The organism is Brevibacillus sp. MS2.2, from assembly GCF_013284345.1.
Classification (GTDB): Bacteria; Bacillota; Bacilli; order Brevibacillales; family Brevibacillaceae; genus Brevibacillus; species Brevibacillus brevis_C.
Genome location: NZ_JABSUZ010000042.1, coordinates 1 through 44769 on the forward strand (window position 1 = coordinate 1; position 44769 = coordinate 44769).

The following is a 44769-nucleotide window of genomic DNA, read 5'->3' on the forward strand; positions in this document are numbered from 1 at the left end:
AGCTGCCTCGCAAAAGAAACCGATCAACGTATCGAGATTTCGTTTGAGTACAATTCGGATTTGTATTCTGAAAGCACGATCCGGCAGTTTGCACACTTTTTCCTACATATTCTCGCACAAGTTGTGGAACGACCTGAAATATCAATTAAAGAGATTACTTTGCTGACAGATTCAGAGCAAGTCGAGCTGCTACACCATTTCCACGGTGGTCAAGTAGACTGGCAAGATCAACTGCCGATTCACAAGCAATTTGAAGTCCAGACGCAAAAAACACCGAATGCCATCGCATTAGTATTCGAAGACCGGCAAATGACGTATAAAACGTTAAACGAAAAGGCCAACCAGCTCGCTTGGCTGCTGATGAACAAAGGTGTCGGTACCAATGTGCCGGTTGGTATTTTCGTGGACAGAGGCCTCCAGACAGTGGTTGGCATCTTGGCGATTTTGAAAGCCGGAGGCGCTTATGTGCCACTCGACCCGAGTTATCCGGAAGAGAGAATCAGTTATATTCTCGCAAACAGTGGAGCCAAGCTGTTGTTGTCAGAAAACAGCTTGATGGAGAAGGTAGGTCGGATCGAACTGGACCAACAGATTGATATCATCAATCTGAGCACGACCATTGAGCGAAGTGCTGTGAACCAGACTTATCTTGTTGATTGGGAGCAGGAACTGTCCATCCTAAATCCACCGACTGAAAGCCATGAATCTGATTGGATGTATATCATGTACACCTCTGGCTCAACCGGCAAGCCAAAAGGCGTACTGGTTACCCATTCCAACGTTCATAATTTTCTTGCCTGGGGCATCGAACAATTCCAATTGAGAACAGATGATGTCTTCATGCTGGTCACTTCCATCAGTTTTGATATATCCGTCTTTGAAATATTCGGCGCATTACTGAGTGGGGGTCGACTTTGCATCGTTTCCCAAGACAGTATGAAGGATATGGACCGATTACTCGCATATATGGAGGCCAACCAGGTTTCAATCTGGCATTCTGTCCCGAGCTTAATGGTGCAGCTTTCCACTTTTCTGACATACAACAAAGAGCAGTACAAACATCTTTCTGTTTTTCATCAACTCAGATACTTGATGCTGGGTGGAGAAGCGTGGAGCTCTACATTGGCTAAACAGGTACAGGAAATTTTTCCGCGTGCTGAAATCCACAACATGTATGGACCGACAGAGACGACGATCTGGATTTCCAGTTACAAGGTGGAGCCAGGAACGGGCTCTCCATATGGTGCCGTACTTATTGGCAAACCGATCGCCAATAATCAAATCTTCATCTTGGATCCATATGACAACCTTTGCCCACCTGGTGTGATCGGCGAAATCTACATAGCTGGTCTAAATGTGACAAAGGGCTACTTCCGGGATGAAGAAAAAACAAGACAAGCATTTATCCCGCAAGCCAACGGCCAACTTTGCTATAAGACAGGTGATCTGGGTAGATACTTGGCAGATGGCAACATCGAATTTATTGGCAGAAGAGATCAGTTGGTAAAAGTAAGGGGTTATCGAATTGAGCTCGGTGAGATCGAGCTTGCACTCAAGGACATAGCGGCTCTCCAACAAATTGCCGTGACGACCTTAAAAGACGGCGAAACGAGCAAAATTGTTTGCTACTATACGGCTGAGAAGCCTCTACCGATGGGGCAATTAAAGGAATACGCGAGAAAGAAACTGCCTGAATACATGATTCCCGCACAATTTTTCCATGTGGATCATTTTTTATTGACCCCGAACGGCAAGATGGACTGGAAATCAATGGCGCTGTATTGCCAAAATACGGATGTCAGCCCAGCTCCTTCGGAAGCTCGAGATGAAGTCGATAAAAAGCTGGTGGAGATATGGAGACAGCTGCTTGGTTCCCAAAAAATCGGGATTCATGAAAACTTCTTTGATATTGGCGGAAATTCTTTACTAATCGTTCAATTACAAGAGATGATCAAAGCGGAACTGTCACATGAGATGTCGATTGTGGACCTTTTCCAATATACGACGATTGAAAAACTGGCGAATCACATCAACGAAAATACTGTAAACAGATCAAGCGTTGAAACTGGACAAAAAAGAGCAGAACTGCGGAAAAGACTAAGAACCATGCGAAGCTAACGATCATCTTTTGTGAAAGGAAAATCGGAATGGAAAATGATCATGTTCTGAGTTCGAAAATTGCCATCATCGGAATGGCCGGAAAATTTCCACGAGCGGAAAATATTCAGCAATACTGGAACAACTTGATCGACGGCGTGGAAGGGATTCAATTTTTCACAAAAGAGGAATTGCTGGAGTCGGGAGTAGACGCGGCTCTGATCGATAGGCCAGATTATGTACGAGCTAGTGGCCGATTACAAGATATTGAATGGTTTGACGCAGCCTTTTTCCAATATACACCTAGAGAAACCGAAATTATTGATCCTCAGCAACGCTTGTTCCTGGAATACGCATGGAATGCTATGGAAGATGCTGGGCATAGCCTATCACAATTCGATGGAGCGGTTGGCGTTTTCGCTGGGATCGGGGCCAATAAATATTTGACCCATGTAGTGAGTCGTACTGACTTGCTCCGCATTTTAGACCATCGACAAATCGAAGTGGCAAATGATAAGGATTTCTTGACTACACGGGTCTCTTACAAATTGAATTTGACGGGACCTAGTCTTTCCATTCAGACTGCTTGCTCTTCTTCTTTGGTAAGTGTGCACTTGGCCTGCCAAAGCTTGCTGAACGGGGAGTGCGATATGGCTTTGGCAGGAGGCGTATCCATTCAGTTTCTGAGCAAGCATGGCTACCTGTACAAGCAGGGAGGCATCGAGTCTCCGGATGGACACTGCCGCTGTTTCGATGAAAAAGCAGAAGGAACGGTATTCGGTGATGGCGTTGGTGTGATTGTGCTCAAAAGGCTGGAAGAAGCGATTCAAGACAAGGATCATATCTACGCAGTCATTAGCGGATCAGCGATTAACAATGACGGGGCAGGAAAAGTGGGATATACCGCTCCTGGATTTGAAGGGCAAATTCAAGTGATTTCCGAAGCGATGGAAGTTGCGGGCGTGACCCCCCACGATATCGGTTATGTGGAAGCGCATGGCACGGGGACGAAGTTGGGGGATCGGGTAGAGATTGCCGCACTCAAGGAAGTTTTCAAAGATCGAGACCTGGACGATCCATGCTATATAGGGTCTGTCAAAGCGAATATTGGACATTTGAACACTGCTTCCGGCATCGCAGGCTTAATCAAGGCAGTTCTCGCTATCAAACACGAGACGATCCCGCCATTGCTTCATCTTCAAAATCCTAATCCGCAGCTCGAATTGGAAAGAAGTCCATTTCAGTTGAATAAGAGCCCGGTGAAATGGAACGCAGTTATCAGGAAAAGAGTGGCAGGCGTCAGTTCTTTTGGGATCGGAGGGACCAATGCTCATGTGATTGTCGAAGAAGCTCCAGAGACTCGGTCCCAAGAAGAGAGGAAAGAGTGGAATTTACTTACGGTTTCGGGGAAAACGAGTCAAGCCAGACAGCGAAACTACGAGAATATGTTGACCTATCTCAAAGAAAATCCGGAAGTAGACGTATCTCAAGTAGCTTACACACTTCAAGCAGGCCGAGAGCACTTCGAGTTTCGCGGGATTGTGCTTTGCAATCATCAAGTGCAGAGGCCCAATACGAATGAGCTTCCGCTAGTTCTAACGGAGAAGGAAGAAGAACAGGAAGAAAAATCGGTTGTCTTCGTATTTTCCGCTCAAGGGACCGAGTATGTAAATATGGCTCGTGACTTGTATCAACTAATCCCATTCTTTCGGGAAACGATGGAACGAGGCTTTCGACTGGTCGAGCGACTGTTTCATCTGGATATAAAAAAGAAGATGTACCCGGATCATCATAATCGGGATCAAGCGGAAATGATTCAGCATGATCCACTCCACGGAACAATTGCGCTATTCCTTCTTGAATACGCATTAGGTCAATTATGGCGGCATTGGGGAGTGGCACCAAAAGCAATGGCTGGGGATTGGCTAGGAGAATACGTCAGTGCGTGTCTCGCAAACGTCTTTGCTTGGGAAGACGCTTTGAAGCTGCTATTTTTCCGAGGGGATATTCACGAAGACATGGTCCTACGCCAACCGACCATCCCGTTTCTGTCGAATAGAAGCAACACGTGGATAACCGAGGAACAAGCGACATCCCTCGAATATTGGCGAGAGCTGATCAACTTCCCTGATAAATTGTCCGCAGGCTTGCCCACGTTAGCCAAAATGAGAAAGCCTGTCTTTTTAGAAATTGGACCAGGGAAAAAACGATGTGAATTGCTGGCGGAGCATGAACACTTCCAATCAGAACCGTTACTGCATTCCTTTCTTGCTGAAAAAGATAGCGAAAGCGCCTATAAAACGATGCTTTACTCATTAGGGCAGTTGTGGCTGTATAAAACAAACGTCAACTGGAAAAATTTCCATACGTCACAGCACCCGAGACGGCTCTCTTTGCCAACCTACTCCTTTGAGAAACAATACTATTGGATTGACAGCGCCTTCGATTCCCATGTGGATACGCTTCATCAGGAAAAGCACCGTTCCCCATCCACGCTTTTGATAAAACAAGGGGACCAATTCGTCCAGCATGACGATGCCATTTATACGCTGAATGCTTTCCAAATGCAACAACTGGAAAACCTATTGGCTAGCTTTTCTTCTGACCCCTCACTCGTGAAATTGGCACCACCCGCAACTGATTATCGAAAAGAGCAGCAGCCGCGCGAACAAAAGTATGAAGACATTGCCTCTGTGTTGTGCAAAATTTTGGAGGAGCTACTAGGGAAAAGCCCGATAGGTATCCAAGATGACTTTTTTGATTTGGGTGGTGATTCGGTGATAGCCATCCAATTTGCATCCCGTGTCAAAGAACTCCAAATCGAGATTTCCTCTGAATTGCTCTTTGATTATCCGACGATGGAGGAATTGGCGAAGCAGATTCGCATGGAACGCGATAACCCTTCGTCCCCGGAAGTGATGCCGACAGAAGTCCCGGGCATTCAGTATTACTATGTGGACAAAGCTGATCAGGAAATTTTGATGAACGTAGTAGAGGCAGCAGAAGTTGAAAGCGTTTATCCGCTTTCCTTCATGCAACTATTGGTCTTAAACCATAATATTATCCATGCACGACAAGGCACCGTCAATTTGCTGTCCTTTCCGATCGCAGAAGAGCTTCGTCTTGATCTTTTCGAGATGGCATGGCAAAAAGTAATCAACCGTCATTCTTTGTTGCGAACAGGTTTTATATGGAGAAGGATTTCGCATCCAGTTCAATTTGTCAAAAGGCATGTAGACGTATCGATAGACGTGCTGGATTGGACGGAGCTTTCCGAGGAGGACCAAAAGCTTGCTTTGACGGAATTCATTGCGATGGAACGACAAAAGAGCTTTAGCGTGGATGCGGTTCCGCAAATGCGTTTTCATCTCATCCAATACGGCAAGGCCGCCTATCAATTTGTATGGTCCTACCAAAATTCGCTTTTTGATGGATGGAGCATGAATATCATTCTGCAAGAAGTATGGGGAAACTATCATCTAGGCGAATCTCTTATCAGCCAACCAGATAGGCCGGCAACTCCGTTCCTGGAATATGTCAAATGGCAAAAAACAAAAGATGATCATGAAGCCAAACAATTTTGGACAGAGGAGCTACAACAGTTCCGTTATCAGGATCAACTTGTGCAGGCTCCCACAAGCAGTCAGAGTACCTTTGTCAGTGCTGTGAAAAGTGTTGATCTTGCACAGGACGAGGTCTATACTGTAAGAGAATTTACCAGAAAAAACCAAATAACGATAAATACGGTAGTCCTAGGAGCTTGGGGTTTGGCGCAAGCGCGGCTGTTGGAAAAGCATGATGTGATGATCGGAATGATTACATCGGGAAGAGTACCGGAAATCGATCAAATGGACAAAATGGTCGGATTGTTTACAAATAGCTTGCCAGTCCGGTTGATCTACGACGAGGCAGACCACATCAGAGAGTGGTTTGTGGCATTGCAAAAAAAGCTGGTGAAAATCAGACGTTACGAGCACATTACTTTGCAGCAAATCACCTATTGGTCGCAGATTCCGCTTGATTTTTTACAGACGCTGATCAATACAAGAAGCTTGGTTTATACCCAATCTCCTTTTCAGACGAGCCAGGCTTCCGAACTTGGGGAGCAAAAGCATTTGCAGGGTGACAGTGTCGGTCAGCTTCACCTTCCGCTGCGTATTTTTGTAAACCCGGGAGAGGAACGCTTAACGATCCGAGCGGAATACGACAGTAACCAATTTGCCCATGATGTTGTCACGCAACTCTTGCAGGAAGTAAAGCGTCTGGTAGTTACCATCCCAAAAGCTGATGTGATGCAAGATTTGTGGATACCGTCAAAAAATCAATTTTATTAGGGCACATGCCTGGCGGGAGACTGATCAACGATATGAAGATTGCCATTGTTAATGGACCGAATATGAATCTGATCGGGATGCGGGAAACACAATTTTACGGGACAGTCACGTGGAAGCAAATCGAAGACAGGCTACGTGAGCTGGCTGCCGAATTGCAAGTCGATGTCCTCTTTTTTCAATCCAACCATGAAGGTGAAATTATAGACTTTATTCAGCAGCACCTACACGACCTTGATGGCGTGGTCTTGAATCCAGCGGGCTATTCCAAAACCGGATACTCCATACTGGATGCTTTGACCTCCATCGGTATTCCCTATATTGAGGTGCATATGTCCAACATTTTTGAAAGAGGCGGTTGGCATGCGGAATCGATTTTTTTTGAAAACGCCATCGGACATGTGATCGGCTTGAAGGCCAACGTTTATGAGTTGGGCTTGCGAGGCATCAGTCAGTACGTACAGGAAAAATAAACATAGAACAGCAGGAAGGAATGGGGAACTGGTGCAAATTGAAGTCTACAACGCAAAGCTCCACAACTTAAAAAACATTACAACAACGATTCCCAAACATCAGTTCATCGTAGTCACAGGAGTTAGCGGCTCGGGAAAATCAAGTTTTATTTTCGACACCTTGCATCATGAAGGGCAGCGAATTTATTTGGAGGCGCTGGGTATTGCGCATGATGTCCTGCACTATGATTCGTTTGACATGATTCAAGGGCTAAGTCCGACGATTGCCGTGCAACAGAGGACCGTGAGCAATCTGAATCCGCGATCGGTTGTAGGCTCAGTCACGCGTATTCTTAACTTGCTGGCTATCATTTATGCCCAAGAGGGACAACGAGCGGGCGAAGTCGCAGATCCGCAAAAACCAAGTGAATATGTACCGGGCATCTTTATGTTTAACTCCCCCCACGGTTCCTGCCCAACATGCGGGGGGAGAGGATACGTTTCGGAGGTAAACATCGAAAAAATTTTGCCGCCTGCCAATGAAACGATTGAACGCTGGCATCAGTTCGCCTACCAATTTCCCCAACCAAAAAAAGAGGAAAAGGAGTACGTTTCCAAAAGGCTGGAAAATTTCACGAAACACTATGGATTGAGCCCGGATACTCTTTTTATAGAATTATCGCGTGAAGCCAAGGAAACGTTCTTGCATTATCGACCAAAGCGGACGCAAAGCAAGGGTCACCTGATCTTTTATGGGGTCAGTGTAGTCATTGAGGAAAAGTTGAAAAAAATCAACACGCAGCAAATAGCAGACCTCCAGACAACACGACCGTGCACCCGGTGCGCGGGGTTTCGGTTAGGAAAGCAAGCACTCTCGATCACCATCAATAACAAGCATATCGGCCAGCTTTGCCAAATGAATGTTGGGGAGTTGACGACATTTTTCCAGCATTATCTGGCAGCGAGGCCACATACCCCCTTTATTACCCATTTGATCAATGAGATCCTCCGTAAACTGAATTGTCTCGAGACAGTAGGCTTGTCCTATTTGAACCTGTACCGAGAAATCCCGACACTGAGCGGAGGGGAGACCCAGAGACTGCACATTATGTCTCATTTATCAGCAAAGGTCGATTCAATCATCTATATTTTTGATGAGCCGACGGCTGGCTTGCACGAAAAGGAAAAAGAAAAGATTATCGAAAGCTTTCATCGATTAAAGCAACAGGGAAACACGGTTATTGTCGTAGAGCATGACGAAAGCGTGATCAAGCATGCCGACTACATTATGGACTTTGGTCCTTTGGCCGGACAACTGGGCGGTTCGATTGTTTATCAAGGGAACTACTCCGACTTTCTGGATTCGACTAATTCGATAACGGCTCAGTATTTGCGCGAGAAAAAGCATCCTCGTAAAGAATATACAAGCCGTGTGGATACGCACGCCTCTACATTGTCTATCAAGAATGCGCGCACGAATAATCTGAAAAACATCGACGTCTCTATTCCGTTGCATGCCATCGTGGGTGTCAGTGGCTTATCAGGTAGTGGCAAAAGCTCCTTGGTTATTGATACGCTCATTCCCAAACTTCAGGCCTCCTTGAAAGCAAAAGCGACCAAACAAAAGACAGTAATAGAAGATGAAGCGGAGCACGAAACTGCTTTCGTCCATACGCATGCCGATGCCAAATTGGAAGGCGCCGAAAATATTGATGGATGCATTGTGGTCACACAAAAGCTGGCACGACGTCATGAGAATTCTTGTGTAGCAACGTTCTTAGGCGTATGGGATCATATTCGGCATATTTTTTCCATACAAGAGGAGGCAATCGCCCTTCAGTTCACGCGCAGCTCTTTTTCATTTAACTCGACAGGCTCATGCACAGTTTGCAATGGTCACGGCTACATAAAAAGATGGCTGGGTCAACTTGTGTTTAGCGACCAATGTCCAGCTTGCCAAGGGAAAAGATTCAAGCCTGAAGTGATGAAGGTACGGTACAAAGAACGTACGATTTCCGACATATTAGAGATGTCCATCTCGGAAGCGCACGAATTTTTCGGCGATCACGCTAAAATCAGCAAGATGCTGGGCACGATTGAAGAACTGGGTATGGGATATATCCTCATTGGGCAGAGCCTCACTACGTTAAGCGGGGGAGAAGCACAGCGTTTAAAATTGGCCAGAGAGCTGGGAAAAGGCAGCAAGGGAAGCTACCTGTACATTTTGGATGAACCGACTGTTGGACTCAGCTATTATGACACCGAAAAGTTACTGGTCATTCTGGGCAAATTGGTAGAGAACGGGCATTCAGTCTTGCTCATTGAGCACGATCCTTACGTGCTCGCTTATTGCGACTATCTCATAGAGCTTGGCCCCGGTGCAGGAAACAAAGGGGGAGAGGTGATCGCGGAAGGATCACCTGAGGAGATCAAACAGCTAACTTGCTCCATGATCGGTCCTTTTTTGGAATAGAAGGAAGAGTTTATTCGCGTAGGTTTGATTTGATCCTAATTCGATACGAAAAGAGGAGATGCTTGTGGAGAGTGTAATGCTGCCAGTTGTGCAACCGCCCATTTTCGGCTATCAATTTTTTGCCTTTCCTCTGTGTATTGTATTAAAGGACGAAAGAAGCCTGCCTTGGTTATACAGCAATTTCATCCAGGTCTGCTTCGACAAGCGCCCGAACCCACCTGTCCCGTTTACTTTTTACATCCATGACTACAAGTTGAATCCATGGCTTCACGTTGAACATTTTGAGAGAGGCACGATGAGCATCGTCCAAAGGAATATCGTAGATTTTGTTCGCGATTGTCTTTTGGACGGCTACTATGTTTACCTCAATGTGGATGAGTATTACATCCCGGAGCGCAAAGTCTATCAAAAAAGTAATCTCTCTCACGATGTACTTATACATGGAGTCGATCTTCAGGAGAAAACCTTTCAATTGCTCGGCTTTACGGATAAAGAGACGTTTGCTTCGACGAGTGTGTCCTTCCGAAACTTTGAATTGGCTTACGACAGCATAGACCAGATTGATCACCAGGCGGTTTGCAATCGCATTTATTTGTATAAATACAAGGAATCGGGAGAGTATGATTTTGATTTGACATTGGTTCAGGAAACGCTAGAAGAGTATCTGTATTCAAAAAATACCTCAACACGATTTCGCATGGTTTCCAAGCCTTGGAACCATTGTGCCTACGGCTTGGAAACATATCGGTGCCTGCAAGACTATTACCAGCACCTGCTCGAGGGAAAGACCCATTTTGATGTTCGTCACGTTCACACCTTGTGGGAGCACAAAAGATTGATGGTATCCCGCATCAAATATATGCAGGAAAACACTAGCTACCTGAATTCGTCCCATCAGATTTATGAGGGTTATTCAGAAATAGAGCGTAAAGCGCGAAATACGCGCAATCTTATGCTGAAATTTTATATGCAGCAGGAAGAAGAAACCCTTCATAAAATCATGAGATACCTTGATGAAATAGCCGCTCAGGAAGCAATGGTGATGGAAAAGCTTTTGACGTTGTTGCGCAGACACGAACCGAAGTTGCTCTAAACCTTCGCGTTTCTTCAATCTTTTTATAAAGGAGGATATTTGTATGATAACCAAAAACGAAATCGAAGAAAAATTGGTGAACATCTACATGAAACAGATGCAAGAGCTTCAAATTAGTCCGGATAACTTGCAACAAAGCGGGATTGATTTCTCGTCCCAGGAAATCCGCTTACAAGATGTCGGAATTAACTCGCTTGGATTTATTCGACTGGTGGTTGCGGTTGAAAATGAATTTGGATTTCAGTTTGAAGATGACATGCTGAATGTCGAACTTTTTCAAACCATCCAAGAATTGATTACTTATATAGAGGGGAAAGTAAAGCAGGAGTCTATTTAATTTGGAAGGTGGGAATGTATATGAAATTTTATGCAGATTTACCAATGTGGCTTCATTATAATGACAACAATCAACTCCACCTCATTCACGAATCCGCAAAATTATTAGAGGAGAATGGGTTTGCAGGGTCCCTGCTTTTTTATCAGCATACTACGCTTGATCCATGGATCGTTGCCACTGGCACCTTACAAGCTACAAACAATCATCTGCCTATCATCGCATTGCAGCCAAATACAATTCCTCCGTTCTCCGCTGCCAAAATGATACATTCGCTAGTCCACTTGTACGGGCGCAAAGTAGCGCTAAATTTAATACCTGGTCAATCGCCATCCGAGCTTCGGCAAGTCAATGATACTGTACCGGCCGAGGAACGCTTCGATCGCTTAGTGGAATACATAGAGATATTGCGGTCATTACTTCAGTCAAATGACCCTTTAACATACAGTGGCAAATACTACACGTACAATGAGTTGCAAGTCTTTGCGCAAGTGGATGAGGATTTGAGACCGATCATTTTTATGCCAGGGGCCTCCTCCTTATTTCAAAAAGCCGCCCTCCAGTCGGTTGATGTAGCTATTCAATTAGCAAGTCCCATCTCTCAGCTTGTCAACAGCTTTGACATTCTTTATGATTCGCATGTGGAATTATGTTGTCGACTTGGCATTATCGCACGTCCAACGTCTCAGGAAGCCATCGAAGTGGCAAAAGAGGAAGTCCCCATGCGATTTATGCAGATTGTGAAGAAGCAGGGAAGAGCGTCAGGATTTTATACAGAAGAAGAAGAGCGTATTTATTTTCCTACCGAACAAGGCAAGGCTTTTCGCGGGCCATTATTGGTTGGCTCCTACGATGAGGTAGCAAGTTATTTTCGTAGATACAAGGACTTCGGGATTAAACATATCATTTTTAGTTGCATTCGTTCGGTTGAAGATTTACAGCATGTGAAAGAGGTATTGAATCGAGCAGAGATGGTCGGGATGACCTAGCCTACAAAACGGCAGTAGAAACGGGAACATGGTAAAGGAGCCAGAAAGACATGGCAATTTATATTTGGTGCTCTTCAATTTGATAGAGAGATAGGCGGTATAAAGCAAGGCTATCAACATGTGAACGTTTTAAATAAAAACGGGATTCCCTCGTATATATACCATGAAGAAGAGGGATTTCGCTGCTCATGGTTTAGGAACGATACGCCAATATGCTATCACAAAGAAGATATAAGTGAAAATGACATCGTGGTATTCCCCGAGTTCAGCGTTCCATCCCTTCCACAAAAATTTCAAGTCAGAAATAAAGTGATTTTTAACCAAGGTTGTTATCACACGTTCAATAATCTTCCGCTTCCAGTCGTATTATTAAGAAATAAGTTATCGTCCTATTACCACAAAGAAGAAGTAAAGGCCGTATTGGTTGTATCTGAAAATGATAGAAGCTACTTAAAACATTGTTTTCCTGACAAAAACATCTATCGAATCAAACACGGCATCGATTCATCCTTGTTTTATTTTGATAAAGCTGCGAAAAAGAAACAAATTGCTTTTATGTGCACGAAAAACCCTCACGACATACGACAGATTATCTATATGCTGAAAATCAGAGATGCTTTAAAAGGGTGGGAACTTACCCCCATTTACGAAAAGCCTCATAAAGAAGTAGCGAGAATCCTCAGAGAAGCATCCATTTTCTTAAGTTTCGGAACGCAAGAAGGATTTTACTTGCCCGCGGCTGAAGCGATGGCGTGTGGCTGTATCGTGATTGGGTACAATGGCTTGGCTGGTAGAGAGTATTTTCAACCAGATTTTAGTTACACCATATCGAATGGGGATGTTTTACAGTTCGCACTTGTAGTCGAACGGGCTATCAAGCAGTTTAATAAATCCAACGATATTTTTATGGAAAAGTCAATTAAAGCTAGCAACTATATTCAAAAGAACTACTCACTCGATAAAGAAGAAAAGAGTATAGTAGAAGCTTGGAATCAGATTCTTTCATTAATTAGTGTACGTGATTCGTATGCACATTCGTACTCACATCCTTCATCCCCATTTCAATGATGTTGTATTGTGTGAGAAATAGAAACAGTCCGTCAATTGCATTGACAAGGGTGGAAGCGTGGGGTAGTATATTTGTAAGCTTTCCAGATAAAAGAAATTTTGTTATTTTGAGATAGATAAGATGCGCGGAGATTTTAAAAAGGTAATTTTATTCGGGAAAAGTTATCTTTCTAAATTTTGTTTGTCATGAAACCTTTCCTGCCAGAAGGAAATGAATGCATGGGAAGGATTTTTTATCCTCTTTTATAACAACCTGATGCATTTTATTGAAGCTTAGGCACATTAGAATAAGTCAGGGGTCATACGACATGGAGTAGTGTATACGCCTTCGATACACGAGATGGCGAAGCTATGCCCTTCAAGACGTTTTATTACTACGAGTGGTTTGAATAAAGGGGAAAACGCAGTGGAAAACAATAACAGCTCTGATTACATGAAGTTATTTTGCTTGCCCTACGCAGGTGGTTCGGCCACTGTTTTTAGTAAGTGGAGACGAGAGCTGGACCCAAGAATTGAGCTGCTTCCAGTGGAGTTGGCGGGGAGAGGAAAGCGTTTTAAAGAACCGTGTTACCCTTCCTTGCCCGACGGTGTAAAAGACGTTTCCTCCTACATAATGGAGCAGATTGGAGACAGCGAGTATTCGTTGTTTGGGCACAGTATGGGGTCTCTTTACATCTGTGAGCTCATGAAACAAATCCGAAAAAATGGCTGGAGAAAGCCGCGGCATCTATTTTTATCTGGCATGCATCCTCCACATATTCGGGACAAAAAAAAGATTCATCATTTGCCGGATGAAGAATTCATACAGGAAATCATACAGCTTGGCGGTACCCCCAAAGAAGTAGCAGAGAACAAAGAGCTTATGGAAATTTTCACTCCTGTACTGAGGGGTGATTATAAAAATGTAGAAGAGTATTTTTTGGTGGCAGATCAAGAAACGTGGGATATCGATATGACTGTCCTGACGGGAGATGATGATAACCTCGTAACATTGGATGATATTAACCAGTGGAGAAAATATACGAGCCAATCATGTACGATCGTGACTCTCCAGGGTGGACACTTCTTTATCAATGAGGAAGAAGAAAAGGTTATCGATATTATTAATAAAACGCTAACTACATAAGACGTACGCTGTAAGTAGCTAACCCTTGCCAATAATTGGTCAAGAGTTAGCTTTTTTCTGCTGTATACAAATTTGAAAAGGGAAATGGGAGTTTATCATGGGGTATAAATATGACGATCAGACGTATACAGGGTTAGAGATTGCTGTCATTGGCATGGATTGTAAATTTCCAAAAGCCGAGGATGTTCACCAATTTTGGGACAATCTCAAGAATGGAGTCGAAGGGGTATCTTTCTTTTCGGATGAGGAAATGATTCAATCCGGAATCGATCCAGCTCTATGCAACGATCCGAATTATGTGAAAGCAAAAGGGTATCTGGAAGGGATAGACTATTTTGATTCTACCTTCTTTGAATATACCCCCCGTGAAGCAACCGTACTGGACCCGCAAATTAGAGTTTTTCACGAAGTGGTAATGAACGCCTTGGAAAATGCGGGCTATAATCCTGAAACGTACAAGGGCCAAATCGGTCTGTACGCAGGAAGTACCGAAAATGTGAATTGGCTGCTGAGACAGTTGCTGGTTGATGAGAACCCCACTTTCAATTTAAGCTATCGTGAGTATTTATGTACGTCCATTTCCTACAAATTAAAGTTGAAGGGTCCAAGCGTCTCCGTACTAAGCGCATGCTCAACGTCATTGGTTGCAGTTCATCTCGCCAGCCAGGCATTATTAAACGGCGAATGCAGCATAGCGATTGCGGGCGGCGTACACATTTCCCTTCCGTCAAAAAAAGGCTATTACTATTCCAATGATCTCATTTACTCGCCTGATGGTCATTGTCGCGCGTTTGATGTCTCTTCGACAGGAACGCTCGTTAGTGACGGAGCAGGAGTCGTCGTCTTGAAAACATTGCAGGACGCGATAAAAGACCAGGACCATATTTATGCCATTATAAAAGGATCGGCGATCAATAACGACGGGCATCGTAAAGCGGGTTTTTCCGCGCCTAGTATTCAGGGACAAAAAGAAGTCATCGAGGCAGCTCTCCACATGGCGGAGGTAGATGCGGAATCAATCACGATGCTGGAAGCTCATGGGACAGGAACCAAGATCGGTGATGCCATCGAAGTGGAAGCTCTCAAAAGGGCGTATCAAACGAATAAAAGAGCATACTGCGCCATCGGTTCGGTTAAATCAAATATTGGGCATCTGAATGAAGCGGCTGGTATTGCAGGCATGATCAAAACGATTCTTTCGTTGGCAAACAGGCAAATTCCGCCGTCCCTTCATGTTTTGAACCCGAATCCTAAAATAGAGTTTGAGAATACTCCTTTTTTTGTAAATCATTCTTTGATGGATTGGCATACGACAGATCAACCTCGACGAGCAGCAGTCAGCTCCTTTGGAATTGGCGGAACGAATGCACATGTAATCCTTGAGGAAGCGCCAATGCTTGAAAAGCAAGCGGCCACGGATGAACCTCAATTGTTTGTCTTTTCTGCCAAAACAGAAAGCGCTTTGCAGCAGCAGATCAACCGCTTCAAAAATCACTTGAAACAACAGCCTGATATTGACCTGCGCGATGCGGCTTATACGCTTCAGGTAGGGAGAATGGCTTTGTCAAATCGTTTTTATTTGACTGCCGAAAGCTTCCAGGAGCTTTTCCATCAGTTAGATACGAAAAAGCTTTGGGTCAGAACACCGGAAAAAGGGGAAAAATCTATCCTCTACCTCATTCCGGAAATTTCCGGTGATCTACAAAGCGTTCAATTGGCCCTCTCGTTATACCAAAAGCATCGGCTGTTTCGAGAGGAAGTCACGCAATGCCTAAGCAAATTAGGTTCGAACAGTAAGGTCGATTTACGCCAATTGTTCGATCCAGGTGAAAAAGGGAGTCTGCAACTTCAAGCGATTCATTTTCTTTTTGCTTATGCTTTTGCAAAAGTAATGTTTACTTACCATGAGCAACCCTTTGGCATACTTGGATTCAAGAGTGGAAATTTGGTAGCCGCCACTCTAGCGGAAGCCGTGGCTATCGAGCATTCGTTTGCGGCATTCATGGGTAATGAGATCACAGCGATTACGGAAAACCAGATTCGCCAGCTTCGGATTCCCATGTTTTCTCCTGTAAATGGCGAAAAGCTTTCCGGAGAACAATTGAAGGACCGAGCTTTTTGGAGTACAGTACTGAATGCTTCGCTTTCCATACCAAAAGGAGTTTCCACACTCTGCCAAACTCCGAAGATGGTGGTGGCTTTCCTAGGAAATAAGGAAAATGGAATTGGTGATCACACAGATTTGCCCATGCACGAGTGGATTTCTTTATGTACGAGCAGCATGGAAGAAAGGCCCTCGGAAGCCTTTGTTTTGAAATGGATCGGGGAATTATGGAGTTCAGGAGTAAGCATCCATTGGGAAGCTTTACATAAAAAGGGGGCTAATGGACGCATCCCTTTGCCTACTTATCCTTTTGAGCGGAATCGCTACTTTTTGGATGATGACCCGGTACAGATCGGGAAAACCTTCCTGCAACAGGTCAAGGATCAATCATTGGTCCAAAAGGGCGTATCGGATTGGTATTACGTGCCGACATGGAAAAGAGGTTCTCTTTCCAGTTTGCCTACTGGGAAAACGAAACAGCGATCTGCTATCATTTTCCATGATGTAGAGCTGAATGCGACGATTTTGGAAGCGTGCAAACGGCATTATAAAGAGCCGTTTTTTGTAGCGCGCGGGTGTCCTCCTGTCTCTGAGGGGGATAACGGTTATCTGTTAGGGGAAACGAGTAAAAGAGGCTTCAGCGATATTTTACAAGCATACTATCAGAAAACCAAAAACGAACCGGATGCGATCCTCTACTTTTCCCTTATCCAGGATGATTTCATTGAAGAGGATCAGATGCAGGCCGAAAGTATACTGGAAGAAACTTATTATGGCTTTCTGCATCTCGTCCAGGCACTAGATGAAATCAAAGGATCTACGGCGATTCAACTCTCTGTCGTTGCGAATCGTCTTTTTGACGTGCTTGGCGATGAAGAGATTAACCCTTGGAAAGCAACATTGCTGGGTTTAGTCCGTGGCATTCCATTGGAATTTCCTGATAGGAACTGCCAGTTGATTGATATTTCTGGCCAGGAGCAGCTAGTCGCCTCTGGAATGGTCGAGATGCTTTTGTGCGAAATGGAAGGAAGTCAAGAGGACCTGTTTGCTTTGCGAGGAAAATCAAAATGGCTTCCTCTCTATGAGCGTACATCTTTGGAAACCCATTCAACCCTGAAGCTTATCGACGGGGGCACTTACCTGATTTCTGGGGGTACAGGTGGGATTGGATTGGAGTTGGCCGCTTATATCGCCAGTCACTGTAAGGCCAGTATTATTCTGCTTGGGCGATCATTCTTTCCTGCGAAGGATGAGTGGGGGAAATGGCTCCAAGATCACGGAAAGCAAGACTCCATCTCAGCCAAGATCAAACGGATTCAGGAGATCGAACGAAGCGGCGCACAAATTTACGTCTACCAGGCGGATGTTTCTGATTTCTCTACTCTTGCCTCGACTCTGTATTGTGCTCAGGAGGAAGTTGGCCCCGTTCAAGGTGTGATTCATGCGGCAGGACTTCCGGGCAGCGGCCTTATCCAGCAGATAAGCAAGGAGACGATGCACCAGGTCATCATGTCAAAGACAATGGGATGCATCAACTTAAATCGACTTCTGCGGGAAAACAACTTGGACTTTTTCGTGCTGTGCTCGTCTATCAGTACGATTTCCCCGATTATCGGGCAGTCTGATTATAATGCCGCCAATGCCTTTTTAGATGCGTATGCCGAGTATTGTAACCGGGAAGGGAAGCAGGCAATCACCAATGTGAAATGGGATGTTTGGAAAAAGGTAGGGATGGCGGTACAGTCTGGGTTATCGACCGCTCCTAGAAAAGAGCTTGAACATCCGCTCTTTGAATACCGTTTTCAGGCGGGTGACAAAGAACTGTTCTATTCAAAACTAAGCCTGCATCGTCATTGGGTTTTGCAGGATCATCGTACCAATGAACATGGAGTGCTATCAGGAACGACATTGCTTGAAATGGTTCGGGAAGCCGCTGATAACAGTATGCTGAAAAAGCCCTATCTCCTCCGACAAGTGCATTTCCACACGCCGATAACCGTGCGCGAGGAAGAGGAAAAAGAAGTCTTGCTCCTCTTTACTAAAAACAAGGAAAGCTATGACTTTATCATATACAGTCGTTTTCATCATGACGAGCATACGTGGATTCCTCATGTTACCGGCACAATTGAAGCTGCCCAGCAGTCTGCAAGCACGATGGATCTGGAAGCTTTGAAGGAAAGCTGCGGAGACAAGCATGTACTGTTTACCGAAGCGGATCATCAAAAGCATGGAGGATATCTGAATTTTGGGAAGAGATGGCGCAATATTCGCGAAGTTATGGCGGGGTCAGATGAAGGGGTAGCCATCATTGAGTTGCCTGAAACGTATCAAGCCGATCTGGACGATTATCATTTGCATCCTGGTATGCTGGATACAGCGACAAGCTTTTTGCTCGGCTTTCTCAATAAACAGAAGATGTTTATTCCCTTGTCCTACGAATCAATTGCCGTCTATGGCAAAATGCCGCGCCGCATATACAGCTACAGCAAATATTTGGACAGCCGTTTTCCGCAGGAGGACTTGGCGAGTTTCGATATTCAGATCATGGATGAGTTCGGAAATGTGATCATTGATATCCGAAACTATACCGTAATCGCGATATCCGAATCTGTTGCAGACCGGATCAGTGACGGAAAGAAGCACAGTATACAGATTAATCTAGATAAATGGATGGACGCTGATGCTCACGGAGACGATTCCAGCCCAATCGGAATCTTGCCGGAAGAGGGGCGTGAAATATTTGGAAAAATACTGACGTCCGGTGTTTCCAACCTGATCATTTCCACGATCGACATCGAAACCCGTTTACGTAAAAGCCATCACAGCACAGCTAATGGATGGAACGGATATGAACAGTCAGCAAGCAAAAAGATTCAGGCAAAACGACCACCGTTGTCTGTTGAGTATGTTCCTCCCCAAACGGATATCGAAAAAGCGCTGTGTACCATTTATGAAAACTATTTAGGAATGGCTCCTATTGGTATCGCAGATGACTTTTTTGAGCTGGGTGGAGATTCTCTCAAGGCGATACATGTTAGCACGAACATCAGAAAGCAGTTTGATAGCAATATCACGTTGACGGATTTATTCCAGTATAAAACGATCAAAAACGTAGCTGAATTCATCAAAAGCAGAAACCAAGTCGGACAATATCAAATAGCACCCGTCGAGGTTCAACCACACTACAAGACATCGCTTGCACAAAGACGCATCTTTTTCTTACAGGGTCTGATGCCAGATACGGTGGGATACAATGAATCGACTGCCGTTTTGCTGGAAGGGCCGATTCATCTCAGAAAAATTGAAGAGATATTTGCCAAAATGATTGAGCGGCACGAAAGCTTACGCACTTCGTTTCAGGTACTGGAAGGTGAGATTGTCCAAATTGTACACCCCAGTATTGACTTCGAAGTGATTTGCTTGGAGTCCGATGAACATTCGGTTGAGCAAGATCTCGAGAAGTTTATTCAACCGTTCGATCTGGCGAGGGCGCCTCTTTTCCGAGTGGGATTAATCAAAATTGGAGAACAAAAGAGTATTCTGGCAGTGGACATCCATCATATTATTTCGGATGGAACATCCATTAGCTTATTGGTGAAAGATTTTTCAGAATTGTACAGGAACGTTTCGCTTCCTCCATTGAACGTCCAGTATAAGGATTACGCGGAGTGGCAGCACGATTTTGCACGGTCAACCGCTTATCGGGCACAAGAGGCCTATTGGTTGAATAAGCTGGGGGGAGCATTGCCTGTCCTGCAGCTGCCGACGGACTTCCCTCGCCCGGCATCCCTTAGCTTCCATGGTGATCGGATTAGTCTGGAGCTTGATCAACAATTGAGTGAGGGAATCAAGAAGTTTTCTCAGGAGAATCAGGTCACCTGGTTTATGACGATGTTGGCTGCGTATTATGCATGGCTGGCGAGACTCAGTGGGGACTCAGATATCCTGGTAGGAATTCCGCAAGCAGGCCGAAACCATGATGAGCTGAAAGAGATCGTAGGCATGTTTGTCAATTCCCTTGTTCTGCGTAATAAGCCAGAGAGGGAGAAAAGCTTCCTTGAATTGCTTCACGAAGTAAAAACGAGTTTATTGGAAGCGTTGGAAAATCAGGATTTTCAAATCGAACAGATATTGGATCAACTGGATTTTAAGCGTGACCCAAGCCGTACATTCTTATATGATACGATCTTCAATTACCAGAGCATGAAGAATCAGACGGAAAGTGAAGGAACGTATTACGAGGACATAAAGTTATCGGCCTACCCGGTCACGGTAAAAACAACAAAAGCGGATCTGAATATTCATTTATACGAAACTGCCGCAGGGATTTATCTGGAATGTTACTACAGGACGGACTTGTTCAAGCAGGAGACAGTCCAATACATGTTTACCGAGTACCGCAAATTGCTTGAATGCATCATCCAAAAACCCAACCTGCAGATTGGCGAATTGCCAATATTGAAACAGAGCGAGGGCTTGCACAGGGAGAATGGTGTTGTGCCGCTTTGCAAGTACCAGCCCTTTTCTTTCAAGGAGTCTACTGCCGCTCTTGTAAAACGGTTTGAAGAGCAGGTGGCCACCTATCCGAATCATATCGCTGTCAAACATAACTTCGATACTTTGGAATATGGACAGCTCAATGCAAAAGTAAATCAGATTGCCCGAAAAATTTTAGAGCACTGCTCTCCAGAAAGCGCACAAACACCAGTTGCCCTTTTATTTGGGAACACACTCGAAATGGTAGTTGCCTTGATGGGTGCGTTGAAGGCAGGGGTTCCGTTCGTGCCGCTGGATCGAAGTGCTCCAATTGAGCGGTTGGCTTATATGATCGACGATGCGCAATCGAGCATTCTTTTGACCGATTCGGAAAACATAATCTTGGCTGGTGAAGTTGTAGAGAAGATCAACCAGAAAATCCAAACGATCAATTTGACGGACGGAACCAGTAGCATTTCAGAAGAGAATTTGGATCTAAGCATAAAAGGCGAAGCAATTGCATTTATCCTCTATACTTCTGGCTCGACAGGAAGACCGAAGGGGGTCATGCAGAGCTATCAAAACGTCTATTACTATCTTTCACAGTTCACCCAGGTATTGAAGGTCCATCAACGTGATCATATCGCATTGTTGACATCGTACAGTCATGCGATCGGCATCTTGGATATATTGGGAAGCTTGTTAAATGGGGCTACTTTGCATCTCTATGACATCAAGCTGGACGGTAGTATGACGCGATTCGCCAATTGGTTAAATCAGGAACGAATCACATTGTTCCACTCCGTTCCATCCGTGTTCCGCTTTTTTATGAAGAACCTGGATGACAGCATACGACTTCCTCATATTCGCATGGTTTTATTAGGAGGAGAGGTCGTGTCCGGCACGGATTTTGAGTTTTACAAACAAAAACACGCGGATGACTGCTTGTTTGTCAATTTCCTGGGTTGTTCGGAATTGATGGTCATTTCATTTTTCATCATGAACAAGGATATGGCAGTCCATCCTGCAAAAATTCCAGCCGGGTATGTCGTCGATGGCATAAATTTGCGCATTCTTAACGAAAACAACCAGGAAGTGAGTATTTACGAATCCGGGCAACTCTACTATCAAAGCGAGTATCTCTCTCCTGGGTACTGGAACCGCGCAGAAGAAACAGAGAAGGCTTTTGCATACGATTTGCACACAGGTGAGGGTCGATTGTACCGAAGCGGAGACTACGGCAGATTATTGCCAGATGGTTGCTTGGAATACAACGGCAGAAACGATTCCCAGTTGAAAATCAGAGGCTACAGGGTTGATTTGAATGAAGTAGAAAGTGTCATCGACGGATTGGATTGCATGGTAAAGAGTGTTGTCAAATCAACCGAGGATGCGAACAACGAACCGGTCATCGTTTCTTACTACGTATTGAAGGAACACGTATCAGAGAAAGAGATCATCGGTATGGTGAAGGAATTATTACCGAGCTACCTTGTTCCGCAATATTGGATGGAATTGCAATCGTTTGCCATGGTCGGACCGAATAAAATCGACCGCAGTGCATTGCCAGCCTTGAATGTCAACACGCCAAAGAGCTCCCGTACGGCTCCACCGCAAAATCGCATGGAAGAACTGCTCCTAAAAATATGGCAAGAAACATTAGGAAAAGAGCAGATCGGAGTAGACGATGGATTTTTTGAGGTTGGTGGTCACTCGTTGATGTTGATGCAAGTTCAAAACAATCTGGAGAAGGAACTGCAAACAACGATTGAGATGGCCGATTTGTTCAAATATCCAACCATACGTTCGTTGGCTTTGTTTTTACAAGACAAGCAGCAGAACAAAAATGATTATTTGCAGCAAAGCATGCAGCGGGGCGAGCTTAGAAAAAGCCTGCGCCAGCAACGGGGAAAACGGTAAAAGGCCATCGGGGAGACAGGAAATCGGGGCGCCTCGCGCTCCGGGTGACTCCTCCTGCTTTGGACATTTGAAGGGTAAAGGAGAAGGGTATGCAAAAAAGTGTCGTGTTTGACTTCGATGGAGTGATTATTGATTCGCTAGAAGTACAGCGTAAGGCATTCTTTGATAGCTTTCAGCTCGTTTCCAATGGTCCGCTTCCCTCTTTTGAGGAGTTTCTGGGGCACAGTGGGGATTCCATTCCCAACATTTTCGGTAAAATGAACCTGCCACTAAGCATGGTTGAACATTATCGGAGAATAGCCAGCTCCAATATCCATCTTATTGAGATTGTGGAGGGGATGGAGGAGATTTTGCGCTTCATCCAAAACGAAGGATGGAAATGCGGATTATGTACGGGAAAAGATCGCAAGCGAACCATCCACATCCTGAAAGAATTCGAGCTGATTGATTATTTTGACACAGTGGTCTGTTCGGATGATGTAACCCATCCGAAGCCGCATCCGGAAAGCCTTCTGCTCGCCATCGAGCAACTGCACTCCACTGTTGAACACTCTGTATTTGTTGGAGACGGAAAAAACGATCTCATTTGTGCCAGAGAGGCGGAGGTCAAAAGCATTGCGGTCGCATGGGGCCATAATTCGGTAGAAGTGCTCCAGCAAGAATCGCCTAGCTATTTTGCCTATAGCGTCGATGAACTCAGACATGCGTTGCAAACCCTTTTTCAGCATCCAAGAGTTTCATTATGAAAAGCGGGAGTGATGTGAGTGATGGATGAAGATGTAATCCATTCAAAAATTGCCATCATTGGCATGGCCTGCCGTGTTCCCGATGCCGATACCCCTTTGGCTTTTTGGCGAAATATCGTCAACGGTGTGGAATCCATCAAGACGTTTACAGATGAGGAGTTAAGGGATGCAGGTATTCCGGTCAATCTCCTCAACGACCCTCAATATGTAAAGAGAGGAGCTATCCTCAAAGATACAGAGTATTTCGATGCAGGCTTTTTCCGTTATTCAGAAAAGGATGCAGAGATTACCGACCCGCAGCACCGTGTCTTTCTCGAATGTGCCTGGGAGGCGCTAGAAGATGCTAGCTGTGTGCAGGACATAGAGCAGCAAGTGGTAGGAGTTTACGCCAGCTCTTGCATCAGTAGCTATTTTTTGCGTCTTTATTCAGATCCGGAACTTGTGCAAAGACTGGGGCACGCGCAAATCGGCATTGGCAATGAAAAAGATTTTTTGGCATCCAAAGTTTCGTTTAAATTGGGTTTGCGTGGACCTTCCGTCAACGTGCAAACGGCATGCTCCTCCTCCTTGGTCGCAGTCCATTTAGCTAGTCAAAGTCTATTGAATGGCGAGTGTGACATTGCATTGGCAGGGGGCGTGACGATCCGAAGTGAGCAAACAGGAGGGTATGTCTTCCAAAAAGAAGGCATGGTCTCCCCAGATGGTCATTGTCGTGTCTTTGATACAGATTCCGCAGGCACTGTTTTTGGAAATGGGATCGGGATTGTTGTTTTGAAGCGCTTGGCGGATGCCATTCGTGATCGCGACAACATACAGGCTGTCATCTGCGGTACTGCCGTCAATAATGACGGAGATGAAAAGATTGGGTATACTGCGCCGAGCCCAATCGGACAAGCGCAAGTCATTCATGAGGCGCTGACGGTTGCCAACGTCTCTCCACGTGAAATCAGTTACATTGAAACGCATGGAACTGGGACTGAACTGGGTGACGCAGTTGAAATAAAGGCGCTTAAAGAAGTATTTCAAGCAGAAGCAACCCAGCCCCAATTTTGCGCCATCGGGTCTGTCAAACCCAATATCGGCCACTTGGATACCGCAGCAGGCATCATTGGCTTGATCAAAACGACTCTTGCCTTGAAGCATCAAGTGATTCCGCCTTGCATTAACCATGAGCAGCCGAATCCCAAGCTGTCATTCGAACAAAGTCCGTTTTATGTGAACACAAAGCCTCGTTTATGGAAAGAAGTGAGCCATTCCCCAAAGGGAGGCGTTAGTTCTTTTGGAATTGGAGGGACAAATGCCCACGTAATTTTGGAAGAGGCTCCTTCCTTTCCTTCAGATGCTTCTTTTAGACAGCAGCATCTCTTATTGTTTTCAGCTAAAACGGAGAAGGCATTAGAGAATGCTTGCAAGAAAATGGCGCAATTTTTCCGTGAACATCCCCGACTTCCCCTTGCGGATGTGTCCTATTCATTGCAAACTGGGCGTGTTCATTTTCCTTATCGAAAAATGATAGTTTGCTCTTCAGTCGCAGAAGCTGTTCACTCGCTTGAAACAGGAAGGGGCGACGTATCCAAAAGTGAAAAAGAAGAGCTGCGTACTGGGCTTCTGTTTTCGCCGCAAAGTCAAGCGATTCTCAAAATTGGGTACGAGCTGTACCGGACTGAAAAGGGCTTTGCCCGTATCATTGATGGCTATCTCCATGCCTGGACAACATCAGGAACAGTTGATGTACCCAGCATCGAGAGCATCTTGAAGGGTAGTGGGCTTGATAATCGTGTGGACAAGCTGGACTCTATGTGTGTGGAAATGAGTCAGTTCATTTACCAATGCGCATTGGCTGACTTTATGGTTTCTCTCGGAATCAAACCTCATGTGGCGATTGCGGAGGGGACAGGCATATTCTCCGCTGTCTATCATGCGAAGCTATTATCTATGAATGATCTGGTTAGAATCATTGTTCTAAAACACAAGTGGCTTCATTCTGCAAAGGAACAACAAAGCCGGATGGAAGAAGAACTCGCTTTTGTATTACGGACGATAAGAGTGGGGGGGAATGATCTGGAGGTTATATCCAGCGGATCTCCCATCACGAACGAGCTGATTCGTGACACAGATTTTTGGTTGTACAACATGCAACAAATCTCTGTTACATCTTCAATGGAGAACTACCTCATGGAGAGGGACATTCCCCTTCTAATTGAGATGGGGATGAAGCATCGGGATTGGTCTGAATGCGAACCTCTACCTGTCATCCAACTGTTGCGTTCGCAAGAAATGACGGAATCGACAGAATGGTATTTTCATAACAGTCTAGGGGAGATATGGAAGCAAGGGGGCTCCATTCATTGGAAAGAACTGTATTCTGGCGAGAACAGAAACCGTCTGTCCCTCCCCACCTATGCCTTTGACAGAGACAAGTATTGGTTTGAGAAGAAAGATCGAGCGACACAACAACATGCCATTCGTAAAAATGAGCTGGAGAATTGGTTGTATCGTCCCGTATGGAAACAGCACAACGGATCGGGCCGTACACGTATGGACGACCAGTCTGATTCCTATTTAATCTTTACTGATACTAGCGGAATAGGAGAAGGAGTTAAGCAAGCCCTGTTAGCAAAAGGAAAACGGGTGTGTACCGTAAAAGCTGGCCGTTCATTTTTCAAGCTGGCTCCACATGAGTACGAGATTCATCCGGAAGAGACCGAGCAGTATCTCACGTTGTTACGAGAAGTTTTTCAACCGGGACAGGTCTGGAAAATCGTTCACATGTGGAGTCTTTTAGATGAGCCCTCGTTTTTTGAAAAGGATGTCTCCCAGCATGTACAGACGCCTACTTTTTACAGCTTATTGCACATGGGCAAATCTTTTGGGATGCTTGATCCTCAGCAGCCGATTCAGTTATTTGTTATCGCATCTGCGTCTCAGTCCATTATTGGGAACGAAGCTTTGTCGCCGTATTATGCTACTGCCTTCGGAGCTGTCCAGGTCATACCACAAGAATTTGGAAATGTCCATTCCGCATATTTGGAAATTTCGGCGGAAGAGTTCCAGAAGCAGGAACAGATCGGCATGAAATTGCTCGTTGAGGAGCTGGTCAAACAAGACCCGGAAAAAATGATGGCCATCCGCTACCGTCACAAATGGGTACGAACGTACGAACCCATTCGCTTAGATCTGCCCGTTGCTTCTGATCGTAAAGCTAGAGGGGTGCATCTGGTTTTAGGAGGTTTGGGCGGGATTGGCTTGACAGCAGCAAGCGCGCTGGCTCATCAGGGTCCAGCTACAATTATTTTGACTGGACGCTCACAGTTCCCTCGGGAAGAACACTGGCAGGAGTATCTGGCCAACTCTCCTGACAGCGATCCTACCCATCAGAAAATTCGCGAAGTCATGCAACTGAAAGCACTGGGCGCACAGGTTCATCTGTATCAGGTAGATGTAAGCGATGAAGCACAAATGAAGGCCCTATTGGAAGAGATCGACGAGAGGTTTGAACAGATTGACGGTGTTATCTTCTCAGCGGGCAGAGTCGTAAGCGATTTCTTCCAGCACTCGATTGCCCATATCAATCGGAGCATGTGTGAAGCAGAGTTTTCTGTGAAAATAAGAGGTATCCTCATTCTTGAAAAGCTCATTAGAGATAGAGAGATTGCGTATTGCATGGTGAACTCTTCCCTCTCTTCGATTCTCGGTGGGATTGGACTGGTTGCCTATACGGCGGCCAACCAATTCATGGATAGTTTTGTCCAAAAGATGAATCAAGAGCAGAGTCAAACCAGATGGATGTCCGTCGGCTGGGATGCTTGGAACTTCTCGGTTTCTGATTCAGGCAACCGTACAGCTGCGAGTGAACGTATGGAACAACTGATCACTCCCGCAGAAGGTAGACAAATTTTTGCTTATTTGTTCTCTCTCATCCATCATGAAGAGCATGTCATTGTTTCCACAACAGACCTGGAGCCAAGGCTCGCCCTCTGGGTCAACCGGCCCCGATACAAAGGGGAACGGCTTAAGAGTCAAGGGCGGAAAGAGTTGTCCATGGAGATGTTGCTTCAAGAAACGATTCAAGATTACATTGGGAATACGAAAATGGGCCTGGACGACAATTTCTTTGATGCAGGAATCACTTCGATGGATATTGTGGGGATCAATGATATCCTCCAGAAGACCATGGATAAGCCCGTTCTGATTTCTTCTTGGTTTGAATATCCGACCATTCGCAAGCTGGCCGGGTATTTGAAAGGGCAAGACAAGGGAATGGAAGCAAACGATCTCGGCTTTGATCGCTCCGAGATAGTCCATAAAGGGATCGATAAATTAAAAATGCTGCGAAAAAAGGGGAAGGAGGTTCGAAATGGCTGAGACTCGAAACTTCAACGGCTTGGAAATCGCCGTGATCGGCTTATCCTGCCGCTTTCCGGGAGCAAACAATCGCCAGCAATTCTGGAATAACATCAAGGATGGATTGGACTCTGTTACGTTTTTTACCGATGAAGAGGTCAAAGCAGAAGGAGTACCGCCTGAACTCATTCAGAATAAAAACTATGTAAAAGCGGGCGCGATCATCGATCAGTTTGAATATTTCGACGAACGTTTTTTTGGATATAGCCCCAAAGATGCCCTGGTCATGGACCCGCAGGTTCGGCTGTTTCACGAGGTTGCCTGGGAAGCCATGGAAGACGCCGGATATATTCCTGACAGTTATTCCGGATTAATCGGCGTTTTTGCAGGGGCATCGAGCAATTATAACTGGAATGCCAGAGTTTATTCCTATGAAGGGGAGCATCGCGATCTCTTCTCCGAAATCCAATTGAGCAACAAAGATTTTCTCGCCTCACGAATTTCCTACAAATTCAATTTAAAAGGACCCAGCTTAACACTAACGACCGCTTGCTCCACGTCGTTAACTGCCATTCATACTGCCTGCCGCAGTTTACTTAGTGGCGAATGTGACATGGCGCTCGCTGGGGGCATTTCCATTTTGATTCCGAATAAAAGCGGATATCTGTATGAAGAAGGGCTCTTTCTATCGAAAGACGGACGAATTCGTGCCTTTGACGAAAAAGCATCAGGCATCTTGTTTGGAAACGGGATCGGGGTGGTCGTGTTAAAGCCGCTAGAAAATGCACTGGCGGATAAAGACCATATTTGGGCCATTATTAAGGGGAGTGCCATCAACAACGATGGAAACCGTAAAGCGGGATATATGGCGCCAAGTGTTGAGGGACAGAGAGAAGTCATTCAAAGCGCATTGCAACTCTCCGATGTAGAGCCGGAGAGCATCTCGTACATTGAAACCCATGGGACCGGGACACAACTGGGTGATTCCATCGAGTTTACAGCGCTAAAACAAGTTTTTCATGATCGGCAAACCAAATGTGTTTTGGGCTCGGTCAAAAACAATATTGGCCATCTGGATGCAGCATCGGGTGTGGCGGGCTTCATGAAGACCGTACTCGCTCTGAAACACCGCCAGATCCCTCCCATGATCCATTTTTCGAAGAGCAATCCGATTTTGGAAATGGAGAAAAGTCCGTTCACAATCAACACAAAGTTGAGTGAGTGGAGCGATGGGCCATTTCCTTTACGGGCGGGGATTAGCTCGTTTGGCGTTGGGGGGCAAAATGCGCATTTGGTTTTGGAGGAAGCCCCTGAGGTCGACGAGTCGGTGAAGGATGAGCAGCAGCCTCACCTTATTTTACTGTCCGCCCAAAACAGCGAATCGCTGGAAAAGATGGCCGAAAACCTGGCGAAGCATGTGGAGGAACATCCCCAGACAAGGTTGCGTGATATTGCCTATACATTGCAAATGGGACGAAAATCTTTTGAATATCGCAAGCCAATCGTTTGCCAAAGCAGCGCGGAGCTGATCCGTGCTTTGAAAGATAAAAATCCCCGTCAATCACAGACTTATCGGGCAGATGGACAGCCTGAACAAATCGTGTTCATGTTCTCCGGTCAAGGATCCCAATACGTCAGCATGGGACAAGAACTCTATGCAAAGGAGGAGATTTTCCGGAAGCACCTCGATCATTGTTTCGCTATCCTCCAACGATACTCGGAAGTCGATTATCGCTCCATTCTGTTTCCAAAAGATAATGATCGGGATCAAGCCAGGGAAGCGATAGCCAGTTTGGATCATGGACAAGTCATTCTGTTTGCTTTTGAATACGCATTAGCCCGGTTATTGATGGAATGGGGAATACAACCAGATGTTGTGATCGGGTACAGTTTGGGCGAATATATTGCGGCGACGATTGCGGGGCTGTTTACCCTAGAACAGGCGATTCAACTGGTTGTCAAACGTGGGGAGTTATTTCAGCTACTGCCGGATGGATTGATGCTCAGTATTCCGCTTTCGGTAGAGGAAGTGACTCCTTTCTTGTCTGAATCACTGGAAATTGCCATTGATAACCAAGTGTCTTGCGTAGTTGGCGGACCCAAACATTTGGTATTGGACCTAGAAGAGAAGCTGAAACAAAATAAATGGATCTGCACACCTCTTCCTTTTCCGAAAGTGATTCATACGTCACGGGTCGAATCGATATTGGATGATTACCAGGCGGCCTTTCAACCAGTTGCGTATCAGCAGATGCAGATTCCGTTTATCTCCAGTGTAACAGGAGACTGGGCAGGGAAAGAAGCTCTGGGCACCAGCGAATATTGGATCAATCAGCTAAAAGATACGGTGCGGTTTACGAAGGCAATCCAGCTTCTAGCGGATCAACGCGCTATTTTTATCGAAATCGGGCCGGGGCATGATTTGAGTGCTTTGGCAAAACGAACGTTGGGCTCAGATCCCGCTCCAAAAATACTAAATCTCATCCCGTTTGCAAACAGCAATGTCTCGGAGCACCACCATTTATACAAGCGGCTCGGCAAGCTGTGGCAATACGGGGTGACCATAGATTGGAACCAATTGAATCCACAGGGAACACGAATCCCATTGCCTACTTATCCATTTATGCGAAAGAAATTCTGGTTGGAAGACACGGCACTTCAAGCCAACGCTACAAATCAATCGAAACAGATGGTAAGGAAAAACATCGAGGATTGGTATTACGTTCCGTCATGGAAGCGGCACACACCTATCCTTTCTTCCAAAAACAATGTTCACAAAGAAAAGCGGCGATTGATTTTTGCCGAACAGTCCCTGATCAGTGAGCTTCTGACGCAAAAAATAAAACAGTTGAGCGAACAATGTATCGTTGTTTATAAAAGCGAGCATCGACAGAGAATGAATGAAAACGAATTTGCGATCAATCCGAGCAAAGACGAGGATTATGGCTGGCTCTTTCAAGAATTGAAAGCGAGTTCGTTCACGCCAGATGAGACCATTCATATGTGGAGCTTGCTGCTTGAACAGGAAGAGGGCTTCACGCTATCCGATTTGGATACGTCTCTCGATAACGGGTACTATAGTTTGCTTGCCATTGCCAAGGAATTCGGCTTGCATTTCTATGAGCAATCGATGGAGTTGAAAGTCATATCAAATGGGGTCTGTGAGGTTACTGGCTTTGACGGGAAAGAACCGCAAAAGTCTATCATACTCGGACCAATCAAAGTAATTCCGCTTGAATACCCGGCGATTCGATGCAGCTTCTTTGATATTGACATCACACCGGGGTCCATGGATATGGACAAAGCTATCGATTTATTCCTCCTGCCATTTCTCTCGCAAGATTGGAACGGTGTGGTTGCTTATCAAAACAAGTATTTTTGGTTGCCAGCATATGATGCCATCTCCACTCATGCCCAGGACGGCATAGAGCTGAAGCAAGGCGGTAAGTATTTAGTAACAGGCGGTTTGGGCGGGATTGGCCTCGCCGTTGCCAAACTTTTGGCGCAAAAAGCACAGGCGACCCTGATATTAGTGGGAAGGTCTGCATTTCCTCCGAAGGAAACATGGCAGGAGTGGCTTTCGGAACACCAGCCCGATGATGGGGTGAGCCGAACAATTCGCCGGTTATTGGAAATCGAGCAATTTGGTGGGAACATTCACATCATGAATGCTGATATCAGCGACAAGAGCCAAGTTCAAGAACTAATGAAAAAAATTGATAGTCTACCTGGAGAACTGACAGGAGTGATCCATGCAGCAGGTGTGCCAGATGGGGAAATGATACAACGCTGCACACGAGAAAACGCTAAGAAGATGTTAGCAGCAAAGGTAGAAGGTACTTACTTTCTTTATGAGACTCTTCGCGAAAGGCCGCTGGATTTTTTAATCCTGTTTTCATCACTGAGTGCATACATTCCCGCAATCGGGCAGGCGGGTTACTGCGCAGCAAACTCTTTCCTGGACTCATTTGCAATTTATTGCCATGGAAATAAAAGTAATTTCCCTGTTCTGTCAATCAATTGGGAGAGATGGAGAGGGACAGGGATGGCCCGGCAAATTGAAGAGAAGCATAAACAATTGACTGGTGAGGAGCTAGAGAATGCCATAACAGAAGAAGAAGGCCTGCACATTTTTTCCCGGATAGGCACGATTCAGCTTCCGCAGGTTGTCATTTCTGCCTATGACTTGAATGAGCTCACGACCCGGTATCATGATGCGAAAATTCACCTTATTTCAGAGGAAATCGCCTTTGATTACCCTCAGCCTTGTAACACGGAAACGTATGAACGGCCTGATTTGACAACTGAATATACCGCTCCGCAAAACGAACGGGAACGAAAGATCACAGAGGTATGGGAAGCACAGTTTGGTGTGAGACCAATCGGGGTTCACGACAGTTTGTTTGAATTGGGTGGAGACTCCATTATGGCTCTCTCCATTCTGGGAAAAATCCAAAAGCTGTTCAACGAGCGCATTCCCATGGCGTATTTTCTTAACCATCCTACTGTTGGCGGCATTTCCGCCTATCTGCAACAAACCAATCCAAGTAGGGAGGGCGGGATACACTCTGTAGCGCGAAAGGACTACTATCCGCTGACATCGGTTCAAAAGCGAGTCTATTTCTTGCAAAAGATGCATCCTTTCACGACGGTATACAACAATCCCGGCGTGTATCAATTAGAGGGGGACATCGATCCGAACAGTATTGAGCAAATCTTTCAAAAGCTCATCGAACGTCATGAAATTTTCCGAACCTCCTTTGGCTTCGTAGGGCAAGAGGTAGTTCAGACTGTGCATGAAACCATTCCATTCACCATTGAGGAGCTGGTACTGCCCGAGGAAGGAATGGATGCGGCAATCTCTGGGTTTATTCGGCCGTTTGAACCGGAAAAAGCGCCCCTTATTCGGATTGGCTATGAGCGAAATAAAAACATGCTGCTCATAGATATGCATCATTTGATTTCAGACGAGATGTCCTATCAATTGTTGATCAGAGATTTCCTGTCTTTCTTTAAAGGTGAAGAATTGCCAGTTCTACCTGTGCAGTACAAGGATTACGCTGAATGGCAATCTTCGATGAAAATAAGCCCTGCATTCGACAGACAGAAACAGTATTGGCTGGATCAATTCGCGAATGGTGAGCATGAGAATAAGCTCCAGTTGCCGACGGATTTCAAGCCGCCTCTCATTCAAAGTTTTGACGGGGACTTCATTCAGTTTCACATCGATGAACAAACAACAGAACGCTTCAAGCGTATGGTGAAAAAGGAAGCCGTTACAGTAAATATGGGTCTGCTGGCTCTTTATGCTGCTCTCCTATCCAAACTGTGCCAGCAAGAAACAGTAATCGTCGGAACACCTGTGTCTGGAAGGAAACAGACGGAGCTAGAGAACCTCATCGGACCCTTTGTTGATACGGTTGCCCTAAAACTATGCGTCGATGCAGCTACCACCTTTTCAAAATTGCTGCAAGTCGTCAAGCAAACCATCTCTTCTGCATTGGATCATCAGGATTATCCATTTGAAGAGCTAATTAACAGCTTGGACATTCAGCGAGATTTGAGTAGGAACCCTTTATTTGAAACCATGTTCAGTTTTCGGGATGTCTACGACAAGACAGATCAGATCGGTGGAGTGAAGGAAATCACTTCGCTTTACAAGCATAAAACAGCCATGTTCAGCATTCGCTTTTCCGCTTGGGAGGAAGGTTCACAAATAGGTTGTGAGATTGAATATTCCACGAACCTGTTTGCAAGAAAAACGATGGAGCGTATGGCTCGTTATTTTGAAGATTTGATGAAACATGTTATAGACGAGCCATCAATAGCTTTGTCAGAAGTACAGATGGTGCCCGAGAACGAAAAACAGCAAGTGCTCGTAGGTTTTAACCAAACTCGACGACAAGTAGACCCTAGTCAAAACGTCCTGTCGTTGTTTGAGAGCCAGGTTGAAAAAAATCCAGAAAAAATAGCGATAACCATAGGTAGCTCATCTTTGAGTTACCGAGAATTGCAACATGTGGCAAACAGGTTGGCTCGTTATTTGCAAAAAAAGGGGGGAATGCGGGGAAAACCAGTGGGAATATACATCGAGCGCTCATTGGAGATGGTCATCGCTATGATGGCTGTGTTGAAAGCGGGAGGCTCGTATGTTCCGATCGATGCCAGCATTCCTCTTCAGCGTCTGCAACAGATCAAAGAAGAAGCTGGATTAGACGTGATTGTTTCCACCAGCGAATTGTTGGCAGACACCAAGCTCTATTTCCAAAGCACGGTGCTTCTGGATCAGGAGTGGGACGAAGTTTTGCAGGAATCGTCTACTCCATTGAACTTTACTGTCGAACCGTCACAGACGGCTTATATCATCTTTACATCCGGTTCCACAGGCAAGCCAAAAGGGGTTATGGTTCCGCATCGTGCATTGAGCAATTTTCTGCTATCCATGTCGAGAGAACCAGGCATGACAGCGGAGGATAAGCTTCTATCGGTGACGACCTTCTCCTTTGATATTTTTGGGCTGGAACTGTTCTTACCGCTCATTACTGGAGCGACGGTAATACTCGCAACCAAAACGGAAATGGGCGACGGGAACCAGTTAAGATTATTGCTCGAAACACACGGAATCACAGTAATGCAGGCGACACCAGCCACGTGGAAAATGATGATCATGTCGGGATGGTCAGGCAGTCCGCAATTGAAGGCTCTATGCGGCGGAGAAAGCCTGCCAACAGATTTGGCCCGGGAAATGCTCGAGAGGGTTGGATCTTTCTGGAATATGTATGGACCAACGGAAACCACAATATGGTCGACTGTTTCCGAGATTACAGATGCGGAACAGCAGACGATTGGCAAGCCCATTGACAATACGCAAATCTATATTTTAGACAGCTTCAATAAGCCCGTTCCATTGGGCGTATACGGGGAAATGTATATAGGCGGCATGGGTGTGGCCTCCGGGTATGTGAACAATCCGACGCTAACGGCTGAGAGGTTTGTAGCCAATCCATTCGATAGCGATCTGCACCCTAAGATGTACAGAACGGGAGACATCGCTCGGTTTTTGGCGGATGGCACTATTCAATGTGCGGGCAGGGTCGACGATCAGGTGAAGATCCGAGGTTTTCGCGTTGAGCTGTCCGAGATAAAAGCAATTATTTCCTCGTATCCAGGGATTCAGGACAATGTCGTGGTGCTAGATACGATGGTGGAAAATGCCGGGAAATCCGGCGGGGTTGATGACAGGTGCTTAACAAGCTACCTGGTACTAGGGACAGATAAGGCTGTCAGTTTTGGTGAGCTGAAAGGGTTCTTGCTGGAGCGTTTGCCAGTTTATATGGTCCCGCAGCAATTTTTCGTCATTGAGAAAATCCCGTTGAACAGCAACCAAAAAATAGACAGGAAAAAGCTGAAATCCCTGCAACAAATCCAACTCGTCAGTTCCAATCCATTTAAACAGCCGACTACCGAAGTGGAAGAACAGCTTACTTCCATTTGGAAAGAGCTATTGCACTTGAAGAGAATCAGCACCGCAGATTCCTACTTCGATTTAGGTGGGACATCGCTTAGCGTTGTACTGATGCAGGAAAAAGTAAAAGAAGTTTTCGAGCTGCAAATCCATGTGGCGGATATTTTTACACATCCGACTATTGAAAAATTGGCTGCCTATATCGAGATGAGCATCTCAGCATCGCAAGGAGAGGGAATGCGTGGAGTGAAACTGCCCGTCAATTACTTCTTGTCAACAAATGATCGAGGTGAAAACCTTCCGTTGGCGTTGGAATTGGCCTCAACCATCGCACAGGGCTTATTCCAAATCTCCCGGTTCCATGAGATGCGGGTCGAGGAAGTCATGCTCTCTCTGCTTTTTTATTTGTTGAAACAAGTATCAAATGAAGATTGCATTTTTATTCATCTATTGAACAAGCATGAGCAGGTCCAGACAGTGACCATTGATTTTTCCAACATGACCGATTTTGACTCACTTTTCCTGACGGTCAAGGAAAGCATCAAAAATGATAATCGTCTGAATGTACTTGCAGATCCTTACCACATGGGACGGAAACAGGATAAAACCTTGTATTTACTGTATCCGTTGACCCCTTCTGTTCCTAGCAGAGCTTTGTCTTCATTCAATGCAATCTGGAGATGGGAAGTGGACAACCAGGAAAGAATCAAGGTTTATCTGGACTACGACAGCTTGCTATTTAAAGGCACAGAATTGAAAAAAGTGGTGCAAGGCTTTGCCCATTTGGCGAAGCAATTGGTTTCAAATGTTGTTAATACGTAACAGTGTTAGCCAAGTTGGGCACGTTCTCTTAAAAGCGTGCCCAGTATAACGTAACCATAAAGGGAGGAAACAGTTATGATTAAGATCGCCTTATTATTTCCAGGTCAAGGAAGTCAGTACAATATGATGGGGAAAGCTCTTTATGAAAGCTCTCCCGAGGTTAGGGAAATTTTTCATCGAACCAACGAAATTCTCGGATACGATTTGTTGGGCATTATCAACGAGGGGAATATGGAAAAATTAACGCGGACTGAATATGCGCAGCCTGCGATTTTTGCATACAGCTATGCCATTTTCCAATCCATTTGCAAGGAGAAAAAGTTTTTCCCTTCTTTTATGGCTGGTCACAGTCTTGGGGAATTTACAGCTCTTACGTGCGCGGAAGTATTCCGCTATGAGGATGCATTGCGATTGGTCATGGAAAGAGCAACGATCATGCAGCAAGCTACATCGGACGGGTTTGGCGGCATGGCTGCTATTAATGGCTTGCACCCACTTCTGGTCGAAGAGGAATGTGAGCGTGTATCGAACGGCGAGGATAAAATTGTCGTGGCCAATTACAATTCATCCAACCAGGTTGTGATTTCAGGCGCCAACTCTTTGGTGAAAGTCGCCACGGAAAATCTGGCAAAAATCGGTGCCATTACGATTCCTTTGAAGGTCTCTGCTCCTTTCCACACACCGTATCTGGAGCTCAGCAATCAAATGTTCCAGAGGGCTATCGCTCAAACGCAAATGGCTGGGCTAAAATGGCCAGTTATCTCTAATGTGGACGCAAAGCCATACTACCATCCAGCAGAAATCCGGGATAGGCTGAATGTACAAATGACCAGTGCAGTCAGATGGAAAGAGACCATCGATTATATGCTGAGACAAGGAGTGAACACCTTTATTGAGTTGGGGCCAAAAACAGCCTTGACTAATTTGATCAAACGCGACTTCTCGCATGTGCGTGCTTATTCCTATGAAGATAACTATGAGCAAATTATGTCTATTATCGATGAACAGGTGGCGGAAAAACGTCCATCCGTGGTTTCCCGTTCTTTAGGGATCGCTGTGTGCATGAGAAACGAAAACTGGGACGACGCAGAGTATCAAAAAGGCGTAATCGAACCGTACAGAAAAATACAGGCTTTGGGCAACAAACTAGAGGAAGAAGGAAGAGAAGAGTCCTTTGAGGATATAAAGCAAGCGATCGAGATGCTTCGTTCTGTGTTTGTGACGAAAAAAGTGCCGCTGGAAGAGCAAAAAGAGCGTTTCACTCAAATTTTTGACGAGACGAAGAAGAGACATCTGTTTGATGACTTTGCCCCTATCATGTTTGCCGAAAAGGAGGTTGTCAATGAAAAGTAAGCCTCTATTTGACGATATCCACCTCAACTTTGAAGAGGATATCGCAGGTACTTGGGGGGAATTGGGGAAGTCGGCAGATGCTCCGAAAAAAGACGTAGCGATCATTGGGATAGCTGGAAAGCTGGCTGATGCGCGCAATGTCAGGGAGTTCTGGAGTAATCTTGTGCTTGGCAAGGATTCTATCCAACGAATCCCTTTGTCGCGTAAACAAGACTACGAAGAACTTCTGTCTTATTTTTTGCAGAAAGATGTTCGGAAAGAACAAAGTGAATATGCGGAAAGCGGATATTTAGATCAAGTCGATCTGTTTGATTGTGAGTACTTTTCAATCTCGCGAAAAGAAGCCAAGCTGATGGACCCGAATCAGCGGCTTTTTTTGCAAAGCTGTGTGGAAGCGATGGAAGATGCAGGGTATGGAAAAGCTCGGTTGCGCGGAAGTCAGACGGGTGTTTTTTTAGGATACAGCAGTGATTTTGGGGGAGAATACAAGCATTTTCTTGCTGTAGACAACGCAGAAATAGCAGACTTGGCGATGACTGGGAATATCAAATCGATCATGGCTGCCAGATTGGCTTATTTGCTCGATCTGCATGGTCCCAGCATGCTGATCGATACGGCATGCTCCTCTTCACTGGTTGCCGTTCATCTTGCGTGCCAATCGATTCGCCGAGATGAGTGCGAGATGGCCTTTGCCGGAGGAGTAAAAATTCAGTTTCAACCCTTTGAAAAGGCCAATACGGGGATCGGCATCGTATCCCCAACCTTCAGAGCGCGAACCTTTGATCGCGAGGCCGATGGTACCGGCTTGGGTGAAGGTGTGGGAGTAATCTTGCTGAAAGACGCGGAAAAGGCAATCCGAGATGGAGATCATATTTACGCCCTAATAAAGGGAAGTGCCATCAACCAGGATGGGCAATCCATTGGTATAACTGCGCCCAACTCTAAGGCCCAGGAAGACTTGATTATAAGGGCCTGGCAGGATGCAGGCATTCATCCAGAGTCCATCTCACTGATCGAGGCTCACGGCACGGCAACCCGTTTGGGGGATCCGGTAGAGATAGAGGGCATCAAAAGAGCTTTTGACAGGTACACCACGAAAAAACAGTTTTGTGCGATTGGGTCGGTCAAAACGAACATCGGCCATTTGGATCATGCAGCCGGAATATCTGGCCTGTTGAAATGTATCCTCGCATTGCAGCACGAGATTGTGCCACCAACGCTGCACTTTCAAAGCCCAAACCAAGAAATCGATTTTGTGAATTCGCCTGTTTATGTGAACGACGAAGCCCGGTTGTGGAAAAAGGGGGAGCACCCCCGGAGATGCGGGATCAATTCTTTCGGGTTGAGCGGAACCAACTGCCATCTCATTCTGGAACAATATCACCAAGCCGAAGAAGTGTCCTCACAAAAAAACAAAGAAGAACAATGGTACATGCTCGGGTTATCAGCGAAAAACCCCACTGTGTTAGATAAGCTGGTCAGCGATTATGATCAGTGGGTCAAGCAGGCAGGAGTCATCAATCTGGAGAGCTTATGCTACACAGCGAATGTTGGTCGGGATCACTTTGCCCATAAACTGGCGATCGTGTTTCAAGATCAAACCGATTTACTGGAAAAGTTGCATTCTATTCGCAAATCCGGCGTCGAAAAGATTGTCAATGAGCATGTGTTTTATCGGGGGCTTTCTATCCAGAAAGTAAGAGATGTCAGCCTGGTTGGTAAAGAGAATTCCATTTTCGGCGAGATGATCCATTGGGCATTGAAGTATATCGAAGGCGAGCCAATTCCTTGGAACGACCTTTACTCTGCTCAACGGCATCCATTGATTAGCTTGCCTACGTATCCGTTTCAGGATATTCGCTGCTGGATCGAGCCGAAAGATTTGGAGAAAAAACTCGCTCCTCTTGTCGACCAATGCCTTGTAAGCAGTAATGGCGTTGATATTTATGAAACGAAGTTTTCGGTCGACACGCATTGGGTACTGGCGGAACATAAAATTGCTGAGCATTACGTTTTGCCTGGAACCGCTTATCTGGAAATGATGAGCCAGATTGTTCGAAAAACGATACCTCAGCAGGACGTGTTGGCACTAGAAAACGTCATGTTTTTACAGCCACTTCAAGTCAAAGAAGGGGAAAAAAAGAGCGTCCACATTGTCCTGCAAAAACAAAAGTTATCGTATGACGTCATGGTCACTTCGATGTTGGAACATTCGGATGAGTGGGTCGTTCACTGCCGAGCAAAAGTGCTTGTTCAGTCTGAACAGCAGCATCAGCAAAAGCAACTGTCTCTTCCCGAATTGCTGAGGGGAGCAAACAAGCAGTCGGTATCCGGGTATAAACCAGAGGCTGATGCCCCTGTTCAAACAGGCCCGCATTGGGAGTGCATGAAAGAGATTTATATGGAAGCGGACAGAATTGTCGCCTTTTTTGAACTGCCTGTTCAATTTGCTCATGAGTTGCACACTTTTGTTCTCCATCCTTCTTTGTTGGATTGCGCGGTTAATATTCCGATCAGTCAAATTCGCGATGGATTGTTTTTGCCTTTTCGGTATAAAAAACTCATTTTTTCTGGGGCCATGCCGAGCAAATTTTACAGTTTGCTGCAGATGAAAGAGAAAGATGCGGCGACCATGCAGGAAGCAATCTCCTTTGATATCATCCTCCTCAACGAAAAAGGAGAGGTTTTCGCTGAAATACAAGAATACACCTTGAAAAGAGTGAATATGGCAGAAGCATCTTCCGCCGCGTTCTCTTCCAAAGGGCTGTTTCATCAAATTGTTTGGGAAGCCAGGCCATTGCGTGAAGAAAATAAAAATCAGGACACAACGCCGCACACGCTTGTTTTTAGTGGTCATGACCCTTTCTCTCAACAACTGATGGAGGAACTCAAAAGGAACGGAACCCCTACCATTCTCGTTACGGTTGGTGATCATTTTGCCAAGCTCGATGACTTCCATTATGAGGTTACTGTCAATCAACAAGATTTCGATGCGCTATGGAAGGAAATCGGGAACAAGGCTGTGCAGCGCATCATCCACTGCTTTTCTCTGTCAAAGATCAACGGTGACCAGATTGGAGACGAAGGTTTGTTCAGTCTCTTCTATCTGACGAAGAGTTTGATTGCCTTAAACGTACGACACAAAATTGATCTGGTCCTGATTGGCGATCAGGCGTTTCCTGTTACAGATACGGAGCCTGCACTAAATCCGATTCACAATGCTTTCTATCATCTCGGAAAAGTAGTCAGCAGTGAATGGTCTCACTTGCGCTGCCGTTCTATTGATCTGGATACAGATACAGATATCTCTGCGATTATTGCCGAACTGGAGCATCAGCCAGACAGTTACATTGCAGCGTACAGACGCGGTCAGCGCTTCGTGCAAAAAATGAAGGAGCTGGATCACCAGTCATCTCTACCACAAGAGCTCAGCCTGACTCAATCGGGCTGTTATTTAATCACAGGTGGAACGGGTGGGTTAGGCTTGACCATTGCCTTGCACCTAGCAGGGAAGAAGCAGATCCATTTCGTGTTGGTAAGCAGATCAGGCTTTCCAGCAGAAGATGATTGGGAAGAGATTGTACAAAAAGGAGAGCAACAAGAAGTAATACGAAGAATCAAGATGCTGCAAAAAATTACAGAGTCAGGCAGTACATATACGATCTACAGGGCGGATGTTGCGTGCAAAGAACAGCTAGCGGCCTTGCTCGAAGAAGTCAGAGAAACATTCGGCAGCATCAACGGAGTGATTCATGCAGCTGGAGTAGCCGGGGATCAATTTTTATTCAATAGGGAAGAGGAACGTTTTCGTGAGGTGATTCAAGCCAAAATAGCGGGGAGTATGAATTTGGCCCAATTGATCACCGAACCGCTGAAATTTTTCGTCTGCTTTTCATCTGTCTCTACGCTGGAAGGTACGCCAGGACAAGGTGATTATGTGGCGGCAAACGGCTTTTTGGACAGCTTCGTCCACAGCCTACCTGTCTATCAAAACGGAATTACGCTAAATTGGGCGCCGTGGGAAGAGATCGGTATGGCCTATGATTATGGAACCTTCCAAAAAGAGCTGATCTTCCACCTGCTGTCATCGAAGACTGCTGTTACTGCATTTGATGCTGCACTTGCCCTTGGCGAGAAACAAATAGTGATAGGTAGAATCAATAAAGAGGTGGCTATAAAGAATTTCCAAAGCAACTTCTTTTACGAGGGAAACAGACTGTTGATCGATTATGTGGAACAGTCGAAGGGGCTTCGAGAAAACCATATTGCTCAGACGTCCCCAAGCGTGTTTCATGGGAATCCAAGGCACGCTTCCCTGCACGAAATCAAAGAGTTGATTCGCCAGTTATGGATCACACTGTTGGAATCTGATTCCATTCAAATGGATGATAATTTTACGTCCCTTGGAGGGAATTCCATTTTTGCTGTATATCTGCTCCAGGAATTGGAAAAATTCTTTCCAGATCAGCTGGGCATCTCGGATATTTTTACTTATCCCACGATTAATAAGATGGCCGAATATCTGTATTCCAGAATGGGAAGTGAGCAACCACTATCATCCGGCAGTATGGATCAGGAGGATGAAGATCAAAATCTCGATCAAATCTTGCATCGCTTAGCCAACGGTGAGCTCGATGTGGAAGAGATCGATCGATTGCTGGGAGAAGAGGAATGAAAGAAACGAGAAAATACATTTATCAGCAGATAAAGGATCAGCAATTAAGCGTCGAGAAGTCCAAGGTCATTCTGAAAGAGATCAAAAATGCAGGCTTGAAAAAAAACAAGGATATCGCGATTATCGGAATGGCTGGCCGCTTCCCGGGTGCTAGCAATCTGGATGAATACTGGCACAATTTGATGGCCGAGGTCGACTGCATCACGGATTTTCCGAAGAGCAGGCAAACGGGTGTCGAAGGATTTATCAGCAAGATGTATCAGGGAACTTCAGCAGACGTTGTCTATGAAAAGGGCGGATATCTGGACCATATTGATCATTTTGACGCGGAATATTTCAAGATTTCCAATAAGGAATCCGTCATGATGGACCCCATGCAACGCCTTCTCTTGACTACCGTTATGGAAACCGTGGAGGATGCTGGGTACGGGGGAAATCGAATCGTTTCATCCAAAACCGGCGTTTTTATTGGAAGAGACCACACTGTAGGGAACATGTACACGCACTTGTTGGACCAAACGGACGAGTTGGCGCTAACTGGTTCCTATACCGGCATTTTGGCCAGCCGGATTTCCTATTTTCTCGATTTAAAGGGACCTAGCGTGGTCGTAGATTCCGCTTGTTCATCAGGATTGTTAGCCATTCACAATGCGTGTCAAGCAATCAGGAACAACGATTGCGACATGGCGATTGCAGGCGGCGTTTCCCTGATTTTCTTCCCGGTTAAAAACCCTGCTTTTGGCTTGGTGGAATCCAAGCTACATCTAGTTAAGCCTTTTGACAAAAATGCAGATGGAACGCTATGGGGAGAAGGGTTTGGGGCATTATTACTGAAGCCACTGGATAAAGCCATCCAGGATCGGGATCATATTCATGCCGTCATCAAAGGAAGTGCGGCTAATAACGATGGGAAATCGAATGGAATCACAGCACCCAATGCGATCGCTCAAGAAGAAGTGTTCACAAAAGCCTGGATGAATGCCGAGATTTCACCCGAGACGATCCGATTTATTGAAGCACATGGTACAGGCACAGTTCTTGGCGATCCAATCGAAGTTCAAGCATTAAGCAATGCTTTTAAAAAATATACGTCGAAGAAACAGTTTTGCGGAATCGGTTCGGTGAAATCAAATATCGGTCATCTTGCGGCCGCTTCAGGGATCGCTTCTGTCTTTAAAGTAATTATGTCCCTCAAACATAAGAAGATGGTCAGCACCCTTCATTTTGACGATCCGAATCCATTCATCGACTTTATGGGCTCGCCGCTCTATATGGTGGACAAGCTCCAGGAATGGCAGCGGGATCAACAGGATATTCCACTTCGCGCAGGTGTGAGTTCATTTGGTTTTAGCGGCACGAATTGCCATCTCGTACTGGAGGAAGCGCCAGTTGAAAAAGCGGATGCGCCGCCAGTTCGTCCTTTTCAGATTTTTACCGCTTCGGCTAAAGATAAAGATACCTTGTTCGAACTGATATCTCGCTATCGCCATTTTGTCAATCATCAGGAGAACTTGTCTTTGGAGGAGCTTTGTTTTACTTCGGTAATGGGTAGAGGACATTATACATGCCGTCTTGCCCTAATCGTTCGCAGTTTGCACGAATTAAAAGAAAAGCTAAATCAGGTCTTTTTGGAGCGTCTTCCCTACAGTCGAGAGGTCGAAGGAATCTATTACAACGAGTTTAAGGTCGTTCCGGAAAGCAAATTGGATAAAGCAAATGGTGAGATTACCGAATCGGGCTTGCATCAGTTGCTGGATAAAGCTCGGCAACTGATTACCAGCGTTTCCTCTGCTGATTTTCAGGGGATGTCTGACATCTGCCAGCTCTATGTGCAGGGAGCGGAAATAGATTGGCGGTATTTCTATCAGTCCGGGGAGTACCAACGATTGTCGTTGCCTCCTTATCCTTTTAAAAAGACCGTTTTTTGGCCGCTGGTGGATGTGGGTCAGGGAGGAGAGGCTCAAACGCTGATCCCGCAAAATAAGGAAGTCATTCCTGGCCTTAAAGTATTGGAATCCTATCGGCAGAGCATCTATGAAATGCCATTACGGATGGAAAATCAGTGGATTTTGCAAGAGCATCTCATGATGGGGTACCATATCGTGCCTGCGACCGCATTCATGGAATGGGCGAGAAAAGCTGGATACAGTCATTATGGAAACGACGCTTTTGAGTTGCGGGATTTTCGGTTTATCAGTCCGTTGGTCATCCCGGAGAAACAAGAGCATTTGGTCCATACGATTTTGGAAAGTCTAGATGAACAGCTTCACTTGCGTATAGTCAACCGTAATTCTTCCCATCACGCGGGAGTCAATCACGAGTGGCAACTGAATGTGGAAGGAAAAATCATTCCTGTCGAAGCTGCAAAGGCTCCTTGGATGGATCTTCAGCGGATCAGGGAAGAAGGCGCTTGGGAGCAGGTAGAAGCGAAAATTGAAACCATACGTGGGCGTACCAAATTTGGTCCGCGATGGAACAATATTCATTCACTGACGAAATGCGAAGATCGTGTGCTGGTCCGGGTAAAATTGCCAGAAGCTTACCTAGATGATTTTTCGGTGTACGGCTTTCATCCAGCTTTACTAGATACCGGGCTAAATGCTGTAACCATGTTTATCTTGGAAAATCTCTACCTCCCCTTTTCCTTTAAGCGCATGAGCATCTACGGAAAAATGTCTTCGTCGTTTTACAGCTACCTGCGAAAGAGGGAAACTCAGGGGGATAACCGAGAGACGGTTTCCTACGATATCAGTCTGATCGACGAGCAAGGAAATGTATTTGCGGAAGTAGAGAACTATACGTTGAAACGTGTCTCTTCTGCCATGGTCGCCCAAGATTTGTTTTATCAGATTCGTTGGGTACAATCACCGCTTAAAGAAATCGGGAATATCACAACGGATG

Annotated in this window: 16 protein-coding genes; all 16 read left to right on the forward strand. The window is 45.5% G+C overall.

The features are described from left to right. A partial coding sequence (locus HP568_RS25795; RefSeq protein WP_173630601.1) for a non-ribosomal peptide synthetase occupies window positions 1-2118 on the forward strand: 2118 nt, incomplete at its 5' end. A 29-nt stretch (window positions 2119-2147) separates the two neighbouring features. Then, entirely contained in the window at window positions 2148-6431 is a 4284-nt protein-coding gene (locus HP568_RS25800; protein WP_173630602.1) for a type I polyketide synthase, read from the forward strand. 32 nt (window positions 6432-6463) lie between these two features. Next, window positions 6464-6901, forward strand: coding sequence for a type II 3-dehydroquinate dehydratase (locus tag HP568_RS25805; RefSeq protein ID WP_173630603.1), 438 nt, complete (start codon window positions 6464-6466; stop codon window positions 6899-6901). A gap of 31 nt (window positions 6902-6932) precedes the next feature. Beyond that, window positions 6933-9353, forward strand: coding sequence for an excinuclease ABC subunit UvrA (locus HP568_RS25810; RefSeq protein WP_173630604.1), 2421 nt, complete (start codon window positions 6933-6935; stop codon window positions 9351-9353). 58 nt (window positions 9354-9411) lie between these two features. Further along, a complete protein-coding gene (locus tag HP568_RS25815; protein WP_217366783.1) occupies window positions 9412-10446 on the forward strand; it encodes a hypothetical protein in 1035 nt (344 codons plus the stop codon). Between the two features lie 43 nt (window positions 10447-10489). Beyond that, entirely contained in the window at window positions 10490-10783 is a 294-nt protein-coding gene (locus tag HP568_RS25820; RefSeq protein WP_048033101.1) for an acyl carrier protein, read from the forward strand. Window positions 10784-10803: 20 nt separating this feature from the next. Beyond that, window positions 10804-11769, forward strand: coding sequence for an LLM class flavin-dependent oxidoreductase (locus tag HP568_RS25825; protein WP_173630606.1), 966 nt, complete (start codon window positions 10804-10806; stop codon window positions 11767-11769). Window positions 11770-11889: 120 nt separating this feature from the next. Then, complete coding sequence (locus tag HP568_RS30190) at window positions 11890-12837, forward strand: glycosyltransferase (RefSeq protein ID WP_173630607.1); 948 nt, start codon at window positions 11890-11892, stop codon at window positions 12835-12837. A 433-nt stretch (window positions 12838-13270) separates the two neighbouring features. Then, window positions 13271-13963, forward strand: coding sequence for a thioesterase II family protein (locus HP568_RS25835; RefSeq protein ID WP_254551524.1), 693 nt, complete (start codon window positions 13271-13273; stop codon window positions 13961-13963). 97 nt (window positions 13964-14060) lie between these two features. Then, window positions 14061-22463 carry a type I polyketide synthase gene (locus HP568_RS25840; protein WP_173630609.1) on the forward strand — a complete coding sequence of 2801 codons (8403 nt, stop codon included), beginning with the start codon at window positions 14061-14063 and terminating at the stop codon, window positions 22461-22463. A gap of 89 nt (window positions 22464-22552) precedes the next feature. Further along, the gene (locus HP568_RS25845; RefSeq protein ID WP_173630610.1) at window positions 22553-23209 is read left to right on the forward strand and encodes an HAD family hydrolase; all 657 of its coding nucleotides are present in this window, start codon (window positions 22553-22555) and stop codon (window positions 23207-23209) included. Window positions 23210-23230: 21 nt separating this feature from the next. After that, window positions 23231-27574 (forward strand): type I polyketide synthase, encoded by a 4344-nt coding sequence (locus tag HP568_RS25850; RefSeq protein WP_173630611.1) that lies wholly within the window; start codon window positions 23231-23233, stop codon window positions 27572-27574. Next, window positions 27567-35840 (forward strand): hybrid non-ribosomal peptide synthetase/type I polyketide synthase, encoded by an 8274-nt coding sequence (locus HP568_RS25855; protein ID WP_173630612.1) that lies wholly within the window; start codon window positions 27567-27569, stop codon window positions 35838-35840. The genes HP568_RS25850 and HP568_RS25855 overlap by 8 nt, the downstream gene beginning before the upstream one ends. Window positions 35841-35915: 75 nt before the next feature. Further along, window positions 35916-37193, forward strand: a complete 1278-nt coding sequence (gene fabD / locus HP568_RS25860) for an ACP S-malonyltransferase (protein WP_048033096.1) — start codon at window positions 35916-35918, stop codon at window positions 37191-37193. After that, the gene (locus HP568_RS25865; protein WP_173630613.1) at window positions 37183-41868 is read left to right on the forward strand and encodes a type I polyketide synthase; all 4686 of its coding nucleotides are present in this window, start codon (window positions 37183-37185) and stop codon (window positions 41866-41868) included. The genes fabD and HP568_RS25865 overlap by 11 nt, the downstream gene beginning before the upstream one ends. Next, window positions 41865-44769 (forward strand): type I polyketide synthase (locus tag HP568_RS25870; RefSeq protein ID WP_173630614.1); only part of this gene is annotated, 2905 nt, incomplete at its 3' end. The genes HP568_RS25865 and HP568_RS25870, both read left to right, overlap by 4 nt.

Excerpts from the sequence above, each read along its gene's own strand:
- HP568_RS25825 (WP_173630606.1), top strand. The coding sequence starts at position 10,804 with ATGAAATTTTATGCAGATTTACCAATGTGGCTTCATTATAATGACAAC.
- fabD (WP_048033096.1), top strand. The coding sequence starts at position 35,916 with ATGATTAAGATCGCCTTATTATTTCCAGGTCAAGGAAGTCAGTACAAT.
- HP568_RS25850 (WP_173630611.1), top strand. The coding sequence starts at position 23,231 with ATGGATGAAGATGTAATCCATTCAAAAATTGCCATCATTGGCATGGCC.
- HP568_RS25835 (WP_254551524.1), top strand. The coding sequence starts at position 13,271 with ATGAAGTTATTTTGCTTGCCCTACGCAGGTGGTTCGGCCACTGTTTTT.
- HP568_RS25820 (WP_048033101.1), top strand. The coding sequence starts at position 10,490 with ATGATAACCAAAAACGAAATCGAAGAAAAATTGGTGAACATCTACATG.
- HP568_RS25855 (WP_173630612.1), top strand. The coding sequence starts at position 27,567 with ATGGCTGAGACTCGAAACTTCAACGGCTTGGAAATCGCCGTGATCGGC.
- HP568_RS25805 (WP_173630603.1), top strand. The coding sequence starts at position 6,464 with ATGAAGATTGCCATTGTTAATGGACCGAATATGAATCTGATCGGGATG.
- HP568_RS25845 (WP_173630610.1), top strand. The coding sequence starts at position 22,553 with ATGCAAAAAAGTGTCGTGTTTGACTTCGATGGAGTGATTATTGATTCG.
- HP568_RS25840 (WP_173630609.1), top strand. The coding sequence starts at position 14,061 with ATGGGGTATAAATATGACGATCAGACGTATACAGGGTTAGAGATTGCT.
- HP568_RS25815 (WP_217366783.1), top strand. The coding sequence starts at position 9,412 with ATGCTTGTGGAGAGTGTAATGCTGCCAGTTGTGCAACCGCCCATTTTC.
- HP568_RS25800 (WP_173630602.1), top strand. The coding sequence starts at position 2,148 with ATGGAAAATGATCATGTTCTGAGTTCGAAAATTGCCATCATCGGAATG.
- HP568_RS25865 (WP_173630613.1), top strand. The coding sequence starts at position 37,183 with ATGAAAAGTAAGCCTCTATTTGACGATATCCACCTCAACTTTGAAGAG.